Here is a 54248-nt window from a genome sequence, read left to right on the forward strand (position 1 = left end):
GAGGCCGCGCGCGCCGCCGTCATCGCCGCCGCCGACAGCGCGCAGCCCGACCGCGTCACCCTTGCGCTGGAAGCCTTCGGAGAGGCCATGCCGATGGCCTGCGATGACAACGACTGGGGCCGGGCGGTGAACCGGCGCGTCGAGGTCTGGCTGGAGTAGAGCATGTAGCGCACTGGCGGGAACCGGTTTTGCGCGCCTCGAACATGCGACGTCAAACCGTTGGAGCGGATCGCGTGGATGCGAATGAACGCGACTTGCTCAAGGCGGACGTGATGGCGGCCGTCATGGCGGCAAGCCGGGGAAACCGGGATATCCGGGCCGTCCCGACCTCTCACAGGTATCCTTCGCTGCGGAAACTCACGTGCCGCGCCTTGCCGATGACAAGGTGATCGTGAAGCACAAGGCCCAGAACCTCCGCGGCATCGCGGATGGCGTAGGTCATGTCGATATCCGCCCGGCTCGGCGCAGGGTCGCCGGAGGGATGGTTGTGAACCAGGATCAGGGCCGAGGCGTTGAGTTCCAGCGCGCGTTTCACCACCTCGCGCGGGTAGACCGGCACATGATCCACGGTGCCATCGGCCTGCGCCTCGTCCGCGATCAGCACGTTCTTGCGGTCGAGGTAGAGGACGCGGAACTGCTCGAGGTCCCTGTGCGCCATGGCGGTCTGGCAATAGTCCAGCAGCGCATCCCATGACCCGAGGAGCGGTTTCTTCAGCACCTTCGCCCGCGCCATGCGGTGACCCACCGCCTCGGTCAGTTTCAGTTCGAAGATGACACGCTCGCCCACCCCCTCCACCTCCTTCAGGCGGGGCGGAGGGGCGGCGAGAACGTGGTTCAGATCACCGAAACGCTTGAGCAGCCGCTTGGCCAGCGGCTTGGTGTCCCCGCGCGGGATGGCGCGGTAGAGGATCATCTCGAGCAGTTCATACTCCGGCACCGCATCGGCCCCACCCTCGGTGAAGCGCCGGCGCAGCCGGTCGCGGTGGGCATGGCGATGCACCTCCGCCCCGCGGGAGGGGCCGCCCGCCGGGGCAGGCCGTTCACCCCGCGCCACGGCCCTGCCGCCCGGCAGGAAGGACGGCGACATCTCGTCGAAGGAAAAGGCGGGCTGTTCGCTCATGCGGGCAGCCTGCCTCCGAAAGGTTAACAAACCGTGAGCAATGGATGCCGAGCAGCGATCAGCCCCAGGTCGGGTGGAACCGCCCCGCGGGCGAGAGGGTGAAGATCTCGCAGCCCGTAGCGGTCACGCCGATGGAATGCTCGAACTGCGCCGACAGGCTCTTGTCGCGGGTCACCGCCGTCCAGTCGTCGGCCAGCACCTTGGTTTCGGGCCGCCCGAGGTTCACCATCGGCTCGATGGTGAAGAACATGCCTTCCTCCAGCACCGGCCCGGTGCCGGGCCGCCCGTAATGCAGCACGTTGGGCGGCGCGTGGAACACCTGCCCCAGCCCGTGCCCGCAGAAATCGCGCACCACGCTCATGCGCTGCGCCTCGACATGGGTCTGGATGGCGTGGCCGATGTCGCCGAAGGTGTTGCCGGGGCGCACCGCCTCGATCCCCTTGAACAGCGCCTCGTGGGTGACCTCGATCAGGCGCTCGGCCTTGCGGCCCAGCTTGCCGGCCACATACATCCGGCTGGTGTCGCCGAACCAGCCGTCGACGATCACGGTCACGTCGATATTCAGGATGTCGCCATCCTTCAGCACCTTGGGCCCCGGAATGCCGTGGCAGACCACGTGGTTCACGCTGATGCAGGAGGCGTGCTGGTAGCCGCGGTAGCCTATGGTGGCCGAGGTCGCCCCGGCCTCTTCGACCATGTGCTCGATCGCGGCGTCGATCACGCCCGTGGTCTGACCCGGAAAGACCAGCGGCGCGACATCGTCGAGGATACGCGCGGCCAAGGCCCCCGCCCGGTGCATACCGGCGAAGCCATCGGTGTCGTGAATGCGAATGCCGTCTTTCGTCAGACGGCCCTTGAAATCGTCCAAACCTGGGCCTCCGAGCGCCGTTTCGTCCCTAACCTAGTCGCATCATGCGACAATTTCCAGTCAACCCGCCTTGACACGCACATGTGGCATCGCGCCTCGCCTCAACGTGCCTGCGGTTCCGCGTCGACGGGCAGCGGAGCGTCAAGCCATACCCCTTCGGTCGTGATCCGCGTGCCGTGGCACAGCATCTCGACCCCGGCGGCGCGGGCGGCGTCGAAGGCGCGCGCATAGGCCGGGTCGAGGTCGCCCGCAAGCCGGAAGCGCGCGCAATCGCTGCGCTGCACGATATAAAGCATCACCGCGCGCCCGCCGCCCTCGGCGATGCGGGCAAGCTCGTGCAGATGCTTGGTGCCGCGGGCGGTGACGCAGTCGGGAAACTCGGCCCAATCCCCCGCGCGCCGCAGGTGGACGTTCTTGACCTCGACGAAGGCGTCGGGCCGCCCCGACTCGGTCAGCAGGAAATCGATCCGGCTGTTCTCGCCGTAACGCTGCTCGGGGCGGATGGTGCCGTAGCCCCTCAGCGCGGGGATGCGCCCCTCGGCCAGCGCCTCGGCGACGATGCGGTTGGGCAGGTTCGCGTCGATGCCCGCCATGTGGCCGCCCTCCAGCTCCTCCAACCGCCAGCCGAAGCCGAGCTTTTTCCTCGGATCGTCGTTCGGCTCCAGCCAGACAGTCGCGCCCGGCCGGGCCAGCCCCATCATGCTGCCGGGGTTCGGGCAATGCGCCACCACCTCGCGCCCGTCCTCGAGCACGACATCGGACAGGAACCGCTTGTAGCGGCGCAACAGCGTGGCGCGAACGAGGGGGGTTGGAAACCGCATGGCCCCCCGCCTATACCGATCCGGCAGGGACGGACAAGCGAAGGGCAGGCCATGACATCCCCCACCGCCGCGATGCTGGTCATCGGTGACGAGATCCTTTCGGGGCGCACGCGCGACTCGAACATGCATTTCCTCGCGCGCGCGCTGACCGACCACGGCATCCGCCTGACCGAGGCGCGCGTGGTCGCCGATGAACACGACCGGATCAAACAGGCGGTGCAGGCCCTGTCAGCGGCTTACGATCACGTCTTCACCTCGGGCGGGATCGGGCCGACCCATGACGACATCACCGCCGATGCGGTGGCCGACGCGATGGGAGCCTCCATCGACATCCGCGACGACGCCCGCGCGATCCTTCAGGCGCATTACGACCGGCAGGGGCAGGAGCTGAACGCCGCCCGCCTGCGCATGGCGCGCATCCCCGAGGGGGCCAGCCTGATCGACAATCCGATCTCGGCCGCGCCGGGGTTCACCATCGGCAACGTGCATGTCATGGCCGGTGTGCCCACCATCTTCGAGGCGATGGTCGCCTCGGTCCTGCCGACGCTGACGGGCGGCGCGCCGATGCTGTCGCAATCGCTGCGCGTGGTCCGTGGCGAAGGCGACATCGCCGAGGCGCTGGGGCAGCTGGCCGCCGCACATCCCGAGGTCTCCATCGGCTCCTATCCGTTCCACCGCGACGGGGTGCATGGCTCGAACATCGTGGTGCGCAGCCAGGACGGTGCCGCCGTCGATGCCGTGATGTCGGACCTGACGCGCCTGTTCCCCGAAGCGGGATAAGCGGCCATGCGCATCGCTGACCTCGCCCCCGTCATCGCGGCCACCTGGCCCCCGGCGGCGGCGCGGGCGGTCGGCCCCTTCACCGTGCCCGAGGGCGCAGGCGGCGGCCAGCGCGTCAGTGCCGCGCGGCTCACCGATCCGCAGGCGGGCGACGCCACCGAGGCCGAGATCGACGCGGCCCTTGCCGCGCTGGCCGAGGCCGGGCAGCCGCCGCTCTTCATGGTGCTCGACCACCAGACCGCGCTCGACGACCGCCTCGCCGCGCGCGGCCTTTCCGTCCGCGACACGACCAACGCGCTGATGACCGACAGCGCGACACTGGCCGAGGTGCCCCCGCCCGTCAGCTGTTTCGCCGTCTGGCCGCCGCTTGCGATCCAGACCGAGATCTGGGCCGCGGGCGGCATCGGCCCCGCCCGCCTTGCCGTGATGGCGCGCGCCGCGGGGCCGCGCATGTCCTTCTTCGGGCGCATCGACGACCGACCCGCGGGCACCGCATTCGCCGCGATCCTTGAGAGCACCGCGATGCTCCACGCGCTCGAGATCCTGCCGCAGCACCGGCGCAAGGGGCTGGCCGGGATCATGATGCGCGCCGCGGGCGATTGGGCCGTGTCGCAGGGCGCGGCCCGCTTCGCCACACTGGTGACCGGCGAAAACCGGCCGGCGCAGGGGCTTTACGCTTCCCTGGGCTTCACGCCTGTGGGACGGTATCACTACCGAAGCAACGACGCCTGACACGACATGACGCTTGCCCGCCGCGCGCCACGCGGCCTGTCCTGCCTGATCCCCTGCCTGCTGGCCCTGCCCGCCGCCGCGTTCGACGCGTCATGGCCCGCAGGGGCCGAGCGCGTTCTGTCGCGCAGCGAGACGGTGGTGGGCTACCCGCTGGCCACCGGGCCCTTCACCGAAAGCGCGGTGCCGAGCGCCCCCGGTGACGGGACGCTGCTGGAAGAGGTCTGGCAGGTGCCAGGCGCGCCGGGCGAGACGGCCGCGCTTTTGTCCCGACTGCGCGACCAGTTGACCGCCCAGGGCTACGAGATCGGCTTTGCCTGCGCCGATGCCGCCTGTGGCGGCTTCGATTTCCGTTACGCGCTGCCCATCGCCGAGGGGCCCGCGATGCACGTGGACCTCGGCGATTTCCGCTACCTCACCGCCACGCGCCAGACCACGGCCGGCCCAGAGCATGTCGCGCTCACGCTCTCGCAGGGCGGGCTGCTGGGCTATGCCCACCTGGCCCGGATCGTGCCGCCGGAAAGGGCCGCCCCGACCGTCGTGCCCTCCACCCGCGTGGCGGGCGATCCGGCCGATGGTGGCCTGATCGCGGGGCTGACGGCGCGGGGGCATGCGGTGCTCGAGGATCTGGACTTCGACACCGGGGCCTCGGCCCTGTCTGATCGGCGCTACGACAGCCTCGTCACGCTGGCCGACTGGCTGGCCGAAGGGGCCGAGCGGCGGATCGTGCTGGTGGGGCACACCGACACCGAGGGCGCGCTGGAGCGCAACATCGACCTCAGCCGGGCGCGGGCGCTTGCGGTGCGCGATGCGCTTGTCGAGGGGTTCGGCGCCGATAGCGCGCAGATCGAGGCCGCGGGCGTCGGCTACCTTGCCCCGCGCGCGGCCAACAGCCTGCCCGAGGGGCGCGAGGCCAATCGCCGGGTCGAGGTCGTTCTGCTCGCCCAATGAAAAGACGCCCGGATCGGACGGACCGACCCGGGCGCAGGTTGCCGCGCAGCCCCGGAGCAAGATACGGGGCGCGCAGGCACGGATGTCATGGGCGTCGCGTCACCAGTCGGTCGGGCCCTTGTCCTTGAAGGCATCGACGAGGAAGTCGATGAAGGCGCGCACCTTGGGCTGGGTGTAGCGGCCGGGCGGGTAGATCGCGTAGACCCCCTGGATATCGACCGGCAGGTCGGGGATCACGTCCTCGACAAGGCCCGCGCGCATCGGGTCGGCATAGAGGAAACTGGGCAGGTAGGCGATGCCGAGCCCTCCGATGGCGGCATTCAGCAGCGACTGGCCGTCATTCACCGTCAGCCAGCCACCGGTGCGGACCTGCCGTTGCTCGCCCGAGGGGGCGGTGATCTTCCAGACGTTCGCGTTCGCGTTGTTGGAGTAATGCAGAAGCTTGTGCTCGTTCAGATCGTCGATCCGTCCGGGCCGCCCGTATTTCCGGAAATAGGCCGGCGCGGCGATCATCCGGCGCTGCGTCTCGCAGATCTTGCGGGCGCGCAGGCTGCTGTCCTCCAGTTCACCCACGCGGATGGCCATGTCGAACCCTTCCGAGATCAACTCCACGTAGCGGTTGTTCAGCACCATGTTCACCGTCACGTCGGGAAACTCGTGCAGGAACTGCCCGAGGATGGGCGAGACGTGGTTGACCCCGAAGTCCGTGGCCATCGACACGCGCAGCGTGCCCGAGGGCGCCGATTGCATCGCGGTGACCAGCGCGTCGGCCTCGCCAGCGTCATTGAGAACCCGTCGGGCGCGGTCGTAATAGGCCAGCCCGATCTCCGTCGGGCTGACGCGGCGAGTGGTGCGGTTGAGCAACCGCGCCCCCAGACGGGTCTCGAGGCTCGAGACATGCTTGGAGACAGCGGATTTCGAAATGCCCATCTTCTTGGCTGCATCGGTGAAGCCGCCCTGGTCCACGACCATTGCGAAAGCTTCCATTTCCGTAAGACGATCCATCTGGGTATGACCTGCTCAAAATTCTCTGGTTCCGGTCTTCTCGCCCCGAAATGCGGCGCGATTGCGGAACGCACCGGGCCAAAGCCGGGTCATTCGGGGGATCGTTGATGACTTGGCATCAGTCCACGCCTCCCCGCTTGCCCCGACATGGCGGCGCGTCTAGCCTTTGTGCAGCCTGTTTCCGGAGATCGCCATGGACCACGCCACCGCCCGCACCGAGCTTGCCGCCGCCTTTCGCCTGACCGCGCGCGAGGGGATGCACGAGGGCGTCGCCAACCATTTCTCGCTGGCCGTGAACGACGACGGGACCGAGTTCCTGATCAATCCCAAGAAACACTTCAGCCGCATCCGCGCCTCGGACCTCTGGGTGATCGACGCCAACGATCCCGACAGCGCGCAGGGCGAGGATGCGCCCGATCCCACCGCCTGGGGCCTGCACGCAAGCCTGCACCGCCACGTGCCGCACGCGCGCTGCGCGATCCATGTGCATTCGACCTACGCGACGGTGCTGGCCTCGCTTGCCGACAGTCGCCTGCCGCCGATCGACCAGTCCTCGGCGATGTTCTACAACCGGCAGGTCGTCGACGAGCAATACGGCGGCCTCGCGCTGGAGGAGGAGGGAACCCGCTGCGCGCGGCTGTTCCAGGACCCCAGCGTGCGCACCATGATCATGGGCAATCACGGCGTCCTCTTCATCGGCGAGACCGTGGCCGAGACGGTGATGCGCATGTATTACTTCGAGCGCGCCGCGCGCACCTATATCCTTGCCCTGCAGACCGGCCGCCCCCTGCGCGAGCTGTCGCCCGAAGTGGCCGAGCTGACCGCCCGCCAGCAGGAGGGCGACGCGGTGGCCGAAGCCGATTTCCTGCGCGGCATGCGCGCGGTGCTGGATGCGGAAGAGCCCGACTATATTCAGTAACGCGCCCCCCTCCGATCCGCTTGCACCGATCCTGGCCGAGCACCTGCACGGGCAGGGGCGGCTGCGGGTCTGGTCGCTGATCGTGACGATCCTGGGCGACGCGGTCGAGCCGCGCGGCGGGCGCGTTCAGGCGGCGCGGCTGGGCGCGATCCTCGACCGGCTGGGCGTGGGGCGCGCGGCGCAGCGCACCGCCCTGTCGCGGCTGGTGGCCGATGGCTGGATCACGCGGGAGAAGGACCCCGAGGACGGGCGCGCGGCGATCTACGGCTTCTCCGACACCGGGCGGGCCGAGTTCACCCAAGCCGCCCGGCTGGTCTATGCCGCCCCCGGCGCGGTGACCGGCGGGGACTGGATCGTCACCCTGTCGGACGATCCGCGCGGCATCCCCATCGCGCCGGGCGTCGGCCTCTGGCCCGCGGAGTTCCCGCCGCGCGCGCTTGGCGTGACGCTGCGCGGCGCGATCACCCATGTGCCCGAGGGCCTTCGCACCGATGCGCCCGACGCCGGGCAACGGGCCGAGGCCGCCGCGATCCGGGCCTTGGCCGATCTCGTCTGCGCCACGGGTTTCGCCGGTGACGGGCTCGACGCCATGGCCGCGCGGACCGTCCTGATCCATCGCTGGCGGCGCTACGTGCTGCGCCACCCGGAATGGCCCGCCGCGCTGGTCGATCCGGGCTGGCCGGACCTCGACCTGCGCGCGCGGGTGGCGGGCGCCTATGCCCGGACGCGGCCCGCCTCCGGGCTGTGGCTGTCGCAAGCGGGCCCCGGCTTTCGCGGGCTGCCTGCGGGCGATGGCGCGGCGCGCTTCGGACAGGGCTGATTTTGCGTTACAAACATCCGTTGATTTCGTGTTTTTCGTAACATAAAATGCAGGGCACAGGCCGCAGGGAGGTGTGCGCATGTATTCGCAAGGTTTGATCGGCGCCGATGGCGCGACCGGGGAAACGCCCGAGTTCCTCGCCCGGTTCCAGGCGCGCATCGACGCCGAGGAAAAGATCGAGCCGAACGACGCGATGCCCGAGGGCTATCGACGCACGCTGATCCGCCAGATCGGCCAGCACGCCCATTCCGAGATCGTCGGCATGCTGCCCGAGGGCAACTGGATCACCCGCGCCCCCAGCCTGAAGCGCAAGGCGGCGCTGCTGGCCAAGGTGCAGGACGAGGGCGGGCATGGCCTGTATCTTTACGCCGCCGCCGAAACGCTGGGCGTGAGCCGCGAGCAGATGACCGAGGAGCTGTTGAGCGGCAAGGCCAAGTATTCCTCGATCTTCAACTATCCCACCCTCAGCTGGGCCGATATCGGCGTGATCGGCTGGCTGGTCGACGGGGCCGCGATCATGAACCAGATCCCGCTTTGCCGCTGTTCCTACGGGCCTTATGCCCGCGCGATGATCCGGGTCTGCAAGGAAGAGAGCTTTCACCAGCGGCAAGGCTACGAGATCGTCATGACGCTGGCCCGCGGAACGCCCGCACAACGCGAGATGGCGCAGGATGCGCTGAACCGCTGGTGGTGGCCGTCGCTGATGATGTTCGGACCGTCCGACGGCGACAGCCAGCATTCCGACCAGTCGATGAGCTGGAAGATCAAGCGCTTCACCAATGACGAGCTGCGGCAGAAGTTCATCGACGCGACCGTGCCGCAGGCCGAGTTCCTCGGGCTGACGGTGCCGGACCCGGAGCTGCGCTGGAACGAGGAAAAGGGCGGCTACGATCACGGCCCGATCGACTGGGCGGAGTTCTGGCGCGTGGTGAAGGGCGGGGGGCAGATGAACGTCGACCGCATCCGCGACCGGCGGAAGGCTTGGGAAGACGGCGCCTGGGTGCGCGAGGCGGCGTTGGCCCATGCCGAAAAGCGGCGGGCGCGGCGCGTGGCGCAGGCGGCGGAATAGGGGTCGAGGGGGTTTCGCCTGCTTTTCGGGCGACCCGGCGGGATATTTGAAAAACGGAGAAGGGGTGAGGGATGGCGCAGGAAACACCGCTTTGGGAAGTGTTCATCCGGCCCCGCAACGGGCTGAGCCACAAGCATGTGGGCAGCCTTCATGCAGCCGACGAGGTGCTGGCCCTTCAGGCCGCGCGCGACGTCTACACGCGGCGGGGCGAGGGGGTGTCGATCTGGGTGGTGCCCTCCAGGGCGATCACCGCGAGCGATCCCGACCACGCCGCCGAAACCTTCGAGCCGACCGCCGACAAGATCTACCGCCACCCGAGTTTCTACGACATCCCCGATGACGTGGGGCACATGTGATGCCGGCCCTCTTCGACGCCGTCCTCGAGCTGGCCGACGATCACCTGATCCTCGGACATCGCCTGTCGGAATGGTGCGGCCATGCGCCCATGCTGGAGGAAGACCTTGCGCTGCCCAACATGGCGCTGGACCTGATCGGGACGGCGCGCACGCTTTACGATTACGCCGCGCAGCTGGAGGGCAAGGGGCGCAGCGAGGATGACCTCGCCTTTCTCCGGGTCGAGCGGGAGTATCGCAACCTGTTGATCTGCGAGCGGCCCAACGGCGATTTCGCGCAGACCATGCTGCGGCAGCTCTATTTCGCCGCCTTCATGGAGCCCTATTGGGCAGCCGCGGTGGACAGCCCCGACGCCGTGATCCGCGGCGTCGCGGGCAAGGCGATGAAGGAAATGGCCTATCACGTCCGCCACGCGGGCGAATGGGTGATCCGGCTGGGCGACGGCACCGAGGACAGCGCCGCGCGGATGCAGGCCGCGGTGGCGGAGCTGCACCGCTTCACCGGCGAGATCTTCGAGGAGAGCGCGGCCTCGGCGGCGCTGGTGGCCGAGGGGGTCTTGCCCGCGCGTGCCGGGATGCGCCCGGCCTGGGACAGGGTCATCGGCATGATCTTCGCCGAGGCGATGCTCGAGGCACCGGAGGTGCCCTACCCCCAGACCGGCGGGCGGCGGGGGCTGCATGGCGAGCATCTCGGGCATCTCCTGGCCGAGATGCAGTATCTGCAGCGCGCCTATCCGGGGGCGACATGGTGAGCGCCGAGGCGCGCGCCTGGGCCGCCGCCGCCGCCGTGCCCGACCCCGAGGTGCCCTGCGTCACCGTGGCCGACCTCGGCATCCTGCGCCAGGTGCGGCTGGAGGAGGGCGTCGCCGTCGCGCGCGTCAGCCCGACCTATTCGGGTTGCCCCGCCACCGCGATGATCGAGATGGGGATCGAGGCGGCGCTGCGTGCGGCGGGCTTCGAGGTGCGGATCGAGCGGGCGCTCTCGCCGCCCTGGACGACCGACTGGATCACGCCCGAGGGGCGCGAGAAGCTGCGCGCCTATGGCATCGCCCCGCCCGAGGGGGCGGCGGGCAAGCGGGCGCTCTTCGACGATCCGGTCGTGAGTTGCCCGCGCTGCGCCTCCACCGCGACGCGGAAGATCAGCGAATTCGGCTCGACCGCCTGCAAGGCGCAATACGCCTGCACCGCCTGCGGCGAGCCCTTCGACTACTTCAAGTGCATCTGAGGGGGGCGGCGATGTTCCACGAACTGACCGTGGCCGAGGTCCGGCCCGAAGGGCCCGAGGCGGTGGCGATCCGCCTCGGTGTGCCGGATGGGCTGCGCGAGGCCTTCGCCTTTCGGCCCGGCCAATACCTGACCCTTCGTGCCGAGGTGGGGGGCGTGGATATCCGCCGCTCCTATTCCATCGCCTCCCTGCCGGGCGAGGGGCTTTGGGTCGGGGTGAAACATGTGCCGGGCGGTGCCTTCTCCGGCTTTGCCCAAGGGTTGCGTCCCGGCGACCGGCTGCAGGTGATGCCGCCCGAGGGGCGCTTCACCGATCCGGGCTGCGCCCGGCTGCTGCTGGTGGCGGCGGGTTCCGGGATCACTCCGATGGTGGCACTTGCCGGTGCAGCGCTGGCGCGGGGGGCTACGGTGACGCTGGTCTACGGCAACCGGGGCCGCGAGACGATCATGTTCCGCGAGGCGTTCGAGCAGCTCAAGAACCGGCACCTCGACCGCTTCACGATGGTCCATGTCCTGAGCCGCGAGGAACAGGACGTCCCGCTTTTGAACGGGCGGGTGGACGCCGAGAAGATCGCGCGGCTGGCCGGGGCGGGCGTGATCGACCCTGCCGAGGCGGATGGCGTGTTCCTCTGCGGTCCGGGCGAGATGATCGACGCGGTGGAGGGGGCCTGCCGGTCGCTGGGCGTGGCCCCGGAGCGGATCCACCACGAGCGGTTCTTCATGGCGGGCGAGGCCCCTGCGCGCGTCCCGCGCTCGCCCGAGGCCGAGGCGGCGGCGGCAGGCGGCGTGACGGTGGATGTCCTGCTCGACGGCGCGACGCGCCGCATCACCATGGACGCGGGCGATGCCAGCGTTCTGGACGCGGGCGAACGGCAAGGGCTGGAGCTGCCCTATTCCTGCCGCGGGGGCATGTGCTGCACCTGTCGCTGCCGCGTGACCGAGGGGCGGGCCGAGATGGCCGTGAACTACTCGCTCGAGCCATGGGAACTGGAGGCGGGCTTTGTCCTCGCCTGCCAGGCGCGGCCCCTGACCGGGCGGCTGACCCTTGATTTCGACGCCGCCTGACCGCGGCAAGGGGCGGGCCGCCCGACCCGCCCACGCGGACTACAGCAGGTCTTCCTCCTCGTCGGTGATGTCCATGCCGATGGCCTCGGCCCCGGATTCGAGGTGGTCCGCGAAATGCGGGCTGCCGAGCAGGTAATCGGCGGTCGGCGTCGTCGCCTCGGCCCGCGCGGTGGCCACGGCCTCGGCCCAATCCTCGGGCTCGAAACTGCCGCGCCCGATCCAGTAGATCGCCGTCAGCTCGGCCTGTTCGTCGTCGTTCATCTGCCCGATGAAGGCCCGAAGCTCTCCTTCGGCGCGTTCGATCTCGTGGCCCATCAGGATCACCTGCGCCACTTTCCTGACCGAGATTTCCATGCCCTGTTCCTCCTCGCGCGTCTGGTTCAACGAACACAGTAGCACAGGACAGGGCCGCCCCCGTCATTGATCGACGTCAAGTCAGCGGCGGAAGAAGATCGCCTCGTACAGCCCCGTCGGCAGGAACCGCGAGACGCGGAAGAGCAGGCTGAAGCCGAAGGGAAAGGCCTTGTGAAAGCTGTCGGTGTTCATCTGGTCGAAGACCTGCTGCGCGGCCTCGTCAGGGGACATGATGAAGGGCTTGGAATGCGGGTTGTCGTCCTGCATCCGGGTCTGGATGTAGCCGGGATTCGACAGCTGGACGAGAACGCCGGTGTGCCGCAAATCGCCATGCATCGATTCTGCCAGCGCCATCAGCCCGGCCTTGGAGGCCGAGTAGCCGATCGACCCCGGCAGGCCGCGATAGGCCGAGAGCGAGCCGATCATCATGATATGGCCCGCGTCCCGCGCGACCATGCCGCCGATCACCTGCCCGATGACGCGGGCGGCCCCCGTCAGGTTCACGTCGAACATCTGTTCCACGCGGTCGGCATCCCACTCGGTCGCCTTGATCAGCGTGGCGAGCCCGGCAAGGAACACCAGCCCGTCGATCTCGCCCACCTCCTGCGCCGCTTCCTCGACGCTGTCGCGGTCGGCGATGTCCATCGGCACCACATGGGTGCGCCCCGGCAATTCGGCGGCCAGTTCCCGCAGCCGGTCGCCCGAGCGCGCCGAAAGGATCAGCTCCGCGCCCGCGCGGCTCATCTTCATCGCCAGCGCGCGGCCCAACCCCTCGGAGGCGCCCACCAGCCAATACCGTTTTCCGCTCCACTCGCGCATGTCGTCTCCTTTTCAACTCGTCTCGGGGTGCCCGCCATCCGGCAGCGGCGTTGTCGCCAGCACCGCCATTGCGCCCAGTTTCAGGACGCAGGGCACCAAGGCATAAAGATAGGTCAGCAGGTCCAGCGCGCCCTGCGTGTTTTCGCCGCCCGAGGTGAAACCCGCCGCGTCGAGCGTCGGCAAAAGCACCACCGCGGCCAGCGCGAGCGAGGCTTTCGAGACGAAGGCCCAGAGGCCGAAGGCCGCGCCGGCCTCGGGGGCGACGGTCTCCATCCGGCGCGCGAAGAGCGCGGGGAGAAGGGCGAAATCCGCCCCCAGTGCCGCGCCGGAGGCGAGGCAGATCAACGCGAAAGCCGTCGTGTCGCCGGGGCCGAGCGTCAGGACCAGCGAGAAGGAGGCGATGGCCAGCGCCATGGCCGCCAGCAGCATGGGGCGCGGGCCGAAGCGGCGGGCGAGCCGCGTCCAGATGGGCGCGGTGCCCGCGGCGGCGAGGAAGAAGAGCAGCAGCAGCGGCCCCTCCCAGCCCGGTGCCGCCAGCACGCTTTCGACGTAGAACAGGAAGAGCGTGGAGGAGACGGCGACCGGGGCCGCGTTCATCAGCGCGACCAGCAGCAAACGTCGCGCGATGGCGTCCGACAGGACCGTGCGGAAGCCCGAGGTGCCCACCGCGCCCTCTGCCGTCCATTCACGGCGCATGAGCCAAAGCGCCGAAAGACAGACCAGCGCGAAGCCGAGCGCGAAATTGCCGTAAGGGTCGCCCGTCGCGTCCAGCGCCGTGGGCGCGACGGCGGCGACACAGACGCCCAGAAGCGCGCCGGTTTCCCGCCATGCGGCAAGGCCGAGGTAGCCTTGCGCCCCCAACCGCGGGGCGGCGGCGACGCCTTGGGCATACATGCAGATCGTCAGGAAGGAGAAGGCCGAGAAGAGCCCCGTCATCATCAGCGCGAACCACCAGAGCGGCGCGATGGGCGGTTCCACCGCGAAAAGCCCCAGCATCGAGCCCGCCAGCACCGCGACCCCGACCGCCACGGCCAGCCCGCGCCTTGCGCGCAGCCTTTGCGCCAGCCAGCCAAGCGCCGGGTCCTGCACCACGTCGAAGAGCCGCAGCGCGAACAGCACCCCCGCCAATGCGGTCAGCCCGACGCCGAACTCGTCGACATAGACCTTGGGCGCGTGGATGTAGATCGGCAGGCCCGCCGCGGCGAGCATCGCGGCAAAGACCGCATAGCCGGGGCGGGAAGGCGCTAGAGGCATGTCAGGAGATTTCTTGCTCCGGGGGCGCGGGCCGCACGCGGTAGGGCGCGCCCTTCCACCACAGCTTCAGCGCCTGCCAGTGGATCAGCGCCAGCACCCGGCGCGCGCCCAGCGGGCGGCGGAAGGCCGATGTGACGATGCCGAAGGTGGTCAGCGGCGCGCGCTTGCCGGTCAGCGTGGCCAGAACGCCCTCATTGCCCGTGGCGTAGTCGATCCAGACGCCGACGCGATCGCTGCGGATGTCGAAGCGGAAGGTGTATCCACCCTCGATCGGCTGGAACGGCGAAACGTGAAAGATCTTCTGCGCCGACAGCGTATCCTCGCGCGTGATCGGGCGCTGGTCGTGATGGGCGCAAAGGTAGCTGTGCCGGTCGCCGAAGGTGTTCGTCACCTCGGCGATCACGGCGCGCAGGCGGCCCTGCCGGTCATGGGCCAGCCAGAAGGACACCGGGTTGAACACATGCCCCAGCATCCGCGGTTGGGCCAGGAGCATCAGCTTGCCGTCCGTCACCTCGGCCAACCCATGCACCGCGAAGACCTCGCGCGCCCAGACCGCGCCGCGCCCCTCTTTCGGGGGGCCGCCGTGGTCGGCGTCATGCAAGGAGGTCAGACCGGCCCGGTTGCGCCCGAAGAGCCACGGGGCGCGGGGGCGGTCGGCCTCGGCATCCAGCATCACGTAGTCGATGGAATAGGTGAAGGCGTTCTCCACCGCGCCGCGCCGCCCGTGAAAGGTCGAGCCTTTGATATGGTCGACCGCACTCATGCGGCGACGGGGGCAGCGTCGCGTTCGGCCATGGCCTCGACCACGTCGATGGCGCTGGCATAGCCATCCTCGTGGAAACCGTTCTTCATCCAGGCCCCGCAGAACCACGTGTTGTTTTGTCCGTTCATCGCCCTGACCGTTCCCTGTGCCGCCAATGCAGCAAGGTCATAGACCGGGTGACGGAACTCCGCCGTGTCATAGATCAAACGCTCGTCGATGGGTGCGCGGCTGTTCAGCGTGACGAACAGCGGGTCGCTTTCCGGGATCGGCTGCAGGCAGTTCATCCAGTAGGTCAGGTCGATCGGCCCGCCCTCGTGCCCCTCGCGCTCGGTGTAGTTCCAGGACGACCAGGTGACGCGCCGCTTGGGCATCGCGCGGGCGTCGGCATGCAGCACGGCGGTGTTGGGCTGGTAGCGCACGGCCCCCAGCGCGGCGCTTTCGGTCGGCGTGGGGTCGGCCAGCATGGCCAGGCTGTCGTCGGAATGGGTGGCGAAGACGACTTCGTCGAAGACCTCCCAATGGCCCTCGCGCAGGATCTCGACGCCCAGCGCGCTACGCTTGACCGTCTCGATGGGGCTGGCAAGGCGGATATCCACGCCCTTGGTCACCATCGCGCGTTCCAGCCGGGTGACATATTCGATGGAGCCGCCCTGAACGGTATACCACTGGTGCTGGCCGGTGGCCTGCAACAGGTGGTGGTTGCGGAAGAACCGCACCAGCGCCTGCGCGGGGAAATCCATGATCTCTTCCTTGGGCGTCGACCAGATCGCGCCCGAGATCGGCGTCAGGTAATAGTCGCGGAACCAGCGGCCCATGCCCATCTCGTCCATCAGCTCGCCCAGCGTGACCGAGCTGTCATTCGCCACGCTTTCGGCGCGGGCGTTGAAGGTCATCAGGTCGCGCACCATCCGCAGGAAGCCCGGATTGGCCAGGTTGCGCTTCTGCGCGAAGAGCGCCTGCAGGCTGCGCAGACCGTATTCGATCCGCCCGTTGCCGATGGAAGCGGCGAAGCTCATGTCGGACTTGGCGACCGGCACGTCCAGCGCCTCGAACAGTTTCACGAGATTGGGGTAGTTCACGCGGTTGAACACGATGAAACCGGTGTCGACCGGCTGGTCGCCCCGCTTGCCGGCCACGACCGTGCGCGCATGGCCGCCAAGGCGCGGCTCGGCCTCGAACAGGGTGACGGAATGGGTGTCGGCCAGGTGGTAGGCGGCCCCCATCCCCGAGATCCCGGCCCCGATCACGGCGATACGTTTCGGCGCGGAGGCCGGCTGTTCGAATGGCATGCGTCTTTCCCTCGGAACGTCTCTTTGGCAAGTCCTGAGGGTTACGCGCCTCAAACCTTCCCAGATCAAAGAATTTATTTTTGATCCGGTCTAGGGGGAATCCCGTAACCCGCGTATGCTGTCACCGAACGACCACGCTGAGCAGACAGCTGACGCCTTGCAGGGGAACTTGCCGGACCCCATGATGCTGCGTCGGCAAGAAAGGCGTGCCAAGACCGTGACGGTGATGGACAAGACCGAAGCGCATTGGGTGGCGAGGATCGTCAGCATTGCGCAACACCAAGATCAGAAGGCCTTTGCCGAGGTGTTCAGACACTTCGCGCCTCGGGTGAAAGCCTTCCTCATCAAGTCGGGGGCCGATCAAGGCCTCGCGGAGGAGTGCATGCAGGACGTGATGGCCACGCTCTGGCACAAGGCGCACATGTATGATCCGTCGCGGGCCTCGGTTGCGACGTGGATCTTCACGATTGCGCGCAATCGCAAGATCGACCTGTTGCGCCGCTACGCCCGCCCCGAGCCCGAAGAGCTGCCCTGGGGTCCCGAGCAGGAGCCGGACCAGGCCGATGTCATCGCGCTGCACCAGGAATCGACGAAGCTCGCGGATGCGATCCGCAAACTCCCTCCGAAACAAAGGGAGCTCATCGAACGTGCCTATTTCGGCGACCTCACGCACAGTGAAATCGCAGCCGAAACCGGATTGCCCCTTGGCACGATCAAGTCCCGCATTAGGTTGGCGTTGGAAAGGTTGCGCCACGCAATGAGTTGAGGAGACCCGATGACCGCAATTCGTCATCATATCCCGGATGATCTGCTGATGGGCTACGCCGCCGGTGCCCTGCCGCAGGCGTTCGACCTCGTCGTGGCGACCCATGTCTCGCTCAGCGATGACGCCCGCGCGCGCCTTGCCGGTTTCGAAGAGGTCGGCGGTGCCGTCCTGTCCGAGCTGGAGGAATGCGATATCGGCGAGGACAGCCTGGAACAGACGCTGGCCAAGATCGCCGGAATGGCGCCGACGCCCAAGATCAAGCCGTCAAACGGCGTGTTTCCCAAGCCGCTGCGCGAGATCGTCGGCGGTGACGAGGATGCCGTGAAATGGAAGAGCCTCGGCATGGGGGCCAAGCAGGCCGTCCTGTGTTCCGAGGATGGCGTGACCGCACGGCTTCTCTACATCCCTGCCGGGCAGGCGATGCCGCAGCACGGGCATAACGGGATGGAGATGACGCTGGTTCTCAAGGGCGCGTTCCGCGACGAAGACGGCGTCTATGCCCGCGGCGACATTGAGGTCGCCAACCAGGAGGTCGACCACCAGCCGGTCGCCGAGCCGGGCGAGGATTGCATCTGCCTGATCGCCACCGACGCAAAGCTCCGCTTCCAGGGCCTGCTGCCGCGCATCGCGCAGCCTTTCATCGGGATCTGACATCGGCATACCGACACCCGGACAGGCCCGCTTCGGCGGGCCTTTTTGCATGTGTCGCAGTCCGTCGCTTCGGTCGTTGCATTTTCAACGTTCCTGTGGCATGTCGGCCCCCGATCCGCAGGAGAGACCGCGATGACCGAGCAAAGCACCCCCCGCCCGATGATCCAGGCACCATCGCTGCCGGGCCCGCACGAGGGCTACATGCCCGGCTTTGCCAATGATTTCGAGACCGAGGCGCTGCCGGGCGCGCTGCCGCAGGGGATGAATTCACCGCAGAAATGCAACTACGGCCTCTACGGCGAGCAGCTGTCCGGCACCGCTTTCACCGCCAACCCGCCCGAGCGGACCTGGACCTACCGCATCCGCCCCTCGGTCAAGCATTCGGCCCGCTACACCAAGATCGACCTGCCCTACTGGAAATCCGCGCCCAACGTGGACCCCGATGTCATCAGCCTCGGGCAATACCGCTGGGACCCGGTGCCGCTGGCCGACACGCCCCTGACATGGCTCACCGGCATGCGCACCATGACCACCGCGGGCGACGTGAACACGCAGGTGGGGATGGCGGCCCACGTCTACCTCGTCACCGCTTCGATGGTGGACGAGTATTTCTACTCCGCCGACAGCGAGCTTCTGGTCGTCCCGCAGGAAGGGCGGCTGCGCTTCTGCACCGAGCTGGGCATCATCGACCTGCAACCGCAGGAGATCGCCATCCTCCCCCGTGGCCTCGTCTACCGGGTCGAGGTGCTGGAAGGGCCCTGCCGCGGCTTTGTCTGCGAGAATTACGGACAGAAGTTCGAGCTTCCGGGGCGTGGCCCGATCGGGGCCAATTGCCTGGCCAATCCGCGCGACTTCAAGGCGCCGGTCGCCGCCTACGAGGACCGCGAGGTGCCCTCGCGCCTGACGATCAAGTGGTGCGGTCAGTTCCACGTGACCCGGATCGGGCAAAGCCCGCTCGACGTGGTGGCATGGCACGGCAATTACGCGCCCTACAAGTATGACCTGACCACCTATTGCCCGGTCGGCGCGATCCTGTTCGATCACCCCGATCCGTCGATCTTCACGGTTCTCACCGCGCCCTCGGGTGTGCCGGGCACCGCGAACATCGACTTCGTGCTGTTCCGCGAACGCTGGCTGGTGGCCGAGGATACCTTCCGCCCGCCATGGTATCACAAGAACATCATGTCCGAGCTGATGGGCAACATCTACGGCCAGTATGACGCCAAGCCGAGGGGATTCGTGCCGGGCGGCATGTCGCTTCACAACATGATGTTGCCGCACGGCCCGGACCGCGATGCCTTCGAGGGCGCGTCGAACGCGGAGCTCAAGCCCCACAAGCTCGACAACACCATGTCCTTCATGTTCGAGACCCGCTTTCCCCAGCACCTGACAGCCTTCGCCGCGCACGAGGCACCGTTGCAGGACGATTACATCGACTGCTGGGAGAGCCTCGAAAAGAAGTTCGACGGCACGCCGGGGCGCAAGTAGGCTTGGCCAAGGGACAAGCGGGCGGGGGCGCGGGATGGACACGGTGAACAGGCTGGTGCTGCTCGGCACCAAGGGCGGCCCGGCGATCCGGCCCGGCGGGCCGATGCCCACCGCCTCGCTGCTCGAGATCGGCGGGCGGCGCTGCGTGGTGGATTGCGGGCTGGGCGTGTCCAAGGGGCTGGTCGAGGCGGGCGTGAACCTCAAGACGCTCGACCTGGTCTTCATCACGCATCTGCATTCGGATCATGTGCTGGAACTGGGACCGCTCCTGCACACCGCCTGGACCACGGGCCTTGCGACCCCGGTGCAGGTCTTCGGGCCACCCGGCACGCAGGCCGTGTGGGACGGGTTCGTCGCCTCGCTGCGCTACGACATCGACCTTCGGATCGATGACGAAGGGCGCCCCGACCTGCGCGCGCTTGTGCAGGTGGAGGAGTATGCCGAGGGGCCGCTGGCGGTCGATGGGCTATCGGTGCGCGCGCTCCGCGTCGATCACCCGCCGGTCACCGACTGTTTCGCGCTGCGTTTCGACAGCCCCGACTGGTCGGTCACCTTCTCGTCGGACACCGCGTATTTCCCGCCGCTGGCGGAGTTCGCCCGCGGCACGGACATCCTCGTGCATGAGGCGATGCTGGAACGCGGCGTCGACCGGCTGGTTGCGCGCACCGGCAACGGCTCGCGGCTCAAGGCGCATATCACGCGCTCCCATACCGAGGCCGTGGATGCCGCGCGCATCGCGGCCGCGGCCGACGTCGGAATGCTCGTCCTGCACCACCTGATCCCCGCCGACGACCCCGGCATCACCGAGGCCGACTGGCTGGCCGCCGTCGCGCCCGCCTTCGACGGGCCGACCGTCGTCGCCACCGACGGCCTGAGCCTGTCGCCGAAGCCCGCCGCGTCATGAGCAGGTTCGGCCCCACCCGCGGCGAGATCAAGCTGCGCCTCGCCATCAGCCTTGCGGGGCTGGCCCTGCTGATCGGGGCCTATGCGTTCAACGGGATCGGCGGCATTGCGTCGCTGGAAATCGGGATCATCGGGACTGCCTTCTTCGGCGGCTCGGCCCTATGGTGTCTGCACAAGTTGACACGAAAGGACGACCCATGAGCACCGGGCAGATCATCCAGACCGTCCTGATGGGCCTTGTCTTCATCGCCTGGGCCGCGCTGATGCTGCGGGCCGTTTCGCTGTGGCGCAGCCGCGCGCATGAGGCGGGCGGCAGTGTGCCGCGCCAGATCGGCCATTGGCTGCGCGCGCCCGAAGACAAGTCCGAGCGCAGCACGCTGATGTTCCTCAGCGTGGTGTTGCTGGTGATGGTCGGAACGACCCTGACGCTGGGTTAGGCCGCGCTCGCCGCCGCCTCGCGGCGCAGGAAGGCAGGCTTGCCCGGCGCGCTGAGATCGGGGGCGTATTCATAGCCGCCCACGTCGAAATCGAGGATCGCGGCGGGATCGGTCAAGCGGCGCTGGATGATGAAACGCGCCATCGCGCCGCGGGCCTTCTTGGCGTAGAAGCTGACGATCTTGGGGCCGCCCGGCTTGTCCTCGAGGAACTGGGGCGTGATCACGTCAAGCGTCAGCGCCTCGGCATCCACCGCCGAGAAATACTCGACCGAGGCGCAGTTGATCAGCGTCTCGGCACCCAGCCCCGCCGCCTCTTCGTTCAGCGCGCGGGCCAGCCGGTCGCCCCAATAGGCATACAGGTTGGTCCCCTTGCCGGTCTTCAACCGGCTGCCCATTTCCAGGCGATATTGCTGGATCGCATCCAGCGGGCGCAGGATGCCGTAGAGCCCCGACAGGATGCGCAGCCGCTCCTGCGCAAAGCGCATGTCCTCGGGATCTAGGCTGGCGGCCTCGAGCCCCTGGTAGGTGTCGCCGGCAAAGGCCAGCGCGGCGGGGCGGACATCGTCCTGCGTCTCTTCGAAGCGTTGGAACCGCTCGGCGTTCAGCTTGGCGAGGGTCGGCGAGATATCCATGAGCTTGCCCAGCTCCGCCTCGCTCAACCCGCGTGCGGTGCGCGCCAGGGCCACGGCATCGCCGCCGAAGGCGGGGGCGGTCATCTCGACGTCACGCTCGGACCAGTCGAGGCGCTTGGCGGGCGAGATCACGGTCAGCATGGCGGCTCCTTTACGCGCGGCAGTCGGTCCGACAGGTAGCGCCGCCCGGCGCATGGGGCAACCCGACCGCACGCGCCGCACGCATCGCTTGAGATTGCGCGCGCGCCGTTCCACACTCGGCCAGACCCAGACGCCGGACCGAACCTTGACCGACCACCGATCCCCCCTCCCCAAGCCGGAGAGCCGCTCCCGGCTGCAAACCGCCGCCCTTGTCATCATCGCGGCGGCGGTGGTGCTGTTCCTGCTGGTGCAGGCGCGGTTCATGCTGACCTCGCTGGCGGTGGCGATCATCGTCTTCAGCCTGACCAGCGATGCCATCAGCTTCATCTCGCGGATCAAGGCCGGACCGCTCGGCATTCCCAACTGGCTGGCAAGCCTTGCCGCCGTGCTGCTGATCTCGACCGGGCTTTTCATGCTCAGTTCGCTGATCCTGTCCCAGATCAACACGGTCCTTTCGACGACGCTCACCTATACCGAACGCGTGCCCGCCGCGGTGGCCGACCTTTTCGCCTGGATGGGCCCCGAGGTGGAAACCGCCATCGCCGACGCGATGCGCAGCGTCGATGTCTCGGGCTACCTGCGCGCCCTGGCGGGGCAGGCGGGCGGGCTGATGCAGGGCACCGTTCTGGTGATCCTGTTCGTCGGTTTCCTCTTCGCGGAACGGCTCTGGTTCGACGTGAAGCTGACAAGCCTGATGGGCGGCGACCCCGAACGGGCCGCCCACGCCCAGCGCGTCATCGGCACGATCATGCACCGGGTGAATTACTACCTGTTGGTGAAGACCGTGGTCAGCGCGATCACCGGGCTGATGGTCTACGGCGTGGCGCTGATCTTCGGGCTGGAGCTGGCGGTGGCGATCGGGGTGATCACCTTCGTCCTGAACTACATTCCCAACGTGGGTTCCATCGTGGCGACCGTTCTGGCGACGCTGGTGACCTATGTGCAACTGGGCGAGCCAGGGCCGACGCTGGGCTTTTTCCTTGCCGTGGGCCTGATCCAGTTCGTCAACGGCAACATCATCGACCCCTGGCTCATGGGCCGCGCGCTGCGCCTGTCGACCTTCGGGATCATCGTGGCACTGGCCTTCTGGGGGTCGGTCTGGGGCATCGCGGGGATGTTCCTGTCGGTGCCGATCATGGTGGCCACGATGATCGTCTGCAGCCATGTGCCGGGGCTCAGGTCGGTCGCCGTGCTGCTCTCGCGCGAGGGGTTGCCGGACCTCGACACCGACAGGAAACGGCCGCTCGGCCCGGCCAAGATCATCGGCGAGGCGAAGCTGCCGGAGGCAAAGCGAAAGACCGGTTAACCCGCCTCGCGCAGAACCTCGAGGAAGGCGTCGCCGAAGCGCTCGGCGTGGCGTTCGCCCAGAAGCCGGGTCAGCGACGACAGGTCGCCCGGCTTGACCTCGGCCACCTTGGCGATCTGCGACGAGGAGCAGGTCATCGGCTTGTCCGTCCCCGTCTCGCCCCGCGCCAGGTCGGCCTGCACGGCAAGCAGCCGGTCATAAAGCGCGCCCGCGTCGCGGCCTGCCAGCCTGCGGCGGGCCGGGTGCTGATCCTCGGGCTGGTCGCCGGTGATGACCGACAGGAAGGCCGCGCCGTATTTCTCGAGCTTGGTCGCCCCCACGCCGCCGATCCGCGCCATGGCGTCAAGCGTCGCAGGCCGCGTCTCGGCCATCTCGATCAGGGTCTTGTCGGTGAAGATGACATAGGCGGGCACCTTGGCGGCTTCCGCCAGCGCGCGGCGCTTGGCCTTGAGCGCCGAGAGAAGCGGCGCGTCCTCTTCGCTGACCAGCATCTTCACCTGCGGGCGGCGCGGGGCCTTGGCGATGGTGTCGCGGCGCAAGGTGATATCGGCCTCGCCGCGCAGGATGGGGCGCGCGGCCTCGGTCATCCTGAGCGCGCCATGCCGCGCCGGATCGGGGCGCACGAGGTCATGGGCGGCCATCTGCCGGAACACGGCCTGCCAGCCGCGCTTGTCGAATTCCGTGCCGACGCCGTAGGTCGGCAAGCGGTCATGGCCGCGCTGGCGGATGCGGTCGGTCTCGGTGCCGGTCAGGATATCGATCAGATGCCCCGCGCCGAAGCTTTCGCCCGTGCGCAGGATCGCCGACAGCGCCTTGCGCACCGGCGTCGTGGCATCGAACACATCGGGCGGATTGGCGCAAAGGTCGCAATTCCCGCAAGGCTCCGCCTGCTCGCCGAAATACCCAAGCAGCACCTTCCGCCGGCACCCCAGCGCCTCGGCCAGACCCAGAAGCGCGTTCAGCCGCGCATGGTCGGCCTCCTTCCGCTCGGGCGGCGCAAGGCCCTCGTCGATCTGGGACCGGCGAAAGCGGATGTCGTCCGGCCCGAACAGCGTCATCGTGTCGGCGGGCGCGCCGTCACGGCCTGCGCGGCCGATCTCCTGGTAATAGCCCTCGATCGACTTGGGCAGGTCGGCGTGGGCGACCCAGCGGATATCGGGCTTGTCCACGCCCATGCCGAAGGCGATGGTCGCCACCACGATCAGCCCGTCCTCGGTGGCGAAACGGCCCTCGACGATGCGGCGATCCTCGGCCTCCATGCCGCCGTGGTAGTGGCAGGCGGTGTGCCCCGCCTCGCGCAGCGCTTGGGCCAGCGTTTCGGTCTTGGCGCGGGTGCCGCAATAGACGATGCCCGACTGCCCCTTGCGGGCGGCGGCGAAACTTAGGATCTGTTGCCGCGGGTTCTGCTTCACCTCGAAGGCAAGCGACAGGTTCGGCCGGTCGAAGCCGCGCAGGAAGCTTTCGGGCGCCTCCCCGTCGAACAGGCGTTCCACGATCTCGACCCGCGTCTCGGCATCCGCGGTCGCGGTGAAAGCGGCCAGCGGCACGCCAAGGTCGCGGCGCAGCGCGCCGATGCGCAGGTAATCGGGGCGGAAGTCATGGCCCCACTGGCTGACGCAATGCGCCTCATCGACCGCGATCAGGGACACGCCCGCGCGCTTCAGCATCCTCTCCGCGCCGGAAGAGGCCAGCCGCTCGGGCGCGATGTAGAGCAGTTTCAGGCTGCCGTCCTCCAGCGCCTCCCAGACGGCATCGGTTTCCTCGGGCGTGTTGCCGCTGGTCAGCGCGCCCGCGACCACGCCCGCCTCGCGCAGGCCCCGCACCTGGTCCCGCATCAGCGCGATGAGCGGCGAGATGACCACCGTCACCCCCTCGCGCATCAGCGCGGGCAGCTGGAAGCAGAGCGACTTGCCCCCGCCGGTCGGCATGATCGCCAGCACGTTGCGGCCCGTCGCCACCGCCTCGACGATCTCGGCCTGGCCGGGGCGAAAGGCCGAGAAGCCGAAGACGGAGGATAAAAGCGTCGTCGCGTCCTGCATGGGGGCCTGTCGGTCTCTCGTTTTTTGCTCGATTTTTATGGACTGTCCCATGTTGAGAAGCCGTTAACAAGCCTTCGAACGCCAGATCGGGGGTGCCATGCGGGGCCTTCCACAAGATATTCCCCACCTCGCGCCTATTGCAGCGTCAAACCGACCCCTTACATGAACCGGGCTGCGACGCTACCAGCGCAGCACCCGGAACCTGACAGAAGGAGGGGCGCGAATGACCTTCGTTAAGACCCTGACCGCCGCCCTTGCGGGCCTGACGTTCTCCACCGCCGCCCTGGCGCAAGAGGCCGAACCGGAGGTGACGCTGCGCTTCCAGCATTTCGTCTCGCCCGCCTCCGCCAACCCCACGCATTTCATGCAGCCCTGGGCCGACGCGATCGAGGAACAGTCGAACGGCCGCATCGCGGTCGAGATCTTCCCCTTCATGCAGCTCGGCGGCGCGGCCCCCGATCAATACGACCTGATCCGCGACGGCGTGATCGACGGAGGCTGGGTCATCCCCGGCTACCAGGCAGGCCGCTTCCCCGAGGCCGAGGCGCTGGAACTGCCCTTCATGACGACGAAATCGGCCGAGGAAGCCAGCCGCGCGGCCTGGGCCTTCACGCAAGACTTCCTGATGGACGATTTCGCCGACGTCCATGTCGTCGCCGTTCACATGCACGGGCGCGGGTTGATCCACCTGCAGGCCCCGCCGATCGCGGCGTTGGAGGATTTCAACGGCCTGCGCCTTCGCGGTCCGTCGCGCGCCGCCACGCTTCTGCTGGAGCGCCTTGGCGCGACGCCAGTCGGCATGCCCGTCCCCGCCTTCCCCGAGGCGCTGTCGCGCGGCGTGGTGGACGGCGGCGTGATCACCTGGGAACAGGCCCCGTCGCTGCGGCTGGACGAGCTGACCGAAAGCCACACCGACGTGGCGGGGGATCATTCGCTCTACAACCTCTATTTCCTCTGGGCGATGAACCGCGACAGTTACGAAAGCCTGCCCCCCGATCTGCGCGCGGTGATCGATGCGAATTCGGGTCTGATGGCCTCGGCCTGGGCGGGCCGTGCGCATGACATCGGCGACGCTGCGGGGCGGCTTGCGATGGAAGAGGCGGGCAACACGATCGCCGAGATGTCGCCCGAGCTGACCGCCGAGATCGCGGCGCTTGGGGACCAGGTGATCGCCGACTGGATCCTCGAGGCGAATGCCCGCGGTCTGGACGGTGCAGCCCTGGTCGCGGCCGCCCGCGCGGCGGTCGAAGCCGAAACCGGCAGCGCGCCGGGCCCCTACACCGACTGAGCCGGGGTCAGCCCGATATGAGGCGCGACGGCATCCATGTGCCGGATGACCGTCGCGCCCTCGGCGCTCAGCCGATCCTCGTGCCCCTCGGGCACGTAGCCAAGGCAGGCCATCCCGGCCCGCCGCGCGGCGATGGCGCCGCTGGGGCTGTCCTCGATGACAAGGCAGCGTGACGGGTCGGCCCCGTTCCGGGACGCCGCGATCAGGAACAGGTCCGGGTCGGGCTTGGACACGCCCAGCGCATGAGCCGAGTAGCGCCGCCCCTCGAGCCGCGCGGCAAGCCCGGTCGCGCCAAGGGTGATGTCCATCTTCTCGTCGCTGCCGTTCGAGGCGACGCAATAGGGGATGCCTGCGGCATCAAGCGCGTCCAGAAGCGCCGGGATGCCCGCGATCACGTCGACGCCTTGGCGAAGGGCTGCGTAGATCTCGTCATAGATCAGGTCGATCCAGTCCGCAGGCAGGTCGGCCCCCATCGCGCGGGCGATATCCTGCACGCCGGTCATGCTGCGGCCGACGAAGGTGTCCATCGTCTGCGCGAGCGTCATCGTCAGACCGTGCCGCGCGAGGTTCTCGGACAGGATGCGGTTCGAGACCGTCTCGCTGTCCACGAGAACGCCGTCACAATCGAAGATCACAAGATCGGGTCGCATCAGCTTGCCTCATGTCGCAACAGGGTGATGACCGTGCCGCCGTAGCTGCGCTGGTCGAGCAGGCTCAGGCCCGGCGGCGGCAGGGGCGGCGCGCTGTCTTCCCAGACCACCAGCGCGCCGGGCGCGATCCAGCCGCCTGCCAGCGCCGAGGCCAAGGCCCGTTCACCCAACCCCCGCCCATAGGGCGGATCGAGGAACACGAGGTCGAAACCCGCGCCCTTCACCGGCCCAAGGTCGGTCGCGTCGCGGCGAAAGACCTTGGTCACCCCCTGCGCGGAACACAGCGCCACGTTCTCGCGCAACAAGGCGCGCGCCGCCGTGCCGTCATCGACGAAGGTCACATGCGCCGCCCCGCGGCTGAGTGCCTCGAGCCCCAGCGCGCCGGTGCCCGCGAACAGGTCCAGCACCCGCGCGCCCGTGATCGGGTCGCCGTATTTGCCGCTGGTAATGACGTTGAACAGGCTCTCGCGGACCCGGTCGGTCGTGGGGCGCAGATGCGCCGCGGCATCGCCCGCGCCGACCTCGGCCAGCTTCTTGCCCCTCAGACGCCCCGCAACGATCCGCACCTGCGCCTAGCCCTTCAACAGCGGCTTCAGATCCGCCTCCGCGTCGCCCACCAGTTCGGGCGCGGGCGACTTGCCCGCTTCGATCAGGCGCTTGCCGATCATGAAACCGCGCGGGTCGTTCATCGCGTCGACGGCCAGCAGCGTCTCGCCCTTGTAATACCAATGCGACCGCGCCGCGCCGCCGTCGCGGACGACGACACGGTCATAGCCGGTGTTCAGCCCGGCGATCTGAAGCTTCACGTCGTATTGGTCGGACCAGAACCACGGCTGCGGCACGTAATCCGCGCCCGCGCCGAGGATGTTCTTCGCAACCGCCTCGGCCTGGTCGATGGCGTTCGGCACGCTTTCCAGCCGGATGCGGTCGCCCTTGTCGGGCAGGCTGGCGCAATCGCCCGCGGCCCAGATCGCCGGGTCGCTCGTGCGGCCCTGCCCATCGGTCCGGATTCCGTTCTCGATCGCCAGCCCCGCAGCCTCGGCCAGGGTGGTGGCGGGCGTGATGCCGATGCCGACGATCACCATGTCGAAGGGATGCTCGGTCGCGTCCGAGAAGATCGCGCCGGTGACGCGGCCATCGACGCCCACAAGGCAGGTCAGGCCGACGCCTTCGCGGATGTCCACATTGTGCGACCGGTGCAAAGCGCGGAAATAGTCCGAGGTCTCGGGCGCGGCGACACGCTGGAGGATTCGCTCGGACATCTCGATCAGCGTCACCTCCATCCCCCGCTTGCGGGCGACCGCGGCGGCCTCGAGCCCGATGTAGCCGCCCCCAACGATCAGCGCGCGGCGGCCCGGCTGCATGCCGGGTTCCATCGCGTCCACATCGCGCAAGGTGCGGACGGTGTGGACCCCGTCAAGGTCGCCGCCGATGGACGAGGGCAAACGCCGCGGGACCGAGCCCGTGGCCAGAACCAGCGCGTCATAGGGGTAGGCGGCATCGCCTGCCCTGACCTGCCGGCCTTCGCGGTCGATCCCGGTAACGCGGGTCTTGAGCAAAAGCTCGATCCCGTTCTCGGCGTAGTAGCTTTCGGGCCTGAGGTAGAGACGCTCCAGCGCCATCTCGCCCAGAAGGTAGGCCTTGGACAAAGGCGGGCGCTGGTAGGGGGGCGCGTGTTCCTCGCCGATCAGCGTGATCCGGCCCGCGAAGCCTTCGGCGCGCAGCTTGGCCACGCAGGCCGCCCCCGCCTGCCCGGCACCTACCACGACAATCTTCTCCATCGCTCTCACCTTTCGCGTTGGCCGCCTGTCGCGCGGACCCTATATGGCGGGCGAACGGATACACAAGCGAAGGGGACCCCCAAGATGACCATTTCCGTCGGCGACACGCTGCCCGATGCCACGCTCCTGATCTTCGGTGCCGAAGGACCGGAAGGCGTGAAGATGAGCGACAAGCTGAAGGGCCGCAAGGTCGTGATCTTCGGCCTGCCCGGCGCCTACACGCGCACCTGTTCCGCGGCGCATGTTCCCAGCTTCATCCGCACCAAGGGTGATTTCGACGCCAAGGGCGTGGACGAGATCATCTGCGTTTCGGTCAACGACCCCTTCGTCATGGCCGCCTGGGCCAAGGACACCGGCGCAGCCGAGGCTGGGCTGACCTTCCTCGGCGATGCGGGCGCGGAGTTCACCAAGGCCATCGGCATGAACTGGACGGCGGAACCGGCCGGGTTCTACGACCGCTCGCGCCGCTACGCGATGTATGCCGAGGACGGCGTCGTGAAGGTGCTGAACGTCGAGGAAGGGCCGGGCGCCTGCGACATCTCGGCCGGCGAGACGCTGCTCGAGCAGATCTGAGACAAGGGCTACTCGCCCGAGAGGGTGCGAAGCGTCTCGAGAAATCCTGTCGCTTCGCCCGTCTCGAGATAAGTCTGCGCGGCGATGACCACACCATGTTCGGTGAAGGCCCAAGGGGCCGTTCGCAGTCCGCCATGGCCGCTTGAAATCACGTTCTGTGATTTCAAGTCCTCCCACTCGGCGGTGGTCAGCTGAAAGGCGAAATCCTCGGAAAACCGGTCTATGTTGCGCCGGATCGTCTGGTTGAACGGGCGCTTCGTGCCGAACCGCTCGGCGATGTCACTGTCGAGGGCGACCGGATAGCCGCGAAACTGGTAGACGGGAATCGACGGCTGGGCGGACACGCGGGGCACCGGAAACTTGAAATCACAATTTGTGATTCCAAGAAGCCGGAGCGTCAGAGACCTGTCAACACGTCCCTACCCGGCCAGCCGGTCCATCTTGGACGCCAGCGCCACGTCGAGATTGCTCAGGCCCCCGACATCATGGGTGGCGAGGGTCACGTCCACCGTCTTGTAGACATTGAACCATTCGGGGTGGTGGTTCATGTGTTCCGCCACCAGCGCCACCCGCGTCATCCAGCCGAAGGCTTCGTTGAAATCGCCGAAGACGAACCGCTTGGTGATCGCCTCGCGCCCGTCGACCATGGTCCAGCCATGCTCGGCCAGTGCCGCGACGGCCTTGTCGAGGTCCGCCCCTTCCAGCTTCTGCGCTTGCATCAGTCCTGCTCCTCCAGTTGGGTCCGTTTGAACGGGCCGTAGCCCGTCATCACCTCGATCTCCTCGTCAATCGCCTCGCGCTCGGCCTCGAGGTAGCGCGCGATGGCCTCGGCAAAGCCCGCGTCGCGGACCCAGTGCAGCGAATGGGTCTGCACCGGCATGTAGCCACGTGCGAGCTTGTGCATCCCCTGCGCCCCCGCCTCGACACGCGAGAGGCCTTGGGCGATGGCGAAGTCGATGGCCTGATAGTAGCACAGTTCGAAATGCAGGCAGGGGTGATGCTCGGTGCAGCCCCAGTAACGGCCATACAGCACGTCGCGCCCGATGAAATTCAGCGCGCCCGCCACGGGCCGCCCGTCGCGCAGCGCCAGCACCAGGAGCATGTCGTCGCGCAGCCGGTCCTGCGCGAGGTCGAAGAAGGACCGCGTGAGATAGGGCTGCCCCCATTTCCGCGCGCCGGTGTCCTGGTAGAAGACCCAGAAGGCATCCCAATGCTCGGGCCTGATCTGGTCACCGGTCAGCGCAACGATCTCGCCGCCGAAGCCCTGCGCCTCGGCGCGTTCCTTGCGGATGTTCTTGCGCTTGCGCGAACTGAGCGAGGCGAGGAAGCCGTCGAAATCGGCGTAGCCGTCGTTTTCCCAATGGAACTGCTGGCTGGCGCGGGGCATCAGGCCCATTTTCGCCCCGGCCTCGGCCTCCTCCCCGGTGCAGAAGGTGATGTGGAGCGAGCTCAGCTCGTTCTCGTCGGCCAGTTGCACCGCGCCCTGCACCAGCGCGGCCATCCCCGTCTCGCGCCAGCCAGGGCGCGTCAGGAAGCGCCGCCCGGTGGCGGGGGTGAAGGGCACGGCCATCTGAAGCTTGGGGTAATAGCGCCCGCCCGCGCGCTCATAGGCGTGGGCCCAGTTGTGATCGAAGATGTATTCGCCCTGGCTGTGCCCCTTGGCATAAAGCGGGGCTGCGGCGATCACCTGCCCCTCGGCGCGGGCCACGATGTGCCGCGGGGCCCAGCCGGTGCCGGTGCCGACCGAGCGCGACTGTTCCAGCGCCCAAAGGAACCGGTGCGTGGTAAAGGGATCGTCGGGCCGCCCGCCATCACCCGCCTCGGGGCAGGCGCAGGCATCCCAGTCGGCGGCGTCGATCTGCGACAGCGACGACAGGACTTCGATCTCGATGGGCTGGCTTCCGTCCACGCGCGTGCCTCCGGCCTCTCGTTGGGGACGTCGCACCAGATGGGCCGCGCCGGGCGCGCGTCAATCCCGCGGCGGGTCGAGCGGCGGCAGGTAATCCTCGAACGTCACGTTGTCCGCGACGCGCCGGGCCTGCGCCTCGTCCTGTGCGCTGCGGATCGTCCAGCACAGGATCGGGACGCGCTGCGCCTTCAGTTCGGCCACCCGCGGGCTGCCGAGGTCTGTCCAGTCGTGGCTTATGAACCGCGCGCCCACCTGCCCGAAATGTGCGATGCTGCGCAGCGCGCTGCAGGTCTCGGGCGGCAGGTGCGGCCATTGCGAGGGGATGTAGCCGCAGGTCACCAACCCGCGCGGCACATCGGGGGCCAAGTCGCGCATCTGCGCGATCATGTAGGGGTTGAAGGACATCACGGCGACATCGCCGCCATAGCCCTCCAACTCCATCGCCACGGCACGCTCGAGCTCGGCCTCGGCCTGCCCCAGCCCGCCGGACTGGTCCTTGAGTTCCAGCAGGAGGGGCACCGCCCCGTCCACCATCTCCAGTACCTCGGACAGCGTCGGGATGTGATCCTCGCCGCCCCCGAGGCGCAGGTCGCCCAGTTCGCGCGCGGTGCGGCCCCGGACCGGGCCGGTGGTCTGCGTCAGCCGGTCGAGCGTGTCGTCGTGGAACACCATCGCCACGCCGTCCGAGCTGAGTTGCAGGTCCAGCTCGATGCCGTAGCCCGCCTGCATCGCCCGCCGGATCGCCGTCGGGCTGTTCTCGATCACACCACCCGCGGCATCATGCAGGGCGCGATGCGCGATGGGCCGCGCGGTGAAGGATCGAGGAAGCTCCGCCATGCTGTCGCCTCAGGCCGGGAGGATCTGGAAAATGCCCTCGACCTCGACCGCGCAGCCGAAGGGCAGGGCCCCCGCGCTGACCGCCGAGCGGGCATGCCGCCCCTTGTCGCCCAGCACCTCGACGAAGAAATCCGACGCGCCGTTCACGACCTTGGGCTGGTCGCCGAAATCGGGGGTGGAGTTGACGAAGCCGGTCAGCTTCACCACCCGCACCAGCCGGTCGAGATCGCCGCCGCAGGCAGCCTTGACCTGCGCCAGCAGGTTCATCGCGCACAGCCGCGCGGCGGCCGCGCCCGCCTCGATCTCCATGTCCTCGCCAAGGCGGCCCTTGATCAGCGTCGACAGCCCCGCCGAGGTCATCGGCACCTGCCCCGACACGTGAACGAGGTCGCCCGCGACGGCATAGGGCACGTAATTCGCGCCCGGTGCGGGCGGCGGTGCGTCCAACTCGATCCCGAGCTCTGCCAAACGTGCGTCGATCTCTCCGGCCATATCGGTTTTCCTTTGCCCGAACCCTGTTGCGGCGAAAGCTAGCCGCGCGCCGGGGAAAGGAAAAGGCCCGCCGAGGCCGCAACCCTCAACTTTCCCGGAAGGCGCGGGCGAAATAGGCCGTGAAGGGCTCCAGCAGATAGGCCAGCGGCGTGCGGTTCTCGGTGCGGATATAGGCCTCCACCGGCATGCCCGGCAAAAGCTGCCGCGGGGCAAGGCGGGCGATCTCGCCCTCGTCCAGCACGATCTCGGCCCGGTAGAAGGTCAGGCCCGACCCCTCGTCGGTGAAGACATCGGCCGAGACCTGGCTGACCTGTCCCATCAGGTCGGCCATGTTGCGCATGTCGAAGGCGGGGAAGCGCAGCGTCACCTCCTGCCCGACGAAGACCTGGTCGACGTCGATCGCGGGCACCTGCGCGGTGATCACCAGCGGCCGCCCCTCGGGCACGAGGAAGGCGACCGGATCGGCGGGGCGCACGACCGATTGCGGGCCGAAGACCCGCAGCCCGAGGATGCGGCCCGCGACCGGCGCGCGCAGCTCCAGCTCGGCGATGCGCCGCTCCAGATCGGCGCTGCGCTGGCGCAGCTCTTCCTCGGTGACGCGGATCTCGCGTAGCTGCGCGATGGCCTGTTCGCGGCGGGCGGTGTCGAGCTGAAGGATGGCAAGCCCGGTCTCGACGATGCGCTCGCCGGCCTCCGCTCGGCGGGCCTCCAGCTCGCCCAGCGATCCGCGCAACTGCGCGGCGTCGCGCTGCAGGCGCAACACCGGATCGGATTGCACGAGGCCGCGGTCAAGCAACCCCTGCTGCCGCTCGAGGTCGGTCTCGACCAGCGACAGTTGCTCGCCCAAGGCTGCCTCTTGCGCGTCGAGGGCGGCGATCTGCGCCTCGATCTGGGTGATGCGGCCCTGCAACTGCGCGGTTTCGCGCGTGAAGGTCTCGGCGCGGGCGTCGAACAGGTTCCGCTGCCCCTGCAGCAGGTCGGCCAGCTCGGCCTCGCCTGTGGAGCGCGCCACGAGATCGGGGGGGAAACCGACCTCGGACGCGCCATCGCGCTCGGCCTCGAGCCGGGCGCGGCGCAGCCGCACCTCGTGAAGCTGCGCCGCCGCAACGGCGCGGTCGCGGGCCAACTGGCCGGGGGCAAGGCGCAGGATCACCTCCCCCGCCGCGACCCGGTCGCCCTCGTCCACCAGAAGCTCGGCCACCACGCCACCCTCGGGGTGCTGGATCGCCTGCCGGTTGCGCTCCACCTCGATGCGGCCGGTGGCGATGACCGCGCCCGACAATTCGCTGAGCGCGGCCCAGCCGCCGAAACCGCCCAGAAGCAGTGACATTGCGACCAGCCCGGTCAGCAGGGGACCGCGCACCGACCAGGCGCGTGCGGGATCGTTGCGGGCGCTCATGACACACCTCCGGGGGCCGCGGTCCTCTGGATGTCGGCGTAATTGGTCAGCGTCTTCTGCAACACCTCCTGCGTCGGGCCGAACATCACGGGCACGCCGCCCGACAGCACCAGGAGCCGGTCGCATTCGCGGATCGCCGAGGGGCGATGCGCCATGATCAGCACCGCGCGGCCGTCGGCCTTGATCTCCTGCACCGCCTTGTTCAGCGCGACGGAGCCGTCGTTGTCGAGCGCCGAGTTCGGCTCGTCCAGCACCAGAAGCACCGGATCGCCGTACAGCGCGCGGGCCAGCCCGATGCGCTGGATCTGCCCCCCCGACAGCCGCGCCCCAAGGCCCGAGACGCGGGTCTCGTAGCCTTCGGGCAGGTTCAGGATCATCTCGTGCGCCGCCGCGGCACGGGCCGCCGCAACGACCTTGTCGGTATCGGGCGTCTCGGTCAGGCGGGCGATGTTCTCGGCGATGGTCCCCTCGAACAGCGTCACCGCCTGCGGCAGGTAACCGATGTGCAGCCCCAGCTCGTCGGGGTCGTACTGGTCCAGCGTCGCGCCATCGAGGCGGATCTGCCCCGCCGCGGGCAACCAGACCGAGGTGACCGCGCGCGCCAGCGTCGACTTGCCCGAGCCCGAGGGGCCGATCACGCCCACCGCCTGCCCCGGTTCGACGGCGAAGCCGACCCCGCGCAGTGTGGGCGCACGCGCGCCCGGTGGCACGACCGACAGCTGCGTCACGTCGAGCCGCGCCTTGGGCCTTGGCAGGGACATGCGCGGCGGCGGCGCGCGCTCGGCTTCGAGCAGCGCCCGCAGGCGGCCCCAGCCCTGTCCGGCCTCGGCAATCGCGCTCCACTGGCCGATGGCCAGCTCGATCGGTGCCAGCGCGCGGCCCAGCAGGATCGAGCCCGCGATCATCGCGCCCGCCGTCATCTCGGCCTGCAGCACGAGATAGGCGCCAAGGCCGAGGATCGCCGATTGCAGGAACAGCCGCAGCGTCCGGGTCATGGCGGTGAACCCGCCGACCCGGTCGGCGGCGCGCATCCCCTCGGCCAGCGCCGCGGCGCGTTGGCGACGCCAGCGGGCAAAGGCGCTGCCCTGCATGCCCAGCGCGCGGATCAGCTCGGCCTCAGCCTGCATTTCGCCGGCCATGCGGTCCGCGAGATGCGAGGCCGCCGCCGAGGTGGCGATGGGCCCACGCGTCAGCGCGCGGTTGACCAGCGTGATCACGATGAGCAGTGCCGCGCCGCCGACAGCCAGCCAGCCGAGCCAGGGGTGAAACAGGAAGATCGCCGCGATGAAGAGCGGCGTCCAGGGCAGATCGAAAAGCGCCATGAAGACCGGTGCAGCCGCGATTCGCTGCACCGAGCCAAGATCCTGCAGCGCGGTCTGCCGCTCGCCGGTGCCCTGCGCCCGCGCCAGCGCGGCGCGGAAGATGCGGCCGTCCAGCGCCTCCTGCAGGCGGGCCCCGTAGCGCGCGGCGACGCGGCCGCGGACGTAATCCAGAACGCCCATCATCAGGAACAGGAAGACGATCAGCACGGTCAGCGCGACCAGCGTCTCCTCCGAGCGGGAGCCGAGGACGCGGTCATAGACCTGCAGCATGTAGAGCGGCCCGGTCAGCATCAGCGCGTTGACCGCCATGCTGAACAGGGCCACCGACCACAAAAGCCAGGCGTTGCGCCTGCGGAACTGCGTCAGGTCATCGGGGCCAACCCCGGAACGGCGAGACATCGCGGCAATCGTCCTCGAACAACTCGTACAAATCGGGCATGGCCCGGGGGCGGCCCTTGACTCCGGCCCGCCCGGACACGTCTAACAAACACAAGACCCCGGTGACTAGATGCCGTCCGAAGCCTTTCCATCCGGTTTCGCCCGGCCCCCGTCGCCTGCACGTTCACGAACCAACGGGGAAGCTGCCGTGCCCCTCATCCGCCGCATCCACCGGCTGACCGCCGTCTTGTCTGCCGTCATGCCCGCGGCCCTGCTGGCGCTGCTGACCGCCTGCGGACCGGCGGCCCTGCCGCCCGGCGACAGCATCCGCGACGCGGACGAGGCGCAGAACCGCGCGGTTCACCGGTTCAACCTGTCGCTCGACCGCGCGCTGGTCGGCCCGGCCTCGGAGGGTTACGGATCGGTCGTGCCCGAACCGCTGCGCCGCGGTGTCGGCAATGTCGCCGCGAACCTGTCGCAGCCATCGCATATCGTGAACAACCTGCTGCAGGTCCGCATCGGGCAGGCGAGCCACAACACCTTGCGGTTCCTTGTGAATTCCACCGTCGGGCTTGGCGGCCTCTTCGATCCGGCGACCGCCCTCGGCCTCGAGCCGCGCGAGACGGATTTCGGCGAAACCCTGCATGTCTGGGGCCTTCCCGAGGGCGATTTCGTGATGCTTCCGGTTCTCGGCCCCTCGACGACGCGCGACAGCTTCGGGATAGTGATCGACACCGCGCTGAACCCGCTGCGCCATGTCCTGCCCGAGGCCGACCGGCCCTATGCCACGGCGGTGGGCGTGCTCGGCCGGTTCGGGGACCGTCACGACAACGGCGAACTGATCGACAGTGTTCTGCGTGACAGCGCCGACAGCTACGCGCAGCTGCGCTCGCTCTACCTGCAGAACCGGCGGTTCGAGCTGGGCGGGCCGAGGCTGGGCTACCGGACGGACGGGGCGGCCGATGGCCTCGATGCCGACCCCTACGCAGACCCTTATGCAGACCCCTACGCAGATCCTTACGCCGACCCTTACGCGGACGCCATTTCAGATCCCTATTCGGACCCCTATATCGACGCCTATGCCCAGTGACATCCGACCGACCCGCCGAACCCTCGTGACAACCGCCCTTGCCGGGCTGGCGCTGCCGCTTGTGCCGCGCGGTGCCGCGGCGCTGACCACCGCCACGGCCTCGGGGCTGGTCGAGCAGGTCGCGGCCGAGATCACGCGCATCATCAACTCGGGACAGTCCGAAGCCGCGATGATCCGCGATTTCGAGCGGATGATGGGCCGCTACGGCGACATGCCCACGATCGCGCAATCGGTGCTCGGTCCTCCCGCGCGCTCGGCCAGCCGGGCGCAGCTTTCGGCCTTTGCCGATGCGTTCCGCGGCTACATGGCGCGCAAATACGGACGCCGCTTCCGCGAGTTCATCGGCGGCACCGTCGCGGTGGAGGGGGCGCAGGACGGAGGGCGCTTCATCGAGGTGATCTCGAACGTCCGCATCCCCGGCCGCGCACCCTTCGAGGTGCGTTTCCGCGTCTGGGACCGCTCGGGCAGCCCGCTGTTCATCGACATGTTGATCGAGGGCGTCTCGCTGGTGATCTCGGAACGCTCCGAGGTGGGGTCGATCATGGACCGCAACGGCGGCTCGGTCGACGCCACGATCGAGGCGCTGCGCCGCCTCGGCTGATCCGGGCGTCGCGCTTTGCATTGCCCCCCGACCGGGCGGGGGCTAACTGTGACGGCATGACAGAGCTTTCCCTCGACACCCGCTCCGGCCTGCCCGAGGCGCTGCGCATTCTCCTTGCGGAGTATCCCCGAGACGGCTGGGCCGCGCATCCGCAGTTCCGGGGCCTCGTGAGCTTCTGGCTCGAACGGCACATGATGTTCCGTCAGCTGATGGAGCACATGACCCGCGAGACCGAGGGGTTTCTCGACGGCAACCGCGACCCGCAGGGGTTCGCGCAGGGGATCGGGCGCTACGGCGGGCTGTTCGTGAACCAGCTTCACGGGCACCACCAGATCGAGGATCACCATTATTTCCCGATCCTGCGCGACCGCGAGGCGCGCATCGCCCGCGGCTTCGACCTGCTGGACAGCGACCACCACGCGCTCGACGGCATCCTTTCGCGGTTCGTCGAGCAGGCGAACGGCGCGATCCGCGGCGTCTCGGGGCCGGACCCCAAGACCGGGGCGGGCGCACTGCGCGACGGGTTGGCCGGCCTCGAGCGGCTGATCGACCGCCACCTGACCGACGAGGAGGACCTGATCGTTCCGGTCATCCTGCGCGACGGGCCGGGCGGGCTGGGTTAGGCATCGGCGCGGCGCCACAGCGGGCCGACTGCCAGCGCCAGCACCGCGATGTTGAACACCGCGTTCGAGGGATGGCCGGACAGGATGGACCCCGCGCTGTCGATGACGAACCACAACAGCGCCCCGCCGACCACCGCGCGGCGCACCGCCTCGGGCGCGGCATCGAAGGGCGCGCCGGACAGAAGCCACACGGTCGCCGCCCACCCCGCAAGGAAGCCTGCCATCAGACCGCAGAGAAAGCGCGCCTCGGGCGAGGCGAGGCTGACGGTTCCGTCGAGCGGCAGGCCCAGAAGGTCGATCACCCACTCGGCCGGGCCTGCCGTGGCGGGGATGGTCGCCAGCAGCAGGAAGGGCGCGAAGCCGCCGATCACGAGGGCGCTGACGCGAAGCCAGCGTTTCTGGGTCTGGAGGGTCATGGCCGGGGTTCCTTGTTCAGCGATGGACGCCTCCCACCTCGCCCGGCTCAGGTCATCGCCGCAATTACCTTGCAGGTAAGCGACGCGGCCGCGCGGGCGTGGTAAGGCTCGGGCATGAGCAAGTTCGCCGAAACGCTCCGCTTCTGGCGGCAGGCCCGCCGCCTGTCGCAGCTCGAGCTCGCGCTCGAGGCCGGGGTGTCGGCGCGTCATATCTCCTTCCTCGAAACCGGGCGCGCGCGTCCCAGCGCCGAGATGATCGGGCGGCTGGGCGCGGCGATGGCGCTGCCGCTCGATGCGCGCAACCAGATGCTGACGCGCGCGGGCTTTGCCGCCGCCTATGCCTCGCGCGACTGGAACGACGCCGAGATGATGCCGATCCGCCACGCCGTCGAGCGGATGCTGGCCAGCCACGCGCCCTTTCCCGGCCTCGCCGTCGATGCCGATTGGACGGTGCTGCGGCTGAACCCGGCAGCCGCGGCACTGTTCGGTCGGCTGGGCCTGTCCGAAGGCGGCAGCTTCCTCGAGCTGATGCTGTCCGACGCGCTGCCCCCTCTGGTCGAGAACTGGCCCGAGGTCGCGCAGCACACGGCCACGCGGCTGCGGCTCGAAAGCGCCGCGCGCGGCGGGGTGGCCCGCCTCGATGCCGCCGCCGCGCATCTGGCGCAGGTGCCATCCCCCCGCGGCACATCCACCGGGCCGGTGGTGCCGGTGACCCTGCGGCTCGGGGAAACCCGGCTGTCGCTCTTCTCGACATTGGCGCAGTTCGGCACCCCGGAGGACCTGCTGCTCGAGGATCTGCGGATCGAGCTGTTCTTTCCGATGGACGACGCGACCGCGGCCACGCTCAGGGCGCTGGCCTGACGAAAAAGGCCCCCGGTTGGGGGACCGGGGGCAGGTGCGGGAACGGGGTCGGACGCCCGACCGGGGTGGGACCAGTGAAAAGAATGGCCGGGCGCCCGTTCCGGTCTTCGACGGGGATCAGTCGAAGCCGAACTGGAAGGTCAGGCCCGTCTGGCCGTGACCGGTCTGCACGACATTGGCACGCGCGCCGTTGCCGAACTGGAAGATGCCATGCGCCTGGCCGTAGCCCTGCTGGTCGAGCGTCGCGGCATGGCCGTTGCCCTCCTGGTGGATGACACCGACCGACCCGCCACCGGCGACCTGCGCGATGGCTGCGCCGTTGAACGAACCGTCCTGGTGGACGAAAGCGCCGCTCTCGACACCCCTCGCGATCTGGTAGAGCGCGAGGCCCGCGCGGATCGCCCGCGCCTCGTCGGCATTCGCGGCGTTGAGGCTGAGGCTCAGGGTGCCGCCGGCCGCGGCGGGAAGGGCGGTGGCGGCGACGAGGGCGGCGGTCAGAAGCGTCTTGCGGAACATGGCAGTGATCCTTTCGGGATAGGGGGGTAGGTGGCTTGGGGCGCTGTCCGGTCAGAGATCGACCGGGCAGCGATGCGTCTTGCCGTCGACCTCGAGCGTCAGCTCGACGTCGAGGCCTTGGGCGGGACCGTTGAGCGTGACCTGCCCGAGGCGTGCCTCGGTGCCGGGGGTCAGGCGAAAGCCGCCGCCCTGGTTCATCAGCGTGCCGCCGCGTTCCACGCGGAGGTGATACTGGCCGCTCAGGGCGGTATCGCTCGTGACAAGCCCTTCCAGCGTCAGCAGGCCGTTGCGGCTGGTGGCCTCGACCGAACAGCTCAGGGGGCCGGTCTCGGGTGCGTCGGCCTGCTCGGCCAATGCGGTGCATCCCAGCGCAAGGGCCGCAAGGCCGGAGGCAAGGGCGATCCTGGGGGCGGTGAAGACCATCGGTTGATCCTTTCGGTTGGCGGTGAGGCCGGGGGCGGACGGGAGGAGGGGCCCCGCCCCCGGATGGGCGACCGGGCGGGTCAGTCCTGGATGATGAGCGTGACGTTGCCGTTGCCCGCGGAATGGGCGGTGGCGGTGTTGCCGTTGCCGACCTGGATCACGCCGACCGCATTGTTGGCGCCGTCGGTCGAGATGGTGGCCGCGTTATGCGCCCCGAACTGCGCGACGCCGTTGGCGTTGTTCCATCCCGACTGGTTCGAGGTCACCGTGTTGTGCCAGCCCGACTGGCCGATCGCGGTGGTGTTGAACGCGCCGTCGGTCGACGAGATCGTGGTATTGCCCCAGCCGTCCTGGATCACGGAGGCACCGTTGCAGAACCCGCTCTGCCCGATGGCGATGCCGTTTCCGCCGCCCCACTGCTCGGTATAGGCGGTGTTGCAGGTGGCGAAGGCCGGGGCCGACAGCGCGGTGACGAGAGCGAGGGAGGCAGCCGCGGTCTTGAGGATCGAAATGGTCATCGTCTTGGTCCTTTCGTGGGAATGTGTCGTGTTGCGTCTTGGTGTCTCGGTGGGTGCGGCCCGCTTGGGGCGCTGCGCCCCGTGAGCCGATGACCAGACCGTCACCCCAACCGCCGATGTCAGGCAATTTCAGCGAAACGACAGGCGATGTCGGGCCACCGCTATCCGATGACACGGACGCAGAAACTTGTTTTGAAACGGATTTTTCGAATTCATCAGCCAACAGACGAGACGTCCCGCGCGCGGCTTTGACAGGCCGCGCGGGACAGGGTCAGACGATGTTATCGGCTTATGGGGCCGTGGGTCGGGGCAGTCCCGCCCACGGCCGGATGCGGCACCCGCGCGGGTGCCCGGTCAGAAGTCGAGATTCTCGACGCTCAGCGCGTTGGCCTGGATGAACTCGCGTCGCGGCTCGACCACGTCGCCCATCAACTTGGTGAAGATGTCGTCCGCCTCGGCGAGGTCGTCGACCTTGACCTGCAGCAGCGTCCGCGCGTCGGGGTCCAGCGTGGTTTCCCACAGCTGGTTGGGGTTCATCTCGCCCAGCCCCTTGTAACGCTGCATCTGCTGGCCCTTGGCCCCCTCCTCGAGGATGGCGGTCAACAGTTCGGTCGGGCCGTGGATCAACTGCTCGCGGTCCTTGCGGGCAAGCCGCGCCGGATCAACGTAAACCGTGCGGCTCTCGCGGCTGACCTCGGACAGTTTCCGCGCCTCGCCCGAGCGCAGGACCGCGCCGTCGAGGGTGCGGATCTCCTCGACCCCGCGCAGCACGCGGCTCAGGCGGATGCCGTGATCCTGCGTGATCCGGCCCTGCCAGCCGCGCTCGTATTCCAGCGCGACAAGGTCCAGACGCTGCGCCACCTCGTCGGCGACGCGCTGCAGGTCGGCATCGGCCCGGCCCGGATCGAACGCCCCCGCGATGGCCGCCTGTTCGAGGATGTGGCGGGGGTAGAGCGTCGGGAAGGCATCGAGGATGCGCTTGAAGCTGCGCGCAGCCTCGACCACGCGGGCAAGGTCCTTGCCGGCGATCTCTTCGCCATTGGGCAGGCGCAGGACCGCGCCTTCGATCCCCTGCGAAATCAGGTAATCCTCGAGGCCCACCTGGTCCTTGATGTAGACCTCGGACTTGCCGCGGCTCACCTTGTAGAGCGGCGGCTGCGCGATATAGAGATACCCCCCCTCGATGATCTGCGGCATCTGCCGGAAGAAGAAGGTCAGAAGCAGCGTCCGGATATGCGCGCCGTCCACGTCGGCGTCGGTCATGATGACGATCTTGTGGTAACGCAGCTTGTCGATGTTGAACTCGTCGCGCCCGATGCCCGTGCCCAGCGCGGTGATCAGCGTGCCGATCTCCTGGCTGCCCAGCATCCGGTCGAAGCGCGCGCGCTCGACGTTCAGGATCTTGCCGCGCAGCGGCAGAACCGCCTGGTTGTGCCGGCTCCGGCCCTGCTTGGCCGAGCCGCCGGCGCTGTCGCCCTCGACAAGGAACAGCTCGGATTTCGCCGGGTCCTTTTCCTGGCAATCCGCCAGCTTGCCGGGCAGGGACGCCACGTCCATCGGGTTCTTGCGCCGCGTCAGCTCGCGCGCCTTGCGCGCCGCCTCGCGCGCCAATGCGGCCTCGATGATCTTGCCGACGATCATCCGCGCCTCTTGCGGATGTTCCTCGAACCACTCGGCCAGCTTCTCGTTCACAAGCCCCTCGACCGCCGGGCGCACCTCGGAGGAGACCAGCTTGTCCTTGGTCTGCGAGCTGAACTTGGGGTCGGGCACCTTGACCGACAGGACACAGGTCAGCCCCTCGCGCGCGTCGTCGCCGGTGAAATTCACCTTCTCGCGCTTGGCAATGCCCGACGACTGCGCATACAGGTTGATCGTCCGCGTCAGCGCACCGCGGAAGCCCGCCATATGCGTGCCGCCATCGCGCTGCGGGATGTTGTTGGTGAAGGGCAGCACCATCTCGTTGTAGCTGTCGTTCCACCACATTGCGACCTCGACGCCGATGCCGTCCTTTTCGCCCTCGACATAGATCGGGTCGGACATCATCGGGGTCTTGGAGCGGTCGAGGTATTTCACGAACTCGCGCACGCCGCCCTCGTATGCCATCTCGACCCGGACAGGTTCGGGGTGGCGCAGGTCCTCGAGCACGATCTTCACGCCGGAGTTCAGGAAAGCCAGCTCGCGCAGGCGGTTTTCCAGCGTCTTGAAGCTGTAGTCGAGGTTCGAGAAAGTCGTGGTAGAGGCGAGGAAACGCACCTCGGTCCCCGTGCGCCCGCCGCTGTCGCCGACCACCTCAAGGTGCTTGACCGTATCGCCGCGCTCGAAGCGGGCGTGATGCTCCTTGCCGTCGCGCCAGATGCGCAGGTCGAGCCAGTCGGACAGCGCGTTCACCACCGACACGCCCACGCCGTGCAGACCGCCCGAGACCTTGTAGGAATTCTGGTCGAATTTCCCGCCTGCGTGCAGCTGGGTCATGATGACCTCGGCCGCGCTCACGCCCTCTTCCTCGTGGATGCCGACGGGGATGCCGCGCCCGTTGTCGCTGACCGAAACGCTGTCGTCGGGGTGCAGGGTGACCGTCACCGCGTCGGCGTGACCGGCCAGCGCCTCGTCGATGCCGTTGTCCACGACCTCGTAGACCATGTGATGCAGGCCCGAGCCGTCGTCGGTGTCACCGATATACATGCCGGGGCGCTTGCGAACCGCCTCCAAGCCTTTGAGAACCTTGATGGAATCGGCGCCGTATTCTTCGGGTGCCTTGGGCTGGTCTGCCATGGGGTGATCTGCCTGTTCTTTGTCGCGGATTTATACCCCCCGAGGGGGGGAATGTCACGCCACAGACACAAGATTTAGGCGTTCCGCCAAGGCAGACCCCGAACCCCTTGCGGCCTCAGACAAAGGGGATCGCCACCCCCACCCCGATCAGCAACACGCCCGAGCCGATGTTGAGCCTGCGGATCGCCGCGGGGCTTTGCAACAGCCGCCGCGCCCGGTCGAGGAACAGCGCCAGCCCGAGGTTGCCCAGAAGCGGCACGACCGCGGAAATGGCGAGGATGGCGGCGATGTCGGGCGCGGTGATCCGGGTCAGATCGAAGAAGCCGGGCAGGAAGCCCATGTAGAACAGGATCGCCTTGGGGTTGCCGATCACGGCGGCCACACCCACCGAGAACCCGGCCCAAAGCCCCGGCCGCGTCATCCGGCTGTCGGTGCCGGGCGTCTTGGCGGGCGCGCGGAACAGCAACAGGCCCATCACGATGAACACCGCCGCCGCGATCCAGCGCATCACCGCCAGCGCATCGCCGTACAGCGACAGCACCCAGGCCAGGCCGAGGATCGCGCAAAGCGGCCAGATCAGGTCGCCCAGCGCCACCCCCACGGCCAGCGGCCAGGCTCCCGCCATGCCGCCCGAGAGCGCCCGGGCGGTCAGCGCGACCCAGACCGGGCCGGGAATGATCCAAAGCCCCGCCATGGCGGCGGCGTAGAGAGCGAGTTGTTCGACGGTGACAGTCATCGGGGCACCCGGTCAGAGGAGACGGGCCTCGCTGGCCCCGCCGGTCTCGGCGACCGCCACATACTGCGCCCGCGTGCCCAGTTCCATGAAAAGCTCCGGCCCCGTGCCGGTCATCCAGGCCTGCGCCCCCAGCGCGCAGATCTCGTCGAACAGCGCCGCGCGGCGGCCCGCATCCAGATGGGCGGCCACCTCGTCCAGCAGCACCAGCGGCGCGGCCCCGGTTTCCGCCTTGAGCGCGCGGGCATTGGCCAGCACCAACGAGATCAGCAGCGCCTTCTGTTCCCCGGTCGAGCATTGCGCGGCGGGCATCGCCTTGTCGACATAGGTGGCGGCAAGGTCGGCACGATGCGGCCCGATGAGCGCCCGCCCCGCCGCCATGTCGCGCCCGCGGCTTTCGGCGAAGGCGGCGGCGTAATCCTCGGGCGTGGTCAACTCGTCGGTCTCCAGCACCAGCGCGGCGGCGGGAAAGGCCGTTGCCGCCCCTTCCTGCGCCGCGGTGATCCGCGCGATGGCGTCGCGGCGGTTGGCGGTGATCGCGGCCCCGGCCTCGGCCATCTGCGCCTCGAGCGCGGTGTACCAGCGCGCGTCCGTCACCTGGTCCTTGAGCAGCCGGTTCCGCTCGCGCATGGCCTTTTCATAGGCCAGCGCGACCTCGGCATGGTCGGGCAGGAAACTGAGCGCGATCCGGTCGAGGAACCGCCTGCGCCCGTCCGCCCCCTCGATCCAGAGCCGATCCTGCGCGGGCACCAGCCAGACGATCCTGAGCAGCCGCGCCAGCGCGGTTTGGGGCGCGGTCTTGCCGTCGATCCGGGTCGTGCGCGGCTGGCCCGGCTCGGCGGTCAGCTCGACCTCGTGGCCAAGGCCCGGGCCTGCGATCTCGGCGGTGATCTTCCAGCCGATCGCCTCGGGGCGGCGGATGATCTCCTCGGCGGTGGCGCGCCGCAGCCCGCGACCCGGCGAGAGGAGCGAGACCGCCTCCATCAGGTTGGTCTTGCCTGCACCGTTGGGGCCATGCAGCGCCACGGGCCGCCCGTCGAGCGCCAGCCGCGCGCGGCGGTGGCTGCGGAAATGCGACAGGGTCAGGGTTGCAACATGGGGGGTCATGGCCGCGTTTTCCTGCAGGAAAACGGGTGGGAAAACTGAAGTTTTCCCAAACGCGAAACTGCAGTTTCGCGGCACGGAAAACGCAGGTTTTCCGCCCGCCTCACACCCGCATCGGCATCACGACATAGATCGCGGACGTATCATTGCCCTCGCGCATCAGCGTCGGCTCGCCGGGCGAGGAGAACATGAAGACCGCGTTCTCGCGGTCCACCTGGCTGGCGATCTCGAGCAGGTATTTCGCGTTGAAGCCGATCTCCAGCCGGTCGTCGCCATAGGCCACGGCCAGCTCTTCCTCGGCATTGCCCGCATCCGGCGCGTTCACCGACAGGACCAGCCGATCCTCGTCGAGCGCCATCTTCACCGCGCGCGAGCGTTCCGAGCTGACCGTCGCCACGCGGTCCACCGCCTTGGCGAAATCCGAGGCGTCAACCTCCATCCGGCGGGTGTTGTTCGTCGGGATGACGCGCGCGTAATCGGGGAAGGTGCCGTCGATGACCTTGGAGGTCAGCGTGATCTCGGGCGTGGCAAAGCGGATCTTGGTCTCGCTGACCGACACCGCGATCTGCGCCTCGTCATCGTCGAGAAGCTTGCGCATCTCGCCCACCGTCTTGCGGGGCACGATCACGCCCGGCATCTTCTCGGCGCCCTGCGGCAGCGCCGCGTCGATGCGGGCCAGTCGGTGACCGTCGGTCGCCACGGCACGCAGAACCGGGCCGGTCTCGCCCTCGGCGACGTGGAAATAGACGCCGTTGAGGTAATACCGCGTCTCTTCGGTCGAGATGGCGAATTTCGACTTGTCGAACAGCCGCCGCAACACCGGCGCGGGGCAGGAGAAGTTGGCGGAATACTCGGTCGCCGTCATGACCGGGAAATCCTCGCGCGGCAGCGTCGCCAGCTGGAAATTCGACCGCCCCGCCTGCACCGTCAGGCGGCCATGGGCGCTGTCCTCGCTCAGGGAGACCAGCGCGCCGTCGGGCAGCTTGCGCACGATCTCGTGCAGGGTCACCGCCGAGACGGTGGTCGCACCCGCGCGTTCCACCATCGCCGGGGCCTTGTCGACCACCTCGATGTCGAGATCGGTTGCGCGAAAGCTGACGGTGTCGCCCTCGGCCTCGATCAGGACGTTGGCGAGGATCGGAATGGTGTTGCGCCGTTCCACGACAGACTGCGCCTGAGAGACAGCGCGCAACAGCGTGGCGCGCTCGATCGAGAGTTTCATTGCCCTGGCTCCGACAAGTGCGGGGGCCGCGAGCCTACCCGCCTCCCCCGTCAGCACAACCGTTTTTTCTAGGAGTGTCCGCGCGCGCCTCGGGCGTCAAGCCCCCACGCGGGGGCCTGCATGCCCGCACCGCGGTCTCAGGCTTCCAGCATCCGGCGCAGAAGCTCGGCATCCTCGGCGATCTGGCTGTCGACCGACATCAGTTCCTCGATCTTGCGCACGCCGTAAAGGACGGTGGTGTGATCCCGCCCGCCCAGCTTGCGGGCGATCTCGGGGTAGCTGCGGCTGGTCAGCGTCTTGGACAGGTACATCGCCATCTGCCGCGGCCGCGCCACGGCCCGCGCCCGGCTGGAGCCGGTGATATCGGCCTGCCGGATGTTGTAGTAATCGCAGGTGGTCTTGATGATCTGGTCCAGCGTCACCTTGCGGTCGGTCGAGCGCAGGATGTCCGACAGGCAATCCTGCACCATCTCGATGGTGATCTCGCGGCGCACGAGGTCGGCAAAGGCGAAGAGCCGGGTCAGCGCCCCCTCGACCACGCGGATGTTGGTCGAAATGCGCTGCGCCATGAACTCCAGCACGCCTTCGGCGATGCGGATCTGCGGGTTCTTGGCCATCGCGCGCTCGGCCTTGTGCTGCAGCACGCCGAGGCGCAGCTCGTAATCGGTCGGATGCAGGTCCACGACAAGGCCGCACTGCAGCCGCGAGGCGATGCGCGTGTCCAGCTCTTCCATGTCCACCGGCGCACGGTCGCCGGAGATGATGATCTGCTTGCCCTCTTCCACCAGCGCGTTGAACGTGTGGAAGAATTCCTCCTGGGTCGAGGTCTTGCCGGCGATGAACTGCACGTCATCGACCATCAGAACATCGACCGAGCGGAACATCTGCTTGAAGGTCATCGTGTCCTGCTCGCGCAGCGCGCGAACGAAGCGATACATGAACTGCTCGGCGGAGAGGTAGAGGATGCGCGCCTCGGGAAAGCGGGCGCGCAGCTCCCAGGCGATGGCATGCATCAGGTGCGTTTTGCCAAGGCCGACGCCGCCATACAGGAACAGGGGGTTGAAGGTGACATCCCGCCCTTCGGCCACGCGCTTGGCGGCTGCATGGGCCAGCTCGTTGGGCTTTCCGACGATGAAATCCTCGAACCGGTAGGCCGGGTTCAGGGTGGCGCCCGGCAGGTCTGCGCTTCCGGTGCGCAGGGGGGCCGAGGGTGCCGGGGCGGAGGCAAGCGCCGTCGGGGCGGCTGCCGCGGCCGCGGGGGCGCTGGCTTGCGCCGGTTCCCTCGTCTGCGGCGCAGCGTTCGCATTGACCGCCTGTGCGGCAAGCCTCTGGCCCACGGAGAACTCGATCCGATCGACCGTCACCCCGGCCGAGATCAGGTGACGCAGGATCACGTCGCCGAAATTCTGCGACACCCACGAGCCGAAGAAATTCGTGGGCACGTGAAACCGCGCAGTGCGGTCATCGAGCCGGTCGAAGACGATGGGATCAATCCAGGCGGTGAAATTGTTTTCGCCAACTGCCTTGAGCAGTTCGCCCCGAACCTGCCCCCACGTCTCGTTCGTCATTCCTGCGCCCTTTCCGGCTTGTTCTGCATGGTCCCTTGCCGGACCCGATTCTCAAGTATCAGTCGTCCATGACGACCCGTTGCGACACCTGCATCCCCAAGCCAACCGTTCCGCAACGGCATCCGGCCGAGTTCCCGCCCTGCGACACGACATGATATTCCCGTTCCGGCCCACCACGTGTGCCGGTCCTGCGGAACGCTGTCATGATCGTCAAAACGGGCATCCCGAAGTCGGACGTGGAACAAGAAATGGACAATTCCGACGACACAATCGTCGGTTGCACCATTAACACAACGTCTACCGGTTCACCGTTTATAGGCTCGGATCATGAGTTTCATGACCTTTGCCGCCTTACCCGGCCCGACCTTGTGCTTGTCCCCTCGAACCGCCCCCCAGAGGCGCCTGAATCGCCTTCACAAGCTAGCGGATGGGCATGTGCCGCTGCAACGACTCTTCGAACTTGACAGTTATGTGAACAGGCACCCCGAATCCTTCTCCGGGAACAGCCCGTTCAGACTCAATGACATTTTCAAATGCAAAGGGGCACCCCGAGGCCTCGGAGCGCCCACGAACCCACAACTCATGCGGGTATTTTCGACGGATCAGGCCTTGAGCGCCTTCACGCGCGACGACAGCCGCGACATTTTCCGGGCGACGGTGTTCTTGTGCAACACACCCTTGGTCACACCGCGCATCAGCTCGGGCTGGCAGGCCTTGAGAGCTTCCTGAGCGACGGCGTGATCGCCGGCCGCGAGGGCCTCCTCGACCTTGCGCAGGTAGGTGCGGATGCGCGAGCGGCGCGCCTTGTTGACGGCATAGCGGCGCTCGGCCTGGCGGGCGCGCTTCTTGGACTGGGGCGTATTGGCCATGTCGTGTCTCTTTCGTCTCGTCGGGTCTATACAAATGCGGTTCACGCGGGAGATCCCGACCCCGGGTTCGCTACCGGGCGACTCTGGCCAAGGCGGGCCTCACACGCATGTCTGGCGCGGCGCATAGCGGCTTTCGCCGCTGGATGCAATTGCCGTTTGCACATGGCGGGGCCCGGCGACAGGATCGCGGTGACGGCAACCGGAGGATCAGGGATGCAACTGGAACGGCGGGGCTGGGTGCCCGACACCTGCGAGGATCGCGTGACCGAGATCGCCGCGGCGACGGCCGGGGCCGAGAGTGCCGCGCTCATCGCCCGGATCGAGGCGCTGGCCGAGGAGAACCGCCGCATCCACGAGCGGGAGTGTTTCAACCTCAACCCCGCGACCAACGTGATGAACCCGAGGGCCGAGGCGCTGTTGTCGTCCGGCATCTGCTCGCGCCCCTCGCTCGGCTATCCCGGCGACAAGTACGAGATGGGCCTCGAGGCCATCGAGGAGATCGAGGTCATCGCCGCCGAACTGGCGGCCGAGGTCTTCGACGCCCGCTTCGCCGAGATCCGCGTGCCCTCCGGCGCGCTGGCCAATCTTTTCGCCTTCATGGCGACCTGCAAACCCGGCGACACGATCATCGCGCCGCCCGCCAGCGTCGGCGGGCATGTCACCCACCACGCGGCGGGCTGCGCGGGGCTTTTCGGTCTGCGCACCGTCCCCGCACCGGTCTCGCCCGAGGATTATTCCATCGACGTCGACGCCTTGGCCGATCTGGCCGAGCGCGAGCGGCCGAAGCTGATCACGCTGGGCGCGTCGCTGAACCTCTTCGAGCATCCCGTGCGTGCGGTGCGTCAGATCGCCGACAGCATCGGCGCGACGCTGATGTTCGACGCCGCCCATCAATGCGGGATCATCGCGGGCAAGGCCTGGTCCGATCCGCTCGCCGAGGGGGCGCACCTGATGACCATGTCCACCTACAAAAGCCTCGGCGGACCGGCGGGCGGGCTGATCGTGACGAATGACGCAAGCCTCGCCGAACGGCTCGACCACATCGCCTTTCCCGGCATGACGGCGAATTTCGACGCCGCGAAATCGGCGGCGCTGGCGGTGACCCTGCTGGACTGGAAGACCCATGGCCGCGCCTATGCCGCCAAGATGATCGAGGTTTCCAAGGCACTCGCCACCGCGCTCAAGGCGCGCGGGCTGCCGGTCTTCGAAACCGCCCGAGGGGCGACCGAAAGCCACCAGTTCGCCATCGCCGCCGCGGGTTATGGCGGCGGTCAGGCGGCGTCGAAGACCCTGCGCAAGGCGGGCTTCCTCGCCTGCGGCATCGGCCTGCCGCTGGACGAGGTGCCGGGCGACATGAACGGGCTCAGGATCGGGACGCCGGAACTGGTGCGCTGGGGTGTGGACATCGCCGATGTCGATCCTATGGCCGACCTGATCGCCGAGGCGCTGGCCGCCAACGATCCCACGACCATCGCGCCCCGCACCGCCGCGCTGCGCGCGCGCTTCGACCGGCTGCACTACATCGCGTAGGGCCCGCCCCGGCGGGTCCGCGACGCTTACTTGTCGCGGAACTGCGCCTCGCGCTTCTCGAGGAAGGCGCTCATGCCTTCCTTCTGATCCTCGGTGGCGAAGAGCGCGTGGAACATCCGCCGCTCATAGAGCAGCCCCTCGCGCAGCGGCATCTCGTAGCTGCGGTTCACCGCCTCTTTCACGGCCATGGTGGCGATCATGGATTTCTCGGCGATCTTCGCCGCAGCGCCCATCGCCTCGTCCATCAGCTTCTTCGCGGGCACCACGCGGCTGACAAGGCCGGAGCGTTCGGCCTCTTCCGCATTCATGAAGCGCCCGGTCAGGTGCATGTCCATCGACTTGGACTTGCCCACGAAGCGCGTCAGGCGCTGCGTGCCGCCGATGCCCGCCACGACGCCAAGGTTGATCTCGGGCTGGCCGAACTTGGCGGTATCCGCCGCGATGATGAAATCGCACATCATCGCCAGTTCGCAGCCCCCGCCCAGCGCGTAGCCCGCGACGGCGGCGATGATCGGCTTGCGCACGCGCAGCATCGTCTCGACCTCGCCGCCGAACATGTCGGAGGTGAAGACATCGACGAAGCTCTTCTCGCTCATCTCCTTGATGTCGGCGCCCGCGGCAAAGGCCTTGTCCGAGCCGGTCAGCACGATGCAGCGGACCTTGTCGTTCTCGTCGGCCGATTTCAGCGCCTTCGCCAACTCGCCCAGAAGTTGCCCGTTCAGGGCATTCAGCGCATCGGGACGGTTCAGCTTGATGAGCGCGATGTGGTCTTCGATCTCGACGATCAGGGTCTCGTAGGCCATGGGCGCGGGGTCTCCGGCTGTTGCTCAGGGGCGGAGGGTTAGCAGCACGACCGCCGGTTTCAAGCTATCTTTGACACGCCGGGCAATGGAAGCTCGACCGCCCCGATTGCACCGTTCGGCGGATTTTGCCTTGGCAGCCGGGCGTTTGGCAGGGCTCCCCCTCGCGGCCGTAGACCCGGAAGGTGTGTTGAAAATACCCCAGTTCGCCATCCGCCTGCCGGTAGTCGCGCAAGGATGACCCACCGGCAGCTATTGCCTCGGTCAACACATCGCGGATCACCGGCACCAGGGCGGCGACTCGGGGCGCGGCGATCCGGCCCGCGTGGCGCAGGGGCGAGATGCCCGCACGATGCAGCGCCTCGCAGACGTAGATGTTGCCAAGGCCCGCCACGATCTTCTGATCCAGAAGCGCGGATTTCACCGGCGTCCGCCGCCCGCGAAAGGCCGCCACGAGATAGGGGCCGTCAAAGCCATTTCCCAGCGGCTCCGGCCCGATCCCCTTCATCAGCCAATGCCCCTCCAGCGCCTCGGTCGCACAGAGGTCCATCGCACCGAAACGCCTTGCGTCGTTGAAGGTCACGCGCGCGCCCGCCTCGGTGTCGATCACGACATGGTCGTGCTTCTCGGGCGCGGGGTGGAGGTGATGGAACTGCGCCAGCATGTCCCGGTTGGCCTCCCCGCCCGAGACGATCATCCGCCCCGACATGCCCAAGTGAACGATCAGGGTCTCGCCCGTGTCGAGATCGGCCAGGATGTATTTCGACCGCCGCCTCAGCTGCTCGATGCGCGCGCCGGTCAGCCGCTCGGCCATGCGCTCGGGAAAGGGCCAGCGCAGGTCCGGCCGGTTCACCTGTGCCCGCGCGATCCGCGCGCCCTCCAGCACGGGCGCAAGGCCGCGACGGACTGTCTCGACTTCTGGAAGTTCGGGCAAGGCGGGCTTTCCTATGATGCGGGCGGCGTTGTAACGCCCGGAGCGGCCCTTATAAGAAGGGGCGACCAGTAAAAAGGACAAGCCCCATGGCCGAAGACACGACCGGGCGGACGACCCATTTCGGCTACCAGGAGGTCGACGAGACCGAGAAGGCCGGGCTCGTCCATGGCGTCTTCACCAATGTGGCCTCGAAATACGACATCATGAACGACGTGATGAGCGTCGGCATCCACCGCGTCTGGAAGGACGCGATGATGGATTGGCTCGCCCCGCGCGCCGGACAGCGCCTGCTGGACGTGGCCGGGGGAACGGGCGATGTCGCCTTCCGCTTCCTAAAGCGCGCGCCGGGGGCCTCGGCCACCGTGCTCGACATGACCGAATCGATGCTGGTCGAGGGGCAGAAGCGGGCCGAGGCCGCTCAGATGGCCGACAAGCTCGAGTGGATCGTGGGCGACGCCATGGCGCTGCCTTTCGAGGACAACACATTTGACCGCTACACGATCAGCTTCGGCATCCGCAACGTGACCCGCATTCCCGACGCGCTGTCCGAGGCGTTCCGCGTGCTGCGCCCCGGCGGGCGGCTGATGGTGCTGGAGTTCAGCCAGCTGCCCAATGACGGGCTGCAAAAGCTCTACGATCTCTATTCCTTCAACGTGATCCCCCGCATGGGGCAGGTGATCGCGGGCGACCGCGACAGCTACCAGTATCTCGTCGAATCGATCCGCCGCTTCCCGGACCAGGAGACATTCGCCACGATGATCCGCACCGCGGGCTTCGAACAGGTCAGCTACCGCAACCTGTCGCTGGGGATCGCCGCGCTGCATTCGGGCTGGAAGATCTGAGGTGAAGGGCCCCCACAACATCTGGCGGCTGGTGCGCACCGGCGCCACCTTCGAGCGGACGGGCGCCATGGGTGCCGTGCTCGAGGCGCTCGAGGCACCGCGCTCGATCCGCATCGCGGCCCGCGTTCTGGGCTGGCCGTTCAAATGGCTCGGCCTGCGCGGCGACCCGAGCACGCCGCCCGTGCCCCGCGCGCTGACCGCGCTAGGGCCGGCCTATATCAAGTTCGGCCAGATCCTCTCGACCCGGCCCGACGTGGTCGGACACGAGATGGCGCTGCAACTGCAGGTTCTGCAGGACAAGCTGCCCCCCTTCCCGCGGGCCGAGGCCGCGCGCGTCGTCGCAAGCGAGATGGAAAAACCGCTCGAGGCGGTGTTTTCCGAGTTCTCCGAACCCGTCGCCGCCGCCTCCATCGCGCAGGTGCACCATGCGCGGCTGGTCGAGGACGGCCGCGAGGTGGCGGTCAAGATCCTGCGCCCCGGCATCGAGCGTGCCTTCCGCAAGGATATCGACGCCTTCTACCTGATCGCCTGGTTCGTCGAGACGCTCTCGCCCGCCTCGCGCCGGTTGCGCCCGCGCGACGTGATCGCGCATTTCGAGGGCGTCGTGATGCAGGAGCTGGACCTGCGGATCGAGGCCTCGGCCTGCGGCGAGTTCCACGCCAAGACCAAGGACGATCCGGGCTTCGTCGTGCCGCAGGTCGAGTGGTTCCTTTCGTCGCGGCGCATGATGACGCTGGAATGGGTGACGGGCACGACCCTGTCCGATCTCGCCACCATCGACGCCATGGGTCACGACCGCCGCGCGCTGGGCGAGCGGGTGCTGCAGATGTTCCTGCGCCATGCGCTGCGCGACGGGTTCTTCCACGCCGACATGCACCAGGGCAACCTCAAGGTCGCGCCGAACGGCGATCTCGTGGCGCTGGATTTCGGCATCATGGGGCGGCTCGACGCCTACACCCGCCGCGTCTACGCCGAGATCCTGATGGGCTTCATCCGCAAGGATTACCGCCGCGTCGCCGAGGTGCATTTCGAAGCAGGCTACGTGCCCGCCGACCGCGACATCGACGAGTTCGCGCAGGCGCTGCGCTCGGTCGGTGAGCCGATCTTCGGCATGGATGCCAGCCGCATCTCGATGGCGCGGCTTCTGGCCTATCTCTTCGAGGTGACCGAACGCTTCGGGATGGAGACGCGGACCGAGCTGATCCTGCTGCAACGCACCATGGTGGTGGTCGAGGGCGTGGCCCGCTCGCTCGATCCCGAGATCAACATCTGGACCGTCGCCCGCCCCGTGGTCGAGGAATACATCAAGGAAAACATCGGCCCCAAGGCCGCGGTGCGCGACCTTTACAACACCGCGCGCATCCTCGCGCGCTTCGGCCCCCGCTTGCCCGCGCTGGCCGAGCGCGCGCTGTTGGCACAGGCCAATCCGCCGCGGGCCGAGCGCCGCTCGCCCTGGGCCGAGCGGATCGGGATCGGGCTGGCCGGGGTGGCCGTCGGGCTCGGGGTGGCGGTGCTTCTGGCATTTGTCTGAAACGGGCGTCAGCGCGCCGCACCGCGCAGGCCCATGACATCGCCCGAGGGGATCGAGACACCATCCTGCATGGTCAGCCAGATCTCGCCATCGACCAGCG

At 68.2% G+C, this 54248-nt stretch carries 60 protein-coding genes and 1 pseudogene (1 of these 61 running past the window's edge); 27 read left to right on the forward strand and 34 right to left on the reverse strand.

Going from position 1 to position 54248, the window contains the following annotated elements:
- Positions 1–159: pseudogene (locus QQK83_RS07475) on the forward strand (cell envelope biogenesis protein OmpA); the annotation flags it as partial.
- A 172-nt stretch (positions 160–331) separates the two neighbouring features.
- On the opposite strand, the gene radC reads toward QQK83_RS07475, so the two are convergent.
- The 3 genes from radC to sfsA all read right to left on the reverse strand — a co-directional run bounded on the left by radC (position 332) and on the right by sfsA (position 2809).
- The gene (gene radC, locus QQK83_RS07480; protein ID WP_284263118.1) at positions 332–1120 is read right to left on the reverse strand and encodes a RadC family protein; all 789 of its coding nucleotides are present in this window, start codon (positions 1118–1120) and stop codon (positions 332–334) included.
- 58 nt (positions 1121–1178) lie between these two features.
- Positions 1179–1988: a type I methionyl aminopeptidase gene (map, locus tag QQK83_RS07485; protein WP_284263120.1), complete on the reverse strand. Its 810-nt coding sequence runs from the start codon at positions 1986–1988 to the stop codon at positions 1179–1181.
- A gap of 101 nt (positions 1989–2089) precedes the next feature.
- Positions 2090–2809: a DNA/RNA nuclease SfsA gene (gene sfsA, locus QQK83_RS07490; RefSeq protein ID WP_284263121.1), complete on the reverse strand. Its 720-nt coding sequence runs from the start codon at positions 2807–2809 to the stop codon at positions 2090–2092.
- A 51-nt stretch (positions 2810–2860) separates the two neighbouring features.
- Here sfsA and QQK83_RS07495 point away from each other — a divergent pair, with 51 nt between their 5' ends.
- The 3 genes from QQK83_RS07495 to QQK83_RS07505 are packed head-to-tail and all read left to right on the forward strand — an operon-like array spanning position 2861 to position 5269.
- Positions 2861–3589 (forward strand): competence/damage-inducible protein A, encoded by a 729-nt coding sequence (locus QQK83_RS07495; RefSeq protein ID WP_284263123.1) that lies wholly within the window; start codon positions 2861–2863, stop codon positions 3587–3589.
- A 6-nt stretch (positions 3590–3595) separates the two neighbouring features.
- Complete coding sequence (locus tag QQK83_RS07500) at positions 3596–4321, forward strand: GNAT family N-acetyltransferase (protein WP_284263124.1); 726 nt, start codon at positions 3596–3598, stop codon at positions 4319–4321.
- A gap of 6 nt (positions 4322–4327) precedes the next feature.
- Positions 4328–5269, forward strand: a complete 942-nt coding sequence (locus QQK83_RS07505; protein ID WP_284263125.1) for an OmpA family protein — start codon at positions 4328–4330, stop codon at positions 5267–5269.
- Positions 5270–5368: 99 nt separating this feature from the next.
- Here the strand turns inward: QQK83_RS07505 and QQK83_RS07510 are convergent, their stop codons facing one another.
- Positions 5369–6274 carry a LysR family transcriptional regulator gene (locus QQK83_RS07510; RefSeq protein ID WP_284263127.1) on the reverse strand — a complete coding sequence of 302 codons (906 nt, stop codon included), beginning with the start codon at positions 6272–6274 and terminating at the stop codon, positions 5369–5371.
- Positions 6275–6467: 193 nt separating this feature from the next.
- Between QQK83_RS07510 and QQK83_RS07515 the strand changes: the two genes are divergently transcribed.
- The 7 genes from QQK83_RS07515 (at position 6468) to QQK83_RS07545 (ending at position 11724) form a co-directional block, all read left to right on the forward strand.
- Positions 6468–7193 carry a class II aldolase and adducin N-terminal domain-containing protein gene (locus tag QQK83_RS07515; RefSeq protein WP_284263129.1) on the forward strand — a complete coding sequence of 242 codons (726 nt, stop codon included), beginning with the start codon at positions 6468–6470 and terminating at the stop codon, positions 7191–7193.
- On the forward strand, positions 7165–8013 hold the full coding sequence (locus QQK83_RS07520) for a PaaX family transcriptional regulator C-terminal domain-containing protein (protein ID WP_284263132.1): 849 nt from the start codon (positions 7165–7167) through the stop codon (positions 8011–8013). Before QQK83_RS07515 ends, QQK83_RS07520 begins: the two co-directional genes overlap by 29 nt.
- A 79-nt stretch (positions 8014–8092) precedes the next feature.
- On the forward strand, positions 8093–9082 hold the full coding sequence (paaA, locus tag QQK83_RS07525; protein ID WP_284263135.1) for a 1,2-phenylacetyl-CoA epoxidase subunit PaaA: 990 nt from the start codon (positions 8093–8095) through the stop codon (positions 9080–9082).
- A gap of 71 nt (positions 9083–9153) precedes the next feature.
- Positions 9154–9438, forward strand: coding sequence for a 1,2-phenylacetyl-CoA epoxidase subunit PaaB (paaB, locus tag QQK83_RS07530; protein ID WP_284263137.1), 285 nt, complete (start codon positions 9154–9156; stop codon positions 9436–9438).
- Positions 9438–10187, forward strand: coding sequence for a 1,2-phenylacetyl-CoA epoxidase subunit PaaC (gene paaC / locus QQK83_RS07535; protein WP_284263141.1), 750 nt, complete (start codon positions 9438–9440; stop codon positions 10185–10187). The genes paaB and paaC overlap by 1 nt, the downstream gene beginning before the upstream one ends.
- Positions 10181–10660, forward strand: a complete 480-nt coding sequence (gene paaD, locus QQK83_RS07540) for a 1,2-phenylacetyl-CoA epoxidase subunit PaaD (RefSeq protein ID WP_284263143.1) — start codon at positions 10181–10183, stop codon at positions 10658–10660. Before paaC ends, paaD begins: the two co-directional genes overlap by 7 nt.
- A gap of 11 nt (positions 10661–10671) precedes the next feature.
- Positions 10672–11724, forward strand: coding sequence for a 2Fe-2S iron-sulfur cluster-binding protein (locus tag QQK83_RS07545; RefSeq protein ID WP_284263145.1), 1053 nt, complete (start codon positions 10672–10674; stop codon positions 11722–11724).
- A 39-nt stretch (positions 11725–11763) separates the two neighbouring features.
- Here the strand turns inward: QQK83_RS07545 and QQK83_RS07550 are convergent, their stop codons facing one another.
- The 5 genes from QQK83_RS07550 to QQK83_RS07570 form a co-directional block, all read right to left on the reverse strand.
- Positions 11764–12078 carry a DUF3775 domain-containing protein gene (locus tag QQK83_RS07550; RefSeq protein ID WP_284263206.1) on the reverse strand — a complete coding sequence of 105 codons (315 nt, stop codon included), beginning with the start codon at positions 12076–12078 and terminating at the stop codon, positions 11764–11766.
- An 81-nt stretch (positions 12079–12159) separates the two neighbouring features.
- A complete protein-coding gene (locus QQK83_RS07555) occupies positions 12160–12897 on the reverse strand; it encodes an SDR family NAD(P)-dependent oxidoreductase (protein ID WP_284263147.1) in 738 nt (245 codons plus the stop codon).
- A gap of 12 nt (positions 12898–12909) precedes the next feature.
- Complete coding sequence (locus tag QQK83_RS07560; protein WP_284263148.1) at positions 12910–14151, reverse strand: MFS transporter; 1242 nt, start codon at positions 14149–14151, stop codon at positions 12910–12912.
- 1 nt (position 14152) lies between these two features.
- On the reverse strand, positions 14153–14914 hold the full coding sequence (locus QQK83_RS07565; protein WP_284263149.1) for a DUF1365 domain-containing protein: 762 nt from the start codon (positions 14912–14914) through the stop codon (positions 14153–14155).
- Positions 14911–16203 carry an NAD(P)/FAD-dependent oxidoreductase gene (locus QQK83_RS07570; protein WP_284263150.1) on the reverse strand — a complete coding sequence of 431 codons (1293 nt, stop codon included), beginning with the start codon at positions 16201–16203 and terminating at the stop codon, positions 14911–14913. Before QQK83_RS07570 ends, QQK83_RS07565 begins: the two co-directional genes overlap by 4 nt.
- A gap of 226 nt (positions 16204–16429) precedes the next feature.
- Here QQK83_RS07570 and QQK83_RS07575 point away from each other — a divergent pair, with 226 nt between their 5' ends.
- The 6 genes from QQK83_RS07575 to QQK83_RS07600 all read left to right on the forward strand — a co-directional run bounded on the left by QQK83_RS07575 (position 16430) and on the right by QQK83_RS07600 (position 20448).
- Complete coding sequence (locus QQK83_RS07575; protein WP_284263207.1) at positions 16430–16969, forward strand: sigma-70 family RNA polymerase sigma factor; 540 nt, start codon at positions 16430–16432, stop codon at positions 16967–16969.
- Between the two features lie 9 nt (positions 16970–16978).
- Positions 16979–17620 (forward strand): ChrR family anti-sigma-E factor, encoded by a 642-nt coding sequence (locus QQK83_RS07580; RefSeq protein ID WP_284263151.1) that lies wholly within the window; start codon positions 16979–16981, stop codon positions 17618–17620.
- 132 nt (positions 17621–17752) lie between these two features.
- A complete protein-coding gene (gene hmgA / locus QQK83_RS07585; protein WP_284263152.1) occupies positions 17753–19108 on the forward strand; it encodes a homogentisate 1,2-dioxygenase in 1356 nt (451 codons plus the stop codon).
- A gap of 34 nt (positions 19109–19142) precedes the next feature.
- The gene (locus QQK83_RS07590) at positions 19143–20012 is read left to right on the forward strand and encodes an MBL fold metallo-hydrolase (protein ID WP_284263153.1); all 870 of its coding nucleotides are present in this window, start codon (positions 19143–19145) and stop codon (positions 20010–20012) included.
- Entirely contained in the window at positions 20009–20212 is a 204-nt protein-coding gene (locus tag QQK83_RS07595) for a hypothetical protein (protein WP_284263154.1), read from the forward strand. Before QQK83_RS07590 ends, QQK83_RS07595 begins: the two co-directional genes overlap by 4 nt.
- A complete protein-coding gene (locus QQK83_RS07600; RefSeq protein WP_284263155.1) occupies positions 20209–20448 on the forward strand; it encodes a hypothetical protein in 240 nt (79 codons plus the stop codon). The genes QQK83_RS07595 and QQK83_RS07600 overlap by 4 nt, the downstream gene beginning before the upstream one ends.
- Here QQK83_RS07600 and yaaA read toward each other — a convergent pair.
- Entirely contained in the window at positions 20445–21221 is a 777-nt protein-coding gene (yaaA, locus tag QQK83_RS07605) for a peroxide stress protein YaaA (protein WP_284263156.1), read from the reverse strand. The two genes, QQK83_RS07600 and yaaA, sit on opposite strands and share 4 nt — an antisense overlap.
- 145 nt (positions 21222–21366) lie before the next feature.
- Between yaaA and QQK83_RS07610 the strand changes: the two genes are divergently transcribed.
- A complete protein-coding gene (locus tag QQK83_RS07610) occupies positions 21367–22527 on the forward strand; it encodes an AI-2E family transporter (protein WP_284263157.1) in 1161 nt (386 codons plus the stop codon).
- Here QQK83_RS07610 and recQ read toward each other — a convergent pair.
- The gene (recQ, locus tag QQK83_RS07615) at positions 22524–24566 is read right to left on the reverse strand and encodes a DNA helicase RecQ (RefSeq protein WP_284263158.1); all 2043 of its coding nucleotides are present in this window, start codon (positions 24564–24566) and stop codon (positions 22524–22526) included. The genes QQK83_RS07610 and recQ overlap by 4 nt on opposite strands.
- Before the next feature lie 223 nt (positions 24567–24789).
- On the opposite strand from recQ, the gene QQK83_RS07620 reads away from it, so the two are divergent.
- On the forward strand, positions 24790–25854 hold the full coding sequence (locus QQK83_RS07620) for a TRAP transporter substrate-binding protein (RefSeq protein ID WP_284263159.1): 1065 nt from the start codon (positions 24790–24792) through the stop codon (positions 25852–25854).
- Here the strand turns inward: QQK83_RS07620 and QQK83_RS07625 are convergent.
- From QQK83_RS07625 to QQK83_RS07635, 3 genes are read right to left on the reverse strand one after another with little or no spacing between them, the layout of a single operon-like run.
- A complete protein-coding gene (locus tag QQK83_RS07625; RefSeq protein WP_284263160.1) occupies positions 25842–26504 on the reverse strand; it encodes an HAD family hydrolase in 663 nt (220 codons plus the stop codon). The two genes, QQK83_RS07620 and QQK83_RS07625, sit on opposite strands and share 13 nt — an antisense overlap.
- Positions 26504–27070 (reverse strand): 16S rRNA (guanine(966)-N(2))-methyltransferase RsmD, encoded by a 567-nt coding sequence (gene rsmD / locus QQK83_RS07630; protein ID WP_284263161.1) that lies wholly within the window; start codon positions 27068–27070, stop codon positions 26504–26506. The genes QQK83_RS07625 and rsmD overlap by 1 nt, the downstream gene beginning before the upstream one ends.
- 6 nt (positions 27071–27076) lie before the next feature.
- Entirely contained in the window at positions 27077–28285 is a 1209-nt protein-coding gene (locus QQK83_RS07635) for an NAD(P)/FAD-dependent oxidoreductase (protein WP_284263162.1), read from the reverse strand.
- 84 nt (positions 28286–28369) lie between these two features.
- Between QQK83_RS07635 and QQK83_RS07640 the strand changes: the two genes are divergently transcribed.
- Positions 28370–28858: a peroxiredoxin gene (locus QQK83_RS07640; RefSeq protein ID WP_284263163.1), complete on the forward strand. Its 489-nt coding sequence runs from the start codon at positions 28370–28372 to the stop codon at positions 28856–28858.
- Positions 28859–28866: 8 nt separating this feature from the next.
- Here QQK83_RS07640 and QQK83_RS07645 read toward each other — a convergent pair whose 3' ends face one another.
- The 7 genes from QQK83_RS07645 to QQK83_RS07675 all read right to left on the reverse strand — a co-directional run bounded on the left by QQK83_RS07645 (position 28867) and on the right by QQK83_RS07675 (position 35216).
- Positions 28867–29202, reverse strand: a complete 336-nt coding sequence (locus QQK83_RS07645) for an ORF6N domain-containing protein (RefSeq protein ID WP_284263164.1) — start codon at positions 29200–29202, stop codon at positions 28867–28869.
- A gap of 75 nt (positions 29203–29277) precedes the next feature.
- A complete protein-coding gene (locus tag QQK83_RS07650; RefSeq protein WP_284263165.1) occupies positions 29278–29577 on the reverse strand; it encodes a 4a-hydroxytetrahydrobiopterin dehydratase in 300 nt (99 codons plus the stop codon).
- Entirely contained in the window at positions 29577–30767 is a 1191-nt protein-coding gene (locus QQK83_RS07655) for a GNAT family N-acetyltransferase (protein ID WP_284263166.1), read from the reverse strand. Before QQK83_RS07655 ends, QQK83_RS07650 begins: the two co-directional genes overlap by 1 nt.
- Before the next feature lie 60 nt (positions 30768–30827).
- Complete coding sequence (locus QQK83_RS07660) at positions 30828–31604, reverse strand: glycerophosphodiester phosphodiesterase family protein (protein WP_284263167.1); 777 nt, start codon at positions 31602–31604, stop codon at positions 30828–30830.
- A 9-nt stretch (positions 31605–31613) separates the two neighbouring features.
- A complete protein-coding gene (locus QQK83_RS07665; protein WP_284263168.1) occupies positions 31614–32096 on the reverse strand; it encodes a RidA family protein in 483 nt (160 codons plus the stop codon).
- 85 nt (positions 32097–32181) lie between these two features.
- The gene (locus tag QQK83_RS07670; RefSeq protein ID WP_284263169.1) at positions 32182–33495 is read right to left on the reverse strand and encodes an HlyD family type I secretion periplasmic adaptor subunit; all 1314 of its coding nucleotides are present in this window, start codon (positions 33493–33495) and stop codon (positions 32182–32184) included.
- Positions 33492–35216 (reverse strand): type I secretion system permease/ATPase, encoded by a 1725-nt coding sequence (locus QQK83_RS07675; RefSeq protein WP_284263170.1) that lies wholly within the window; start codon positions 35214–35216, stop codon positions 33492–33494. Before QQK83_RS07675 ends, QQK83_RS07670 begins: the two co-directional genes overlap by 4 nt.
- Before the next feature lie 187 nt (positions 35217–35403).
- Between QQK83_RS07675 and QQK83_RS07680 the strand changes: the two genes are divergently transcribed.
- The 3 genes from QQK83_RS07680 to QQK83_RS07690 are packed head-to-tail and all read left to right on the forward strand — an operon-like array spanning position 35404 to position 37509.
- Positions 35404–36285 (forward strand): MlaA family lipoprotein, encoded by an 882-nt coding sequence (locus QQK83_RS07680; protein ID WP_284263171.1) that lies wholly within the window; start codon positions 35404–35406, stop codon positions 36283–36285.
- A gap of 25 nt (positions 36286–36310) precedes the next feature.
- Positions 36311–36886, forward strand: coding sequence for an MlaC/ttg2D family ABC transporter substrate-binding protein (locus QQK83_RS07685; RefSeq protein ID WP_349816221.1), 576 nt, complete (start codon positions 36311–36313; stop codon positions 36884–36886).
- A gap of 56 nt (positions 36887–36942) precedes the next feature.
- Entirely contained in the window at positions 36943–37509 is a 567-nt protein-coding gene (locus tag QQK83_RS07690; protein WP_284263173.1) for a hemerythrin domain-containing protein, read from the forward strand.
- Here QQK83_RS07690 and QQK83_RS07695 read toward each other — a convergent pair.
- Positions 37506–37925 (reverse strand): hypothetical protein, encoded by a 420-nt coding sequence (locus tag QQK83_RS07695; protein ID WP_284263174.1) that lies wholly within the window; start codon positions 37923–37925, stop codon positions 37506–37508. The two genes, QQK83_RS07690 and QQK83_RS07695, sit on opposite strands and share 4 nt — an antisense overlap.
- A 114-nt stretch (positions 37926–38039) precedes the next feature.
- Here QQK83_RS07695 and QQK83_RS07700 point away from each other — a divergent pair, with 114 nt between their 5' ends.
- Positions 38040–38786, forward strand: coding sequence for a helix-turn-helix domain-containing protein (locus tag QQK83_RS07700; RefSeq protein ID WP_284263175.1), 747 nt, complete (start codon positions 38040–38042; stop codon positions 38784–38786).
- A 117-nt stretch (positions 38787–38903) separates the two neighbouring features.
- Here QQK83_RS07700 and QQK83_RS07705 read toward each other — a convergent pair whose 3' ends face one another.
- The 9 genes from QQK83_RS07705 to rpsT form a co-directional block, all read right to left on the reverse strand.
- Positions 38904–39302, reverse strand: a complete 399-nt coding sequence (locus QQK83_RS07705) for a hypothetical protein (protein ID WP_284263176.1) — start codon at positions 39300–39302, stop codon at positions 38904–38906.
- A 51-nt stretch (positions 39303–39353) separates the two neighbouring features.
- Positions 39354–39725 (reverse strand): curli-like amyloid fiber formation chaperone CsgH, encoded by a 372-nt coding sequence (gene csgH / locus QQK83_RS07710; RefSeq protein ID WP_284263177.1) that lies wholly within the window; start codon positions 39723–39725, stop codon positions 39354–39356.
- Positions 39726–39805: 80 nt separating this feature from the next.
- On the reverse strand, positions 39806–40243 hold the full coding sequence (locus tag QQK83_RS07715; RefSeq protein ID WP_284263178.1) for a hypothetical protein: 438 nt from the start codon (positions 40241–40243) through the stop codon (positions 39806–39808).
- Between the two features lie 354 nt (positions 40244–40597).
- Entirely contained in the window at positions 40598–43015 is a 2418-nt protein-coding gene (gyrB, locus tag QQK83_RS07720) for a DNA topoisomerase (ATP-hydrolyzing) subunit B (protein WP_284263179.1), read from the reverse strand.
- Between the two features lie 115 nt (positions 43016–43130).
- A complete protein-coding gene (locus QQK83_RS07725; RefSeq protein WP_284263180.1) occupies positions 43131–43751 on the reverse strand; it encodes a LysE family translocator in 621 nt (206 codons plus the stop codon).
- Between the two features lie 12 nt (positions 43752–43763).
- Positions 43764–44855: a DNA replication/repair protein RecF gene (gene recF, locus QQK83_RS07730; RefSeq protein ID WP_284263181.1), complete on the reverse strand. Its 1092-nt coding sequence runs from the start codon at positions 44853–44855 to the stop codon at positions 43764–43766.
- Between the two features lie 100 nt (positions 44856–44955).
- Positions 44956–46074, reverse strand: a complete 1119-nt coding sequence (gene dnaN / locus QQK83_RS07735) for a DNA polymerase III subunit beta (protein ID WP_284263182.1) — start codon at positions 46072–46074, stop codon at positions 44956–44958.
- Positions 46075–46211: 137 nt separating this feature from the next.
- Positions 46212–47642: a chromosomal replication initiator protein DnaA gene (dnaA, locus tag QQK83_RS07740; RefSeq protein ID WP_284263183.1), complete on the reverse strand. Its 1431-nt coding sequence runs from the start codon at positions 47640–47642 to the stop codon at positions 46212–46214.
- Between the two features lie 602 nt (positions 47643–48244).
- The gene (gene rpsT, locus QQK83_RS07745) at positions 48245–48511 is read right to left on the reverse strand and encodes a 30S ribosomal protein S20 (RefSeq protein ID WP_284263184.1); all 267 of its coding nucleotides are present in this window, start codon (positions 48509–48511) and stop codon (positions 48245–48247) included.
- A gap of 213 nt (positions 48512–48724) precedes the next feature.
- On the opposite strand from rpsT, the gene QQK83_RS07750 reads away from it, so the two are divergent.
- Positions 48725–50041, forward strand: coding sequence for a serine hydroxymethyltransferase (locus QQK83_RS07750; protein ID WP_284263185.1), 1317 nt, complete (start codon positions 48725–48727; stop codon positions 50039–50041).
- Between the two features lie 26 nt (positions 50042–50067).
- On the opposite strand, the gene QQK83_RS07755 is transcribed toward QQK83_RS07750, so the two are convergent.
- Both QQK83_RS07755 and mutM read right to left on the reverse strand, forming a co-directional pair.
- The gene (locus QQK83_RS07755; protein ID WP_284263186.1) at positions 50068–50844 is read right to left on the reverse strand and encodes an enoyl-CoA hydratase; all 777 of its coding nucleotides are present in this window, start codon (positions 50842–50844) and stop codon (positions 50068–50070) included.
- A gap of 64 nt (positions 50845–50908) precedes the next feature.
- Complete coding sequence (gene mutM, locus QQK83_RS07760) at positions 50909–51775, reverse strand: bifunctional DNA-formamidopyrimidine glycosylase/DNA-(apurinic or apyrimidinic site) lyase (RefSeq protein WP_284263187.1); 867 nt, start codon at positions 51773–51775, stop codon at positions 50909–50911.
- Positions 51776–51861: 86 nt separating this feature from the next.
- On the opposite strand from mutM, the gene ubiE reads away from it, so the two are divergent.
- On the forward strand, positions 51862–52617 hold the full coding sequence (gene ubiE, locus QQK83_RS07765; RefSeq protein WP_284263188.1) for a bifunctional demethylmenaquinone methyltransferase/2-methoxy-6-polyprenyl-1,4-benzoquinol methylase UbiE: 756 nt from the start codon (positions 51862–51864) through the stop codon (positions 52615–52617).
- 1 nt (position 52618) lies between these two features.
- The gene (gene ubiB / locus QQK83_RS07770) at positions 52619–54148 is read left to right on the forward strand and encodes a 2-polyprenylphenol 6-hydroxylase (protein WP_284263189.1); all 1530 of its coding nucleotides are present in this window, start codon (positions 52619–52621) and stop codon (positions 54146–54148) included.
- An 8-nt stretch (positions 54149–54156) separates the two neighbouring features.
- Here ubiB and QQK83_RS07775 read toward each other — a convergent pair whose 3' ends face one another.
- A protein-coding gene (locus QQK83_RS07775) for a flagellar hook capping FlgD N-terminal domain-containing protein (protein ID WP_284263190.1) crosses the window boundary here: on the reverse strand, positions 54157–54248 show its end. It continues 577 nt past the right edge of the window; only the last 92 of its 669 coding nucleotides appear in the window; its start codon lies beyond the right edge, outside the window; its stop codon occupies positions 54157–54159.

Origin of the sequence: Roseicyclus amphidinii, assembly GCF_030163755.1 — a bacterium.
Lineage (GTDB): Bacteria > Pseudomonadota > Alphaproteobacteria > Rhodobacterales > Rhodobacteraceae > Roseicyclus > Roseicyclus amphidinii.

Coding starts and splice junctions, on each gene's coding strand:
- radC (WP_284263118.1), bottom strand. CDS start 1,120: ATGAGCGAACAGCCCGCCTTTTCCTTCGACGAGATGTCGCCGTCCTTC.
- QQK83_RS07705 (WP_284263176.1), bottom strand. CDS start 39,302: ATGTTCCGCAAGACGCTTCTGACCGCCGCCCTCGTCGCCGCCACCGCC.
- QQK83_RS07565 (WP_284263149.1), bottom strand. CDS start 14,914: ATGAGTGCGGTCGACCATATCAAAGGCTCGACCTTTCACGGGCGGCGC.
- QQK83_RS07570 (WP_284263150.1), bottom strand. CDS start 16,203: ATGCCATTCGAACAGCCGGCCTCCGCGCCGAAACGTATCGCCGTGATC.
- QQK83_RS07675 (WP_284263170.1), bottom strand. CDS start 35,216: ATGTCTCGCCGTTCCGGGGTTGGCCCCGATGACCTGACGCAGTTCCGC.
- QQK83_RS07640 (WP_284263163.1), top strand. CDS start 28,370: ATGACCATTTCCGTCGGCGACACGCTGCCCGATGCCACGCTCCTGATC.
- rpsT (WP_284263184.1), bottom strand. CDS start 48,511: ATGGCCAATACGCCCCAGTCCAAGAAGCGCGCCCGCCAGGCCGAGCGC.
- QQK83_RS07670 (WP_284263169.1), bottom strand. CDS start 33,495: ATGAGCGCCCGCAACGATCCCGCACGCGCCTGGTCGGTGCGCGGTCCC.
- dnaA (WP_284263183.1), bottom strand. CDS start 47,642: ATGACGAACGAGACGTGGGGGCAGGTTCGGGGCGAACTGCTCAAGGCA.
- hmgA (WP_284263152.1), top strand. CDS start 17,753: ATGACCGAGCAAAGCACCCCCCGCCCGATGATCCAGGCACCATCGCTG.
- QQK83_RS07495 (WP_284263123.1), top strand. CDS start 2,861: ATGACATCCCCCACCGCCGCGATGCTGGTCATCGGTGACGAGATCCTT.
- QQK83_RS07595 (WP_284263154.1), top strand. CDS start 20,009: ATGAGCAGGTTCGGCCCCACCCGCGGCGAGATCAAGCTGCGCCTCGCC.
- dnaN (WP_284263182.1), bottom strand. CDS start 46,074: ATGAAACTCTCGATCGAGCGCGCCACGCTGTTGCGCGCTGTCTCTCAG.
- QQK83_RS07545 (WP_284263145.1), top strand. CDS start 10,672: ATGTTCCACGAACTGACCGTGGCCGAGGTCCGGCCCGAAGGGCCCGAG.
- QQK83_RS07600 (WP_284263155.1), top strand. CDS start 20,209: ATGAGCACCGGGCAGATCATCCAGACCGTCCTGATGGGCCTTGTCTTC.
- QQK83_RS07750 (WP_284263185.1), top strand. CDS start 48,725: ATGCAACTGGAACGGCGGGGCTGGGTGCCCGACACCTGCGAGGATCGC.
- QQK83_RS07560 (WP_284263148.1), bottom strand. CDS start 14,151: ATGCCTCTAGCGCCTTCCCGCCCCGGCTATGCGGTCTTTGCCGCGATG.
- csgH (WP_284263177.1), bottom strand. CDS start 39,725: ATGGTCTTCACCGCCCCCAGGATCGCCCTTGCCTCCGGCCTTGCGGCC.
- yaaA (WP_284263156.1), bottom strand. CDS start 21,221: ATGCTGACCGTGATCTCGCCCGCCAAGCGCCTCGACTGGTCCGAGCGT.
- paaD (WP_284263143.1), top strand. CDS start 10,181: ATGGTGAGCGCCGAGGCGCGCGCCTGGGCCGCCGCCGCCGCCGTGCCC.
- QQK83_RS07500 (WP_284263124.1), top strand. CDS start 3,596: ATGCGCATCGCTGACCTCGCCCCCGTCATCGCGGCCACCTGGCCCCCG.
- sfsA (WP_284263121.1), bottom strand. CDS start 2,809: ATGCGGTTTCCAACCCCCCTCGTTCGCGCCACGCTGTTGCGCCGCTAC.
- gyrB (WP_284263179.1), bottom strand. CDS start 43,015: ATGGCAGACCAGCCCAAGGCACCCGAAGAATACGGCGCCGATTCCATC.
- paaB (WP_284263137.1), top strand. CDS start 9,154: ATGGCGCAGGAAACACCGCTTTGGGAAGTGTTCATCCGGCCCCGCAAC.
- QQK83_RS07695 (WP_284263174.1), bottom strand. CDS start 37,925: ATGACCCTCCAGACCCAGAAACGCTGGCTTCGCGTCAGCGCCCTCGTG.
- QQK83_RS07690 (WP_284263173.1), top strand. CDS start 36,943: ATGACAGAGCTTTCCCTCGACACCCGCTCCGGCCTGCCCGAGGCGCTG.
- recF (WP_284263181.1), bottom strand. CDS start 44,855: ATGACCCCCCATGTTGCAACCCTGACCCTGTCGCATTTCCGCAGCCAC.
- QQK83_RS07715 (WP_284263178.1), bottom strand. CDS start 40,243: ATGACCATTTCGATCCTCAAGACCGCGGCTGCCTCCCTCGCTCTCGTC.
- QQK83_RS07555 (WP_284263147.1), bottom strand. CDS start 12,897: ATGCGCGAGTGGAGCGGAAAACGGTATTGGCTGGTGGGCGCCTCCGAG.
- QQK83_RS07550 (WP_284263206.1), bottom strand. CDS start 12,078: ATGGAAATCTCGGTCAGGAAAGTGGCGCAGGTGATCCTGATGGGCCAC.
- QQK83_RS07755 (WP_284263186.1), bottom strand. CDS start 50,844: ATGGCCTACGAGACCCTGATCGTCGAGATCGAAGACCACATCGCGCTC.
- QQK83_RS07505 (WP_284263125.1), top strand. CDS start 4,328: ATGACGCTTGCCCGCCGCGCGCCACGCGGCCTGTCCTGCCTGATCCCC.
- QQK83_RS07515 (WP_284263129.1), top strand. CDS start 6,468: ATGGACCACGCCACCGCCCGCACCGAGCTTGCCGCCGCCTTTCGCCTG.
- ubiE (WP_284263188.1), top strand. CDS start 51,862: ATGGCCGAAGACACGACCGGGCGGACGACCCATTTCGGCTACCAGGAG.
- QQK83_RS07660 (WP_284263167.1), bottom strand. CDS start 31,604: ATGGCGGAGCTTCCTCGATCCTTCACCGCGCGGCCCATCGCGCATCGC.
- QQK83_RS07590 (WP_284263153.1), top strand. CDS start 19,143: ATGGACACGGTGAACAGGCTGGTGCTGCTCGGCACCAAGGGCGGCCCG.
- QQK83_RS07575 (WP_284263207.1), top strand. CDS start 16,430: ATGGACAAGACCGAAGCGCATTGGGTGGCGAGGATCGTCAGCATTGCG.
- recQ (WP_284263158.1), bottom strand. CDS start 24,566: ATGCAGGACGCGACGACGCTTTTATCCTCCGTCTTCGGCTTCTCGGCC.
- QQK83_RS07725 (WP_284263180.1), bottom strand. CDS start 43,751: ATGACTGTCACCGTCGAACAACTCGCTCTCTACGCCGCCGCCATGGCG.
- QQK83_RS07510 (WP_284263127.1), bottom strand. CDS start 6,274: ATGGATCGTCTTACGGAAATGGAAGCTTTCGCAATGGTCGTGGACCAG.
- QQK83_RS07700 (WP_284263175.1), top strand. CDS start 38,040: ATGAGCAAGTTCGCCGAAACGCTCCGCTTCTGGCGGCAGGCCCGCCGC.
- QQK83_RS07520 (WP_284263132.1), top strand. CDS start 7,165: ATGCGGAAGAGCCCGACTATATTCAGTAACGCGCCCCCCTCCGATCCG.
- QQK83_RS07650 (WP_284263165.1), bottom strand. CDS start 29,577: ATGCAAGCGCAGAAGCTGGAAGGGGCGGACCTCGACAAGGCCGTCGCG.
- QQK83_RS07625 (WP_284263160.1), bottom strand. CDS start 26,504: ATGCGACCCGATCTTGTGATCTTCGATTGTGACGGCGTTCTCGTGGAC.
- QQK83_RS07665 (WP_284263168.1), bottom strand. CDS start 32,096: ATGGCCGGAGAGATCGACGCACGTTTGGCAGAGCTCGGGATCGAGTTG.
- QQK83_RS07620 (WP_284263159.1), top strand. CDS start 24,790: ATGACCTTCGTTAAGACCCTGACCGCCGCCCTTGCGGGCCTGACGTTC.
- QQK83_RS07635 (WP_284263162.1), bottom strand. CDS start 28,285: ATGGAGAAGATTGTCGTGGTAGGTGCCGGGCAGGCGGGGGCGGCCTGC.
- QQK83_RS07580 (WP_284263151.1), top strand. CDS start 16,979: ATGACCGCAATTCGTCATCATATCCCGGATGATCTGCTGATGGGCTAC.
- paaA (WP_284263135.1), top strand. CDS start 8,093: ATGTATTCGCAAGGTTTGATCGGCGCCGATGGCGCGACCGGGGAAACG.
- paaC (WP_284263141.1), top strand. CDS start 9,438: ATGCCGGCCCTCTTCGACGCCGTCCTCGAGCTGGCCGACGATCACCTG.